The 56073-nt window shown below is 67.5% G+C and carries 58 protein-coding genes, 1 pseudogene and 1 CRISPR repeat array (2 of these 60 only partly in view); of the genes and pseudogenes, 34 read left to right on the top strand and 25 right to left on the bottom strand.

What is annotated here, in order from left to right; translation table 11 throughout:
• The 8 genes from EDD29_RS28395 to EDD29_RS28360 all read left to right on the top strand — a co-directional run.
• Positions 1-1232 carry the 3' portion of an ATP-binding protein gene (locus EDD29_RS28395; protein WP_246053066.1) on the top strand. 274 nt of this gene lie to the left of the window's left edge, so only the last 1232 of its 1506 coding nucleotides appear in the window; its start codon lies beyond the left edge, outside the window; the stop codon is at positions 1230-1232.
• A complete protein-coding gene (locus tag EDD29_RS28390; protein ID WP_123667360.1) occupies positions 1229-2965 on the top strand; it encodes a type IV secretory system conjugative DNA transfer family protein in 1737 nt (578 codons plus the stop codon). Before EDD29_RS28395 ends, EDD29_RS28390 begins: the two co-directional genes overlap by 4 nt.
• 77 nt (positions 2966-3042) lie before the next feature.
• Positions 3043-3495 (top strand): DUF4913 domain-containing protein, encoded by a 453-nt coding sequence (locus EDD29_RS28385; protein WP_123667358.1) that lies wholly within the window; start codon positions 3043-3045, stop codon positions 3493-3495.
• Entirely contained in the window at positions 3492-4055 is a 564-nt protein-coding gene (locus EDD29_RS28380) for a hypothetical protein (protein WP_123667356.1), read from the top strand. Before EDD29_RS28385 ends, EDD29_RS28380 begins: the two co-directional genes overlap by 4 nt.
• Positions 4045-4239, top strand: a complete 195-nt coding sequence (locus EDD29_RS28375) for a hypothetical protein (protein WP_123667354.1) — start codon at positions 4045-4047, stop codon at positions 4237-4239. Before EDD29_RS28380 ends, EDD29_RS28375 begins: the two co-directional genes overlap by 11 nt.
• Positions 4236-4970, top strand: coding sequence for a hypothetical protein (locus tag EDD29_RS28370; RefSeq protein ID WP_123667352.1), 735 nt, complete (start codon positions 4236-4238; stop codon positions 4968-4970). The genes EDD29_RS28375 and EDD29_RS28370 overlap by 4 nt, the downstream gene beginning before the upstream one ends.
• A gap of 50 nt (positions 4971-5020) precedes the next feature.
• The gene (locus tag EDD29_RS28365; RefSeq protein WP_123667350.1) at positions 5021-5704 is read left to right on the top strand and encodes a hypothetical protein; all 684 of its coding nucleotides are present in this window, start codon (positions 5021-5023) and stop codon (positions 5702-5704) included.
• Between the two features lie 539 nt (positions 5705-6243).
• The gene (locus EDD29_RS28360; protein WP_123667348.1) at positions 6244-6858 is read left to right on the top strand and encodes a hypothetical protein; all 615 of its coding nucleotides are present in this window, start codon (positions 6244-6246) and stop codon (positions 6856-6858) included.
• A 90-nt stretch (positions 6859-6948) separates the two neighbouring features.
• On the opposite strand, the gene EDD29_RS28355 is transcribed toward EDD29_RS28360, so the two are convergent.
• From EDD29_RS28355 to EDD29_RS28330, 6 genes are all read right to left on the bottom strand, one after another.
• Positions 6949-7170, bottom strand: coding sequence for a hypothetical protein (locus EDD29_RS28355; protein ID WP_148086123.1), 222 nt, complete (start codon positions 7168-7170; stop codon positions 6949-6951).
• Positions 7167-7460 carry a hypothetical protein gene (locus EDD29_RS28350; protein ID WP_148086122.1) on the bottom strand — a complete coding sequence of 98 codons (294 nt, stop codon included), beginning with the start codon at positions 7458-7460 and terminating at the stop codon, positions 7167-7169. The genes EDD29_RS28355 and EDD29_RS28350 overlap by 4 nt, the downstream gene beginning before the upstream one ends.
• A gap of 362 nt (positions 7461-7822) precedes the next feature.
• The gene (locus tag EDD29_RS28345; RefSeq protein WP_148086121.1) at positions 7823-9046 is read right to left on the bottom strand and encodes a helix-turn-helix domain-containing protein; all 1224 of its coding nucleotides are present in this window, start codon (positions 9044-9046) and stop codon (positions 7823-7825) included.
• A gap of 112 nt (positions 9047-9158) precedes the next feature.
• Positions 9159-9449 carry a hypothetical protein gene (locus EDD29_RS28340; protein ID WP_123667340.1) on the bottom strand — a complete coding sequence of 97 codons (291 nt, stop codon included), beginning with the start codon at positions 9447-9449 and terminating at the stop codon, positions 9159-9161.
• Positions 9425-9931, bottom strand: a complete 507-nt coding sequence (locus EDD29_RS28335) for a hypothetical protein (protein WP_123667338.1) — start codon at positions 9929-9931, stop codon at positions 9425-9427. The genes EDD29_RS28340 and EDD29_RS28335 overlap by 25 nt, the downstream gene beginning before the upstream one ends.
• Positions 9928-10203, bottom strand: coding sequence for a hypothetical protein (locus tag EDD29_RS28330; protein WP_123667336.1), 276 nt, complete (start codon positions 10201-10203; stop codon positions 9928-9930). The genes EDD29_RS28335 and EDD29_RS28330 overlap by 4 nt, the downstream gene beginning before the upstream one ends.
• 282 nt (positions 10204-10485) lie before the next feature.
• Here EDD29_RS28330 and EDD29_RS28325 point away from each other — a divergent pair, with 282 nt between their 5' ends.
• Together EDD29_RS28325 and EDD29_RS47815 are read left to right on the top strand one after the other, a co-directional pair.
• Positions 10486-11010 (top strand): DUF6879 family protein, encoded by a 525-nt coding sequence (locus tag EDD29_RS28325; protein WP_123667334.1) that lies wholly within the window; start codon positions 10486-10488, stop codon positions 11008-11010.
• A gap of 13 nt (positions 11011-11023) precedes the next feature.
• A complete protein-coding gene (locus tag EDD29_RS47815) occupies positions 11024-11158 on the top strand; it encodes a hypothetical protein (RefSeq protein WP_281280952.1) in 135 nt (44 codons plus the stop codon).
• 285 nt (positions 11159-11443) lie between these two features.
• On the opposite strand, the gene EDD29_RS28320 is transcribed toward EDD29_RS47815, so the two are convergent.
• Together EDD29_RS28320 and EDD29_RS28315 are read right to left on the bottom strand one after the other, a co-directional pair.
• Entirely contained in the window at positions 11444-12325 is an 882-nt protein-coding gene (locus EDD29_RS28320) for an aminoglycoside phosphotransferase family protein (protein ID WP_170201621.1), read from the bottom strand.
• 2 nt (positions 12326-12327) lie between these two features.
• Positions 12328-13698, bottom strand: coding sequence for a helix-turn-helix domain-containing protein (locus tag EDD29_RS28315; protein ID WP_123667331.1), 1371 nt, complete (start codon positions 13696-13698; stop codon positions 12328-12330).
• Positions 13699-14085: 387 nt separating this feature from the next.
• On the opposite strand from EDD29_RS28315, the gene EDD29_RS45790 reads away from it, so the two are divergent.
• From EDD29_RS45790 to EDD29_RS28285, 7 genes are all read left to right on the top strand, one after another.
• Positions 14086-14475, top strand: coding sequence for a hypothetical protein (locus tag EDD29_RS45790; protein ID WP_170201620.1), 390 nt, complete (start codon positions 14086-14088; stop codon positions 14473-14475).
• A 79-nt stretch (positions 14476-14554) separates the two neighbouring features.
• Complete coding sequence (locus EDD29_RS45785) at positions 14555-15952, top strand: Mur ligase family protein (protein WP_342774446.1); 1398 nt, start codon at positions 14555-14557, stop codon at positions 15950-15952.
• A 30-nt stretch (positions 15953-15982) separates the two neighbouring features.
• The gene (dapF, locus tag EDD29_RS28305) at positions 15983-16819 is read left to right on the top strand and encodes a diaminopimelate epimerase (protein ID WP_123667327.1); all 837 of its coding nucleotides are present in this window, start codon (positions 15983-15985) and stop codon (positions 16817-16819) included.
• Positions 16816-17883 carry a D-alanine--D-alanine ligase family protein gene (locus EDD29_RS28300; RefSeq protein WP_123667325.1) on the top strand — a complete coding sequence of 356 codons (1068 nt, stop codon included), beginning with the start codon at positions 16816-16818 and terminating at the stop codon, positions 17881-17883. Before dapF ends, EDD29_RS28300 begins: the two co-directional genes overlap by 4 nt.
• 26 nt (positions 17884-17909) lie before the next feature.
• Positions 17910-18449 (top strand): C39 family peptidase, encoded by a 540-nt coding sequence (locus EDD29_RS28295; RefSeq protein WP_211359964.1) that lies wholly within the window; start codon positions 17910-17912, stop codon positions 18447-18449.
• Complete coding sequence (locus EDD29_RS28290; protein ID WP_123667323.1) at positions 18446-19819, top strand: UDP-N-acetylmuramoyl-tripeptide--D-alanyl-D-alanine ligase; 1374 nt, start codon at positions 18446-18448, stop codon at positions 19817-19819. Before EDD29_RS28295 ends, EDD29_RS28290 begins: the two co-directional genes overlap by 4 nt.
• A 135-nt stretch (positions 19820-19954) precedes the next feature.
• Positions 19955-20848: an aminoglycoside phosphotransferase family protein gene (locus EDD29_RS28285; RefSeq protein WP_246053441.1), complete on the top strand. Its 894-nt coding sequence runs from the start codon at positions 19955-19957 to the stop codon at positions 20846-20848.
• A gap of 37 nt (positions 20849-20885) precedes the next feature.
• Here EDD29_RS28285 and EDD29_RS28280 read toward each other — a convergent pair whose 3' ends face one another.
• Genes EDD29_RS28280 through EDD29_RS28260 form a run of 5 tightly spaced genes read right to left on the bottom strand, consistent with a single transcriptional unit; the run spans position 20886 to position 24791 of the window.
• Positions 20886-21188: a hypothetical protein gene (locus EDD29_RS28280; protein WP_123667321.1), complete on the bottom strand. Its 303-nt coding sequence runs from the start codon at positions 21186-21188 to the stop codon at positions 20886-20888.
• Between the two features lie 3 nt (positions 21189-21191).
• Positions 21192-21830, bottom strand: coding sequence for a hypothetical protein (locus EDD29_RS28275; protein WP_123667319.1), 639 nt, complete (start codon positions 21828-21830; stop codon positions 21192-21194).
• Positions 21827-23689, bottom strand: a complete 1863-nt coding sequence (locus EDD29_RS28270) for a toprim domain-containing protein (RefSeq protein WP_123667317.1) — start codon at positions 23687-23689, stop codon at positions 21827-21829. Before EDD29_RS28270 ends, EDD29_RS28275 begins: the two co-directional genes overlap by 4 nt.
• Positions 23686-24510 carry a DUF2637 domain-containing protein gene (locus EDD29_RS28265; protein WP_123667315.1) on the bottom strand — a complete coding sequence of 275 codons (825 nt, stop codon included), beginning with the start codon at positions 24508-24510 and terminating at the stop codon, positions 23686-23688. The genes EDD29_RS28270 and EDD29_RS28265 overlap by 4 nt, the downstream gene beginning before the upstream one ends.
• Complete coding sequence (locus EDD29_RS28260; protein WP_123667313.1) at positions 24507-24791, bottom strand: hypothetical protein; 285 nt, start codon at positions 24789-24791, stop codon at positions 24507-24509. The genes EDD29_RS28265 and EDD29_RS28260 overlap by 4 nt, the downstream gene beginning before the upstream one ends.
• 142 nt (positions 24792-24933) lie before the next feature.
• On the opposite strand from EDD29_RS28260, the gene EDD29_RS28255 reads away from it, so the two are divergent.
• Positions 24934-25368: an XRE family transcriptional regulator gene (locus tag EDD29_RS28255; RefSeq protein ID WP_123667311.1), complete on the top strand. Its 435-nt coding sequence runs from the start codon at positions 24934-24936 to the stop codon at positions 25366-25368.
• Here EDD29_RS28255 and EDD29_RS28250 read toward each other — a convergent pair.
• The 5 genes from EDD29_RS28250 to EDD29_RS28230 all read right to left on the bottom strand — a co-directional run bounded on the left by EDD29_RS28250 (position 25325) and on the right by EDD29_RS28230 (position 30234).
• Positions 25325-27052 (bottom strand): relaxase/mobilization nuclease domain-containing protein, encoded by a 1728-nt coding sequence (locus EDD29_RS28250; RefSeq protein ID WP_123667309.1) that lies wholly within the window; start codon positions 27050-27052, stop codon positions 25325-25327. The two genes, EDD29_RS28255 and EDD29_RS28250, sit on opposite strands and share 44 nt — an antisense overlap.
• Positions 27049-27378 carry a hypothetical protein gene (locus EDD29_RS28245; RefSeq protein WP_123667307.1) on the bottom strand — a complete coding sequence of 110 codons (330 nt, stop codon included), beginning with the start codon at positions 27376-27378 and terminating at the stop codon, positions 27049-27051. The genes EDD29_RS28250 and EDD29_RS28245 overlap by 4 nt, the downstream gene beginning before the upstream one ends.
• A 187-nt stretch (positions 27379-27565) precedes the next feature.
• A complete protein-coding gene (locus EDD29_RS28240) occupies positions 27566-29035 on the bottom strand; it encodes a hypothetical protein (RefSeq protein WP_123667305.1) in 1470 nt (489 codons plus the stop codon).
• Positions 29035-29373, bottom strand: a complete 339-nt coding sequence (locus tag EDD29_RS28235) for a hypothetical protein (protein WP_148086119.1) — start codon at positions 29371-29373, stop codon at positions 29035-29037. The genes EDD29_RS28240 and EDD29_RS28235 overlap by 1 nt, the downstream gene beginning before the upstream one ends.
• A 195-nt stretch (positions 29374-29568) precedes the next feature.
• Positions 29569-30234, bottom strand: a complete 666-nt coding sequence (locus tag EDD29_RS28230) for a hypothetical protein (protein ID WP_123667302.1) — start codon at positions 30232-30234, stop codon at positions 29569-29571.
• Positions 30235-30534: 300 nt separating this feature from the next.
• Between EDD29_RS28230 and EDD29_RS28225 the strand changes: the two genes are divergently transcribed.
• From EDD29_RS28225 to EDD29_RS28210, 4 genes are all read left to right on the top strand, one after another.
• Positions 30535-30885: a helix-turn-helix domain-containing protein gene (locus EDD29_RS28225; RefSeq protein WP_211359960.1), complete on the top strand. Its 351-nt coding sequence runs from the start codon at positions 30535-30537 to the stop codon at positions 30883-30885.
• 145 nt (positions 30886-31030) lie between these two features.
• Entirely contained in the window at positions 31031-31594 is a 564-nt protein-coding gene (locus EDD29_RS28220) for an ImmA/IrrE family metallo-endopeptidase (RefSeq protein WP_211359958.1), read from the top strand.
• Positions 31591-32766, top strand: coding sequence for an MAB_1171c family putative transporter (locus EDD29_RS28215; protein ID WP_123667296.1), 1176 nt, complete (start codon positions 31591-31593; stop codon positions 32764-32766). The genes EDD29_RS28220 and EDD29_RS28215 overlap by 4 nt, the downstream gene beginning before the upstream one ends.
• Complete coding sequence (locus EDD29_RS28210) at positions 32754-33368, top strand: phosphoesterase PA-phosphatase (RefSeq protein ID WP_123667294.1); 615 nt, start codon at positions 32754-32756, stop codon at positions 33366-33368. The genes EDD29_RS28215 and EDD29_RS28210 overlap by 13 nt, the downstream gene beginning before the upstream one ends.
• Before the next feature lie 97 nt (positions 33369-33465).
• On the opposite strand, the gene EDD29_RS28205 is transcribed toward EDD29_RS28210, so the two are convergent.
• Positions 33466-35001 (bottom strand): ISL3 family transposase, encoded by a 1536-nt coding sequence (locus EDD29_RS28205; protein WP_425454990.1) that lies wholly within the window; start codon positions 34999-35001, stop codon positions 33466-33468.
• 239 nt (positions 35002-35240) lie between these two features.
• Positions 35241-35575: a CRISPR direct-repeat array (repeat unit 30 nt; unit sequence CCGGACTACCTCCGCCTGCGCGGAGCGAAC).
• Between the two features lie 229 nt (positions 35576-35804).
• Here EDD29_RS28205 and EDD29_RS28200 point away from each other — a divergent pair.
• The 7 genes and pseudogenes from EDD29_RS28200 to EDD29_RS28165 all read left to right on the top strand — a co-directional run bounded on the left by EDD29_RS28200 (position 35805) and on the right by EDD29_RS28165 (position 44134).
• On the top strand, positions 35805-36194 hold the full coding sequence (locus tag EDD29_RS28200; RefSeq protein WP_123667292.1) for a helix-turn-helix domain-containing protein: 390 nt from the start codon (positions 35805-35807) through the stop codon (positions 36192-36194).
• Complete coding sequence (locus EDD29_RS28195) at positions 36191-36739, top strand: IS630 family transposase (protein ID WP_170201618.1); 549 nt, start codon at positions 36191-36193, stop codon at positions 36737-36739. Before EDD29_RS28200 ends, EDD29_RS28195 begins: the two co-directional genes overlap by 4 nt.
• Before the next feature lie 56 nt (positions 36740-36795).
• Positions 36796-38136, top strand: a complete 1341-nt coding sequence (locus EDD29_RS28190; RefSeq protein ID WP_246053065.1) for an IS630 family transposase — start codon at positions 36796-36798, stop codon at positions 38134-38136.
• Positions 38137-38141: 5 nt separating this feature from the next.
• Positions 38142-39340, top strand: a protein-coding gene (locus tag EDD29_RS28185; protein WP_123665178.1) for an IS3 family transposase whose coding sequence is annotated in 2 segments (ribosomal slippage) — positions 38142-38391 and positions 38391-39340 — 1200 coding nt in all. Because the reading frame shifts where the segments join, the coding sequence is not laid out codon by codon here.
• 140 nt (positions 39341-39480) lie between these two features.
• Positions 39481-40689 (top strand): annotated as a pseudogene (locus EDD29_RS28180) (IS630 family transposase); the annotation flags it as partial.
• 143 nt (positions 40690-40832) lie between these two features.
• The gene (locus EDD29_RS28175) at positions 40833-41609 is read left to right on the top strand and encodes a transposase family protein (RefSeq protein WP_123667288.1); all 777 of its coding nucleotides are present in this window, start codon (positions 40833-40835) and stop codon (positions 41607-41609) included.
• Between the two features lie 392 nt (positions 41610-42001).
• Positions 42002-44134, top strand: coding sequence for an adenylyl cyclase (locus tag EDD29_RS28165; RefSeq protein WP_148086117.1), 2133 nt, complete (start codon positions 42002-42004; stop codon positions 44132-44134).
• A 98-nt stretch (positions 44135-44232) separates the two neighbouring features.
• On the opposite strand, the gene EDD29_RS28160 is transcribed toward EDD29_RS28165, so the two are convergent.
• The 5 genes from EDD29_RS28160 to EDD29_RS28140 form a co-directional block, all read right to left on the bottom strand.
• The gene (locus EDD29_RS28160; protein WP_123667284.1) at positions 44233-45372 is read right to left on the bottom strand and encodes an FAD-dependent monooxygenase; all 1140 of its coding nucleotides are present in this window, start codon (positions 45370-45372) and stop codon (positions 44233-44235) included.
• Positions 45373-45411: 39 nt separating this feature from the next.
• On the bottom strand, positions 45412-46248 hold the full coding sequence (locus EDD29_RS28155; RefSeq protein WP_123667282.1) for a carbohydrate ABC transporter permease: 837 nt from the start codon (positions 46246-46248) through the stop codon (positions 45412-45414).
• Positions 46245-47165, bottom strand: coding sequence for a carbohydrate ABC transporter permease (locus tag EDD29_RS28150; RefSeq protein ID WP_123670735.1), 921 nt, complete (start codon positions 47163-47165; stop codon positions 46245-46247). Before EDD29_RS28150 ends, EDD29_RS28155 begins: the two co-directional genes overlap by 4 nt.
• Before the next feature lie 94 nt (positions 47166-47259).
• Entirely contained in the window at positions 47260-48564 is a 1305-nt protein-coding gene (locus EDD29_RS28145) for an ABC transporter substrate-binding protein (RefSeq protein ID WP_123667280.1), read from the bottom strand.
• 55 nt (positions 48565-48619) lie between these two features.
• On the bottom strand, positions 48620-49126 hold the full coding sequence (locus EDD29_RS28140) for a PhzA/PhzB family protein (protein WP_170201617.1): 507 nt from the start codon (positions 49124-49126) through the stop codon (positions 48620-48622).
• A gap of 187 nt (positions 49127-49313) precedes the next feature.
• Between EDD29_RS28140 and EDD29_RS28135 the strand changes: the two genes are divergently transcribed.
• Complete coding sequence (locus EDD29_RS28135) at positions 49314-50015, top strand: TetR/AcrR family transcriptional regulator (RefSeq protein WP_170201616.1); 702 nt, start codon at positions 49314-49316, stop codon at positions 50013-50015.
• 136 nt (positions 50016-50151) lie between these two features.
• Here the strand turns inward: EDD29_RS28135 and EDD29_RS28130 are convergent, their stop codons facing one another.
• Positions 50152-50931 carry an SDR family NAD(P)-dependent oxidoreductase gene (locus EDD29_RS28130; RefSeq protein ID WP_211359955.1) on the bottom strand — a complete coding sequence of 260 codons (780 nt, stop codon included), beginning with the start codon at positions 50929-50931 and terminating at the stop codon, positions 50152-50154.
• A gap of 351 nt (positions 50932-51282) precedes the next feature.
• On the opposite strand from EDD29_RS28130, the gene EDD29_RS28125 reads away from it, so the two are divergent.
• The 4 genes from EDD29_RS28125 to EDD29_RS28110 form a co-directional block, all read left to right on the top strand.
• On the top strand, positions 51283-52236 hold the full coding sequence (locus EDD29_RS28125; protein WP_170201615.1) for a LysR family transcriptional regulator: 954 nt from the start codon (positions 51283-51285) through the stop codon (positions 52234-52236).
• Positions 52237-52485: 249 nt separating this feature from the next.
• On the top strand, positions 52486-54369 hold the full coding sequence (locus tag EDD29_RS28120) for an adenylyl cyclase (RefSeq protein ID WP_148086116.1): 1884 nt from the start codon (positions 52486-52488) through the stop codon (positions 54367-54369).
• Positions 54370-54679: 310 nt separating this feature from the next.
• Positions 54680-55816 (top strand): sugar ABC transporter substrate-binding protein, encoded by a 1137-nt coding sequence (locus EDD29_RS28115; RefSeq protein WP_211359954.1) that lies wholly within the window; start codon positions 54680-54682, stop codon positions 55814-55816.
• Positions 55813-56073, top strand: partial view of a sugar ABC transporter ATP-binding protein gene (locus EDD29_RS28110; protein ID WP_170201614.1) — the start only. Its footprint extends 1245 nt past the window's final position; 261 of the gene's 1506 nt are visible here — the first part of the coding sequence; the start codon lies at positions 55813-55815; its stop codon lies off the right edge, out of view. Before EDD29_RS28115 ends, EDD29_RS28110 begins: the two co-directional genes overlap by 4 nt.

Raw genomic sequence — 56073 nt, 5'->3', positions numbered from 1 at the left:
AAGCGGTCTGCCTCGATCCACTGGCCTGGTGCCGAGCAGGGCTGGTCACCAATCCGGGCGCCTTCGTGCTCGGCCAGCCGGGCACCGGCAAGTCGACGCTGGTGAAGCGCCTGGTCACCGGCGCCGTCGCGACCGGCACCACGCCGATCATCCTCGGCGACACCAAGCCCGACTACACCGAGCTCGTCGAGCACCTCGGCGGCCAGGTGATCCGCATCGGCCGCGGCCTCGACCGGGTGAACCCGCTGGACTCCGGCCCGCTCGGCGGCGTACTGCGCAGCCTCACGGGACCGCGCGCGGAGACCCTCCGGGCGGAGGTCCGAGGACGTCGGCTGTCGCTGCTCCTGGCGCTGTGCACGCTGGTGCGCGAAAGCCGGATCACCAACGCCGAGGAGGTCGTGCTGGGCAAGGCCATCGACTTCCTCGACCGGCGCCTCGACGTCGAGCCGTCGGTGCCGGACGTGCTCGTCGCGCTGGAGGAGGGGCCGCAGGAACTATGGAGCGCGGCCCGCACCAGCACCGAGCAGGACTACCGGCGCGAAGTCCGCGATCTCGTCTTCGCGCTCGACCTGCTGTGCCACGGCTCCCTGGCCGGGGTGTTCGACGGCCCGACCACCAGACCGCTCGATCTGGACGCGCCCGCGATCAGCGTCGACATCTCCCGCGTCGGAGCCGCAGGAGACAAGCTCCTGACCGCCGCGATGCTCTGCACCTGGTCCTACGCCTACGGCACCGTCGACGCCGCCGAAGCCGCGGGCGGCCCTCGCCGCTCCTACCTCGGGGTGATGGACGAGCTGTGGCGGGCGCTGCGCGGCGCACCAGGCCTGGTCGAGCACGCCGACGCCCTGACCCGCCTCAGCCGCGCCAAGGGCATGGGCACCATCATGATCACGCACTCGCTGTCCGACTTGGATGCGCTGCCGACCGAGGAGGACCGGGCGAAGGCGCGCGGGTTCGTCGACCGCAGCGCGATCACGATCCTGGCCGGCCTGCCGCCGCGCGAGCTCGCCCGTGTCCATGAGATCACCCCGCTGACCGGGCCGGAGCAGCAGCTCGTCACGTCCTGGTCGGCGCCGGAGACCTGGCAGCCCGGAGCGCGGCACCCGGGCCGGGGCAAGTACCTGATCAAGACCGGTGAGCGGCTCGGCCTGCCCGTCCAGCTCACCCTCGTCGGCGCCGAACACGCGCTCTACGACACCGACCGCGCGATCCGCAAGGAGGTGGCACGATGACCCGCACGTTGGGGCCGAGGCCTTCCGCGGTTCAAGCGAACGGGGCCGTCGGCTGGATGGTGCTGATCGTCTGCTGGGTGCCGGTCGGCGTCTCCTGGGTGCTGTGGGCTGGAGCGTGGGCGGCGGCCTTCCTCAGCGGGGGAGAGGTCGCGGACTTCGGCACCCGCTTCATCGGCGCCCTGATCACGAGGGACTGGGCCGCGGCCTGGCCGGGCACGCCGACCTGGCTCGTCATTCTGACCTGGCTGCTCACCTTCGCGCCCGCGGCCTTCGTAGCTCTGCGCCTTTTCCAGATCGGCCGCCCTGCGCCGGACGACCCCGTGGCAGCGCTCGCCCGGAACCCGGGAGTCGACGGGCTGACCCGCGAGACGACTTCGGCCCGCGCGGTGAAGCTGCGCCGCTCTCTCAAGGACGCGAAGGCGTCCGACGCGCACATCGGGCTCCTCCTCGGGAAACTGATGGTCCCGAGAGGCGAAGGCCCCGCGCTGTTCTCCTCGTGGGAGGACACGATCACGGCGTTCATGGCCCCCCGCTCGGGCAAGACGACGGCCCTGGCGATCCCTTACGTGCTCTCCGCGCCCGGCCCCGTCGTCGTCACCAGCAACAAGGCCGACCTTTGGGCGGCGACCGCCGACCTGCGCGAGGAGATCTGGCTGTTCGACCCGCAGCGCATCGCCTACCAGCCCCAGACGTTCTGGTGGAACCCGCTCGAAGGACTCTCGACCGTCGAGGAGGCGCACCGGCTCGCAGGACACTTCGTCGCCACCGTCGACGACCCGCAGAAGAAGGACCTGTGGGGGCCGGCGGCTCAGGACCTCCTCACCGCGTTGTTCCTCGCCGCGTCGGGCTCCGGTGGGACGCTGCGCCAGGTCGCGCGCTGGCTGGACGAGCCGGGAGTGCCGACCCCGATCGAGCTGCTGCATGCCCGAGGGTTCGAGCTGCTCGCGTCCTCGCTCCAGGGCACCCAGAACGGCGCCGTCGAAACACGGGACGGCATCTACCAGACCGCGCGGACCGCGGCGAAGTGCCTGCGCGATGAGGAGATCATCGCGTGGGTGACTCCGCAGGACGGGCTGCCCGCCTTTCGCCCGCCGGACTTCACGCCCCTGTCGACGCTGTACCTGCTGTCCAAGTCCCGCTCGGCGGCGTCCCCGCTGATCGCCGCGCTCACCGACGCCGTCATGCGAGCCGCCGAACGCCGCGCCGAACGGATGGGCGGCCGCCTCGACCCGCCGCTCGTCGTCGTCCTGGACGAGGCCGCGAACATCTGCCGGATCACCGACCTGCCCGAGCTGTACTCCCACCTCGGCTCCCGAGGCATCATCCCCGTCACCATCCTCCAGTCCTACGAGCAGGGCATCACCGTCTGGAACGAGCACGGCATGGCCGCCCTGTGGGGAGCCACCACCCGCAAGCTCATCGGCGCCGGCGGCGACTCACCACGCCTCGCCCGCGACCTCGCCACCCTCGTCGGCCAGCACGACGTCCCCACCAGCTCCCTCACCTACGGCGACGGCCGCACCAGCGAACAGGTCTCCCTACGCCGCCAGGACATCCTGGAGCCCGCCGCTATCCGAGCCCTCAAACCGGGCACCGCCCTGCTTCTCGCCACCGGTGCGAAGCCCGCGCTCATCAGGCTTCAGCCCTGGTACTTGGGCGAGCAGGCCGAAGCCATCACCGCCTCCATCACCCGCGCCGAAGCCGCCATCGCGCACGGCGCCACCCAGCACTGACCCATCCGCACGTTCCCGCACAGAAAGGACGAGACCGCTTATGACCAGCCTCAGCCGCATCTTCCGGAGGATCTTCCATGACCGAGCAGCCCGCCGAACTGATTGACACCCGCTACGCCACCGTCACCGAATGGGTGACCGAGCAGTTCAACCCGATCTACCGCCGCACCCTCGGCGGCGAGTTCCGCTGGTGCGCCGAATGGTGGCGCCATGCCGAGGCCATCGTCCGCCTCTCCTCCCTCTGGTACTCGTGGGAAGAGATGCGCCTCCAGGGCGCCACCGGCATCGGCCTGTGGTTCCGCGACCACCTCGACCACCAGCTCCCCATCCTCATGGGACCGCGAGGCCCCTTCTACCAGTGCACCGAGCGCGACCACTTCGAACCGCACCAAGCCCGCCTCGCCGAACCGCTCGACGGCTGGTGGGACCCGGATCCGCTGCCCGTCGGCCCGGCCATCACCGCGACCATGGACGACGCCGAGCTCCTCCGCCTGCTCCGCGAGTTCGGCGAAGGCGGGACCGGCCGATGAGCGACCGTCCCAACCTCGACCGGCCCGGAGCCCTCGCCCAGATCTCCTTCGACGGCGGCCACCACATCCTGCGCGGCACCGTCATCGGCACGACGCGCAACGACTCCGGCCGCACGATCCGCCTCGTCTCCATCCCCGGATTCGACGGCGCAGCCCGCATCCCCGCCCAGAAACTCCGCCGCGCCGACCCGTTCCCCGCCATCCCGGTCCCGAGCCTGAGCAGGACCGCCACCAGCCCGAGCCAGGCCAAGGCTCTCCTCACCGCGCTGTCGGCCGCGGTCATCACCTCCATCCAAGGCCGAGCCCGCCCCGACCCCGCCTTCATAGCCGACCGCATCCGCCTGGCCGAAGGCCTCGGAGCCTGGGCCGGCGCAGGCACCGAACGCGTCCTGAAGAGCTCCACGCAAGCCACGACGAAGCTCCTCAAGACGGGTACGCCAGCGGCACCGGCGGCCTCCCGGGAGAACTTCACCGCAGGCCCGGCCCGACCCCCCGCGCAGGCCGCACCGCACCGAGCCCCTGCGCACAGGAGCGCAGGAAGGCCCGGCCGTGCCCGATGAGCCGACCGACCCGGTGCACAGGAACACCGAACCTGAGGAGCCCAAGGAGCTCACTTTCTACCTCTACGAGGCCGCGATCCTCCTGCTGACCGGAGCCGTCAAAGCCCGCCCACCCGAGCAGGCCGCCCTCCTTGCGGTCGCCGACCAATGCTGCCGACTACTGCGCTGGCTGGAGAGCCCATGACCAACGAACCCGACGAGATCACCCTGTCCCGCACCGCCGCCGCCCGAGCCCTCGACGCCCACGAACCCATCGCCTTCGCCCCGAACCTCTCGGCGGAACCGCAGGCGCATGAACCCTGGTGGGAGGAAGCCCGACTCACAGCGCTCCTCCGCGACCTCGCCCACCACGCCGAAGCCCAGGGCATCGACTACGAATCCGCACTCCGCGAAGCCTGGACCTGGTACCAGTCGGACAAACGAGAACAGGCCCGCTACGCCGTCGGCGATGAGGTCCGCATCCAGGACTCGGCCCGGCAGGGCGTCGTCACCGCCGTCCTCGACGACGCCGGCCAGCCCGCTTACAGCGTCCGCGTCATCGGCCAAGGCGAACACCGCACCCTGCGCTCCAACGACCTCGCACCCGCCACGGCCTTCCCCAACGTCCTGATGGACAAGGCGGCACCGAGAGCCCTCGAGGCCGAAATGGCCTTCACCCAGGCCGTCTCCGAGGCTCTGGCGGACCCGTCGCAGACGGCGATCAGCCTGTGCCGCACCCTGGCGGGCGCCCTGTCCTCCTGGAGTGGCATCCGCAAGGACGAGCTCTACTTCCACGCCTACCAGAGCCTCCGACGACCGACCGGCCCAGCGTCGGCGGCACGCGCCAGCCTTCCGCCCGCGGCTGCCCTCGCCGACGCAGCCACCATCCGCCGCCCGACTCCCAAGCAGTCCCCGCACCGGCCGCCCAGACGCTGAGAAATCCGGCATCAGAGACCAGCTCACCCACCACGCAGAATCGGAGAACAATGCCGGACATCCGCCCCGAACAGCAGGTCCTCGCCATCGAGGCGATCAAAAGCATAGGCCGCCTGCCCGCCCACGCGGCCTTCAGCGACCTCATCGCCGCCCTTCACCACCTGGCCGACGCCCGCGGCTTCGACTTCGCCGAACTCCTGAACGCCGCCCAGCGGAGTTACCGCACGCACCTCAACGAGGCATCCGAATACAAGATCGGTGACGAGGTCCGGCTCCTCCGCCGGCCCAACGAATCAGGCACCGTCGTCCGCCAAGTGACCAACGCGCCCGGAACCCTGACCCTCCACGTCCACGTCCCCGGCGCCCCGCACCTCCGCGCGATCAGCCCCGACCAAGTCGAGCCTGCCGCGCCCTTCCCCGTCGTAGGAGAAGCCACCACCGCCGGAAAAGCAGAGCTCGAAGCCATCGCCCTCCTGGCTTCCGCCCGCCGCGCCAGACAGGCCCCGCCCCCCGAAGCCCACGCACTCATCGCCGCCCTCGCCACCTGGAGCGGCCGACCCGTCGACCAGGTCGCCACCACCCTCGACCCCAAGGTCGACCTCTACATCGCCTCCTCGCCCGATCCGCGTGGCCCCGCCACACGTACCGGGCCCGAGGCTGCGCCTTCCCGTCCCCGCCCAGCTCTACGGGCCGTTCCCTCGCCGAAGGCGACAAGATCAATACGCAAGCCGTAGAGGCTGGACGAAACGGCGGCTTCGCTCCCGTCGAGCCGTCCGCGTTCAAAGGGCGCTGTAAGCAGCGGCTCCTCTCCCGGGCGCCTATCAGGGCTAAGGACACCGCGGCTATGAATTGTGGTCCGCGGTCGCCGGGCTTCGGATGACGTCTTATGGACGACGCCGATGGAGACTTTCACCCCCGCGCAGCGGGTCCGGATGGACTCCACTCCCCGGCGGCGCTGTTCCGGCTCTGCCGCGACCTGGTCGACATCCACAAGGTCCGCGCCTGGTGCCAAGCATGCGGCGTCGTCCTGCGCGTCCTGTCCGGGCCGGTGTCGAACTACACCGACCGGGGCACTTCGATCGGTGCCCTCGCGCGCGGACAGCCGCCTCACCATCCGAACCGCACCCGCAGACCTGCTGCCCGAAGGACAGTTCCAGCCCCCGTTCATCCTGAACAAGCCACGCCGTGGCCTGCGGATGTGTCCTTGGCGTAACTACTCGTCAGCGGGGCTCCTGGACCCCGAAGCGCCGCCAGATGGGTAGCGTGGGGACTCATGGCGGGACATGAGTACAGCGCGGCCGACATCACTGTGCTCGAGTTCGATGAAGCCGTCCGCAAGCGTCCGGGCATGTACTTCGAAGTGGGGCTGGATGATCCCAGGCTACCGATGAAGCTCCTGGAAGCCGCGGCTCGGCACGCGCTGCACCCGGCGACTCGGGTCGCAGAAGTGCACTCGCTGGTGGCGGCGATCGATATTCTCGACGATCTCTGCTTCCAGGTGACGATCAAGCAGAGGCATGCTTGGGCGGACTCGCCGCTCCTCGGCTACTTCGACTCCCTCATCGGCCCCGAATGGTGGCTCCTGGCTGCGATCGCGACCCTCTGCGGGACGACGAGCGTGGACGTATGGAGCGAAGACCGGGCATTTCGCCAAGAACTCACCGGCCTCCGCCCGAGCGGCCCTCCCGAGAGGATCGGGTCGCCTATGGGCAGTGGCATCCGCATCGCCTTCACGCTCGATGAGCAGATTCTCCCGGCTGGCACCGCGCTCCCTACCGAGCTTGAAAGCCTCGACGCGCACGGGCCCGACTGCGCGCCGGGCGGGCCGGGGTACGTGCTTGTTCACGACCATCGCCCCGACAGCCGTAGCAGCATCCGTCTGTCGTGAGGCTCGCAGTTGAGTCGGATCAGGCAGGGCCACTGCTCAACACGCGCACGCCGCGGCCAGACCGTTTCGAGTAACTCGGGGCTGTTCAGGTCATGGTTCGAGCGTGATGTTCTTGGCGACCGATCCGTGCGGCGATCGGCAAGGCATGTCGTGCAACTCGACCTGTCGGGCGGGCAGCCGCACGGTCATGGTCAGGCAGAGCCGAAGCCGGACCTGTGCGTCGCCCAGGAGGTCCGGCTCAGACTGCAGGGTCTGGAGGTCGAACTCCCCGGTCGCCGTCACCGGGTCCGAGGCGCCCTCGGCGAAGATCACGCTGACCGGGGAGTCCAACGGTTCCGTGCCTGGGGGCGTATCTCCTCCTGGGCGATCTGGCGCATCAGGTCCAGGACTCGCGGGACCGTCGGGTTCTGCTCCCTGGCGAGTGCCTCCCGCAGGTGGACCGCGTTGTGGCGGGCAGTTCTGCGGAGCTTCTCCGAACCCGTCCGCTCGGCCCTCTCGCTCCCCCTCATCGTCAGAAACTGGACCACCCCGCTCTCGGCCACGGCGGTGCCAGCGACCAGCAGGACCAGCAGCGCCCCGATCGTGAGAAGGGTCTTCGTCACCGGCGAACCACCCCAAAAGGCGCGAGGGACCGGGGTGTAGCTGTTCGGCCGCACCTCAAGCATCCAGCCCTTGACCGCCCCCTTCGACGACGCTTCTGGCCCCCACGCTCACCAGCGTCACGATCACGTCCCAGGCGAAGGCTGCGAACGCTCCCTGGGCCGGCCCCAGGCCCTGCTCTCGGCTTCGGCATGGGCTCATCCTCCGGGCGCACAAGCCGCCGGCCATGAGCACTCCTACTCAGAGTCTGTGCTCAGATCTCCGACGATCCCGAGACCGCTGGCACGCCCCGAACGCACCCGCCGACCGTCCGACACTTCACGGATCCTGAACTTCTTCGGCGCGCTTCCGGATGTACTGCAGGTCAGGTATCGAGTGACATCTTGGTGGCGAGGGCGCGGACGTCTCGGTGGCGGGTGTGGGAGGGGCTGGTGAGGAGGTCGCGGACGAGGTTGCGGACGAGGGGGCGGTTGCGGACGTGTTGGGGAGCGGTCCTGTCGGCTTGGAGGAGGGCGTCGACGGCTTTGTCCTCCTTGTTGTTCATGGCGAGGCCGGCGGCGGTGCAGGTCCAGTAGTGGGCTTGGCGTTCGCGGGAGTCGATGTCGCCGATGGCGACGAGTTCGGAGCGATTGGTGACGTCGCGGGGGCGGCCGAGTTCGAGGCTGATCTCGACGGCGTGGATGGCGGTGTTGACGAGGTTGAACTGGGTCTGGAAGACGTTGCCGTAGGCGGGGAGGCGGCGGGCGGCTTGGACGGCCTCGTCGAGGTGGGTTTCGGCGTCGGTCTTGCGCCAGAGGCGGGAGTGGGCGACGGCGGCGCGCAGGTGGAGGGCTCCCCAGAGGGCGAGAAGGTCGGGGGTGTCGTCGGTGAGGTGGGTTTCGAGTTGGTCGATGGCGGCGAGGGCGACGTCGCGTGCGGGTTCGAGGGAGGCTTCGTGGAGCCAGACGCCGCACAGGTCCCAGGCCGCGGCGGCGACGAGCTCGGGGGAGCCGACGTGCTGGGCGGCGAGGAGTTCGCGCTGCACGGCGGTCCAGCCGAGGTCGTGGTGTCCGAGGAGGTTGGCGGTGACGCGGGCCATGTGGCAGGCGCGCAGCATCAGCCCTTCGGCCTCGTCACGGCGGGAAGAGGTCCGATCCGAGGTGTGAAGGACCAGGTCGGTGATGATCCCGGGAAGGACGTCGCCCAGGGCCGTGAACCGCGCATCCTGCCGCAGCGCTTCGGCTGACTTCAGGCGCTCGGAGAGATCGTCGAGCGGCGCGGGCTCGCGAGGGCCGATGAGGGCAGCGCCGCCGGGCATGGTCGCCTGCTGAAGGGCGAGGCGGAGCCCGGGGACGGAGGCGTGGCCGGAGTCGAGTTCGGCGGTCTCGTGCCGGTAGGGCTGGCCGGTCAGTTCGCCCACCTCGACGCCCAGGGCTTCGGCGACACGGGCGATTACGCTCTGCCGGTCCAGAGGAAGGCGGCCGTTCTCTACCTTCGACACCCAGCTGGGCGACCGGTTGATCGCGGCGGCGAACGTCTCCTGGTCCCAGTTCTTGCGGCGACGGGCCCGCGCGATCCGCTGGCCCATCGTCATCTGCTCACCGCTCACGAAGGCTCCTTCCAACACCTGGGTGAAACCTAGGTGGCGTCAGCCGTCCGACCGGCAGAAAAACTGCCAGCGCGTTCGGCACCGGGGGACAAGCCGAGCTCTCTTGCCCTGTTTACCCGCGACGAGAGCCTTCGGCTTCCGGCAGAGGCAGAGAAGACTGCGTCGCTCCATCCGCGCTTTCGTTCGCGGCGAATGAAGGATGGTTCGCCATGAGGTCCAACTGGTGCTGGGCTTGTGCGACGCGATCGTGCGCCAGCCGCCGCTCCATGGGAGAGACGATCGGCGATGCCGTCCACGGCCCGTAGACATTGACGACGGCCTGCAGGTAGTGCCGGAAGATTTCGAAGTCGTCCTGGCTCCAGGGACGCCCTCGCCCGGTCATGTCCGCCGCCCGCAGCGGCATTCGGAGTGGATCCAGCGCAGGACGCTGCAGTCGGCGTTGCGGTAGGTCTCCAGCTTTCCTGCGGTGAGGGCGGCGACGCAGAAGAGGCCCCGCCCGCCGTCGGCGAGACCCTCGATCAACGTGTCGTCGATCTCCATCGAGATCTCCAGAAGCGCGGAGATCTCGTCGCCCACCGCGTCGGGGATCTGCGGTTCCCACGAGATCGGCGGCTTGTGGTGGATGAGGCTGCCCACCAGTCCGTCGCGGCCGTGCATGAGGATGACGGTGATCGTGCCGCCGCCCCCGTGCACGACGACGTTGCCGACGAGTTCGCCGAGCACGATCGCGAGGTCGTCCCGTCCGCCGCACTCGTCGTCCAGCAGGGAGAGCGCCCATCTCTGGACGTCCGCGACCCTGCGCTCGCCGAGCGCGAACCGCCGGTCCCCGATCCACCGGCCGGAGCTCGCGCGCCGGGGCTCCCGTTCTCTCCGCCAGCGGCTCACGACTCCGCCCCTTCGGCCATAGCGAGTACCAGCGCGACCCGCTCCCGCGCCGCGCCCACTTCCCCGACGGGAGCGAGCAGGACCCCGGCCCCCACCCAGAAGAACCAGAGCGCGCCTCCCGGCCCGAACTCGCACCCGACCACCTCGTCGAGCACCGGTGGCCCCGGATTCTCCACACGCAGGACGGGCACCTCTCCGCTCACCACCCGGGCCCCTACTCCCAGCCCGGCCAGCTCCCGGCCGAGATCCTCCAGATACTCCAGTCGCGACATGTCGCCCTCCGCAGTCGATTCATTACGCGGAAGCTAAACCGGAGGTCTCCGCCCACTGGCAGAAAAACTGCTGCCCGCCTCCGCCGACCAGCGTTGATCTGAAATAGCGGATCATGAAGAACCGGAAGCCTGTCTGAAATGGATAAATAGGCTGAATTCGCCGATCGTCTTGGTTTCTTGGGTCGGCTGCGCCACGCTGGCGAGCGAGCATTCCTGCGCACCCGAATTGGGAGACGGCCATGGCTCTAGAGTTTTTCGGCAAGGACTTCAAGGAGGTCCGGCTTGACGGCGTCCACGACGCTTGAGGAGTTTACGGACCTCCTCGCGGCGTCGGCGCGCTCGGCGGTCCACCTGGAGATGCGCGACGTCTACGCGGTCAGCGACCCGTCCTACGATCTCTGGCTGAAGGGAGAATCGTTCGACCGCGCGGAGCGTGAGGCCATGTGGAAGGACATCCTCGCTGAGCTGCTTTCACGGGGCGTCGTCGTGCGCCGTGCGCGGATCGTCTCGGAGCCCGTGACCGACTACATCGCGTACGAGCATGCCGTGACGTCCTCCACGAACCTCGCGGCGGGCGAGTTGGTGCGCTGGCTTCCACGACGTGGCGCTGCGGACCTGGCCCTGCCGGGAACGGACTTCTGGCTCTTTGACGACGCGGTCGTCCAGTGGAACCACTTCGCGGGCGACGGCACGGTCCAGGCCGGCGAAGTCTCGACCGATGCCGCAGCCGTCCGCCTGTGCGCGGAGGCCTTCGAGGCTGTCTGGGAACGTGGCACCGACCACTCCGCCTTCCGACTCATCCGGTGAACCCGTTTCCTCGATGCCTGTCTCCAACGTTCTCGCCGCGCGCCAGGCGCTCGGTCTTCGGCTGCGCGAGATCCCGATAGAGGCGGGCCCTACCGCCGAGTCGCTCGCCGCCGCGGCCGGATGGCACAACGCGATCAAGATCTTCTAGAGAGAACACGGTAAGCAGATGCCCTCGTCGGACGACATGCGCGCCTGATGCCAGACTTGCGACGCCGTGGTCGAGCCCGACGACTCCTGGTCTCGGTCCGGGACATCGCCGGCATGTACGTCGAATGGCGGGGCAGGAGGGGGACCGGCCTTCGTCAGGTGCAGAAGTCGGCCAGCCCGCTGCACGAGGTCACGCGGTATTTCCGGATCCAGCAGCTCGTCGTCGCCCCCAACCTGTTTCGGACACCCGCGTAGTTGAGCGGCCATCCCGCCGACCAGATCGCCACTACGTCGCGGCTGGTGTCCAGGGCCAGGGCCTGGGGCCGTGCGTTCCTCGCAGGCACTGAAGGCGCAACTCGGCCTCTTGAGCGGCGGGCGTTCCGGGGTTCTCGGCGGCGTGCTGCCCGAGGTAGCAGGTCATGCGGAGTTCCCGGACGTCGCGGAGCAGATCGTAGTGGGGCGAGGCGGTGACATCGTCGCCGACGGCGCTGGTGAACTCCATGTATTCGTCGTCGGTGATCCAGGCGAAGGAGGTGCGCTTGATCGCTATGGAGGTGAGGTCCCAGGCGGCGGGGCCGACGGAGCAGCGCTCGAAGTCGAGCATGATCGGGATGCTGGTTCCATGAAGGACGACGACGTTGCCGGCCCAGATGTCGCCGTGGATGACCGAGTGGGGCACGGCGTCGAGGCCTTGGCGGTTCCACTGTTCGCGAAGGGTGGAGAGGCGGGTGGTGAGCCATCTGCGGTCGTCGTCGGTCAAAGTGGTGGCGGCGGAGATGCGCTGGGGTAGTCGGGCGAACGGGTCGAGCCGAGGTAGGCCGATGTCGGGTGCGGCTGCCGCGTGGAGCCTGCGCAGTGCTTCGCCGATCTCTGCGGGCCGGGCCTGCCGGTGCGCGGGGAGCCTCTCCCAGAAGGTGACGGGGTGGCCTTCGACCTCGATGGGCTGTTCAATCGGGAGGGGGCGGACTGCGGGAATCTTGCGTTCTTCGAGCCAGCGGGCGAACGCCACCTCGCGCGTGGTCCCGGGGACTTCGCCGACCCGTCCGATGCGGATGACGGCATCGTCGGCGCCGACAAGGATGTTCTCCCCGCGGTGAATCAGCGTCGTCCGCGAGGCGGCGAGCCCGGCGTGTCTGCGCGCCTGCGCCACCACCGCTTCGATGTCCACCGTCAGCTGGCCCGACGGGCGATGCCGACGATCTGCTCACGCAGATCTGCGACCGCGGATCGCCGTGTGTGAGGCAGGGCGGCCCGGGAGAGTTCCGCGAGATCGGACATGGCACGGCGGGACTTGATACGGCCCGCGTCGGGAAGCATCGACACGGCGACCTGGGAAGCTTCGTCGGGATCGCCGGTCAGCATCAAGAGCGTGGCCAGTTTCGTGGTGGAGATGGCGCGCGAGCGGGCGTAGGCGTCCGTGTGGAGTGAGGCGGCCTCCGCCAACCGGGTCCGCGCGCCCAAGGAGCCTCCGGAGGGAGCGGTCTCCAGGTCGAAGAGCGCGTGCCCGGTGTCTCCGACGTGCTGGGCCTGGTCGTAGTACGACATCCATGAGGGGTCCGTGGCGGGGTCGGAGTGGGAGAACGCGTCGTCGGCATCTCCGATGGCGCGCAAGGCGCCCTCGATGGAGTCGGCGTCGCCGAGAAGGGCACGCCGGGCCAGAGCACGGGCGCGGGCGGTGTGGAGCATTGCGCGTTCTGTCGCGGTGATCGTTCCCTTCGGGGAGGTGATGAGGGCCAGGTCGATGTGGGTGAGGGCTCCGTCGGGGTCGTTGCACCACACCTGCTGGCGGGCGAGGTGGGAGAGGGCCTTCGCCCTGAGGTGCCAGTCGTCTGCCTCTTCGGCGCAGGCGAGTCCGTACTTGAGCATCGCGGAGGCGTGGTCGTGGGCGTAGGCGTCGAAGGCCATCCACCCGCAGGTCAGAGAGAGGCGGCCGACGGAGGAGAACAGCTCGCCTCGTAGCGAGACGGGGCAGGAGTTGTCGAGGAGTCCGATGGCCCACTTGAGGTGGGTGGTGACGGCTTGGCGGACGGGCGCCCCGCCGTAGGTGTGGTCGAGCTGGGAGAAGAGGGCGGCTGCCTGGTCGATCTGTTCGATGTGCTCGATGGAGACCCGGTCGGGGGACTGGGCGGCGTCCAGTGCTGAGAGAAGGTCGCTCGACATGGCCGCCACGGTCGTCCCGGAGAATGCGATGAATTCGCGCCTGCGCATCTGATCCCCACTTTCAGAAGCCTCGGCCTCCATGATGCCGTGGGAGAGTTCCTCCCGGGTTTCGGGTGAAGGCGAAAACCAGAGGAGATGTCTCGGCACGGCGAGCAGTCCGGCCCAGGACGTGAGGCGCGCGAGGTCGGTGAGGGGACGTCGCCCGTTCTCCGCCTTGGAGATCGTCGCCTGTGTGACGTGCAGCCAGCGGGCGACCGTGGCCTGGGGGATGGGCCGCACATGATCCGGGTGGTGCCGGAAGGCGTGGATGAGCTGCCCGAAGTGTCGGGCGGTGACCGCCGAGACGATCGACGGGTGCTCCCAGAACGCCGGTGGAACCAACGGTGCGGCTTGCAGCAGGTCCCGTCGCGTCCGCTGGCACGACGCGCACAGTTGGGCCGAGTTGTCGCGCGCCAGGACTATGCCGCAACGGCACCGAGCGCGCGATTTTGAACCGTTTTGCACCCGACCTCCCGCAAGAAACTCCCTGCAATCACCGAACGCCAGTCTAAGCGGACGGTACGTCACCCGGGCTGAAGATATTCCAGCTTGGAATATCGACTATTTCTCCTTCGAATGAGCAGAGGCCGCCGTCCGCAGCATGCTTGCGGCAAGGAGACGGGCTGCCCACCTCAACCAGCAGAGGGGGGCGGCCACATACCTGACGAACGGCGTTCCCCGAAGGGTCGACACATGCCTGCGCGATATCAGATTCATCCGACCCGGCCCATGCGGCGGCCTGACGGTCGCCGCGTCGAGATCGACGTACAGATGGCCGGGCTGGTCCAAGCCCTGTGGGCGACCGGTCTGGACACCATCGAGTGCTGCGAGGACACCGGAGACTTCTACGCGCTCGGCGGGGCGGCCCTCTCTCCGGCCGAGCGGTTCCGGCGCGCGACCTACTTCGACGGCTTCGCCTACCTGGGCATGCCGACGCCGGACCTGCAGCTGCTCCTGGGTATCGCCCATGACCTGCGCGACGCGCAGTGGGCCGCAGCGTCCGTCCTGGAACCGACCGGCCTGCGACCCGAGTCCGTCCTCTACTTCCCCGCCGACCGTATCGACGAGCTGGCGGAACTTCTGGCGCGGCGATCGGCTCCGACGCCGGCCCAGCACTGAAAGCCCCCGTCCTGGACATCAGAAGCTCCCCGAGTCCGCGCGGGTCCAGGCGCGCGGACTCATTCCTGAAGGGCAAACAATGACCGAAACCCGAAGAATGCCCTGGCCGGGTGGCAGACCACAGGCCGTTGCCGACGTCGATCTGTCCCGGCCGCACCTGGTGGGCATAGGTGGCCTCGGCATGGCACCGCTCGCCACACTGCTGCGCGGTGCGGGCACGACGGTGACCGGCTCGGACGCCTCTCGTGGCGGCCACGCGGCGCACCATGTGGACGGCCGGACCGTCGTCGTCCGGAGCACGGCGATCGAAGAGACCAACGTCGAAGTGTCGGCGGCCAAGGTGCAGGGGATCCCCGTCGTCCACCGGGCACAGGCGCTCGACCTGGTGCTGGCGGACCACAACTGGACCGCCGTCACCGGCACCCACGGCAAGACCACCACCACGGCGATGCTCGCCCACATCCTCCTGCGGAGCGGCCTTGACCCGACCTGGGCGATCGGCGGCAGCCCCATCGGCATGGAGGCGGCCCGATGGTCCATCCGAGAGGCCGGGGTCGCCGAAGTCGACGAGAGCGACCGGTCGTTCCTGCTCACCTCACCGCCGATCGCGCTCGTCCTCAACCTAGACGCCGACCACCTGGAGAACTACAACGGCAGGTACGGCGAACTGGTCGACGCCTTCGAGCAGTGGGGTCGTCACCTGGGCGAGGACACCCAGCTGGTCCTGTGCGGGGACGACGGCGGTGCGATGATGCTGCGCCACAGGCTCTTGGGCATCGGCGGCAGCCCGCACATCACCACCTACGGCCGGACCGCGGCAGCCGACATGCGCATCCAACGCATCGAGAGCGGCCGGGCCGGCTCCGTCGTGGCCCTTACCTCCGGCGTCACCTTCACCTTCCCCGTCCTGGGTGAGGAGCAGGCGCTGAACGCCGTCGGCGCGATCACGGTCGCGGGTCTCTATGGTGTCCCGGAGGCTGATGCAGCCCAGGCTCTGGAGACCTTCGCCGGGGTCGAGAGGCGACTGACCCACTCCACGTTCGATACCGGAACCACCATCCTGACCTCCTACGCCCATCACCCCACCGCCATCCGCGCCGACCTCGAAGCGGCGCGGCAGCTCGCCGACGAATGCAGGGGACGCCTCATCCTGGCCTTTCAGCCTTCCGGCCTGCACCGCGTCACCACGATGTACACCGAGATCGCCTTGGCGCTGGCCGCGGCGGACGAGACCGTCCTCCTGCCCCTCCACACCCGCTACACCGGCGGCGAGCACGACCATCTGCTCCCGATGATCGCCGACCGCCAGAGGCGCGTCCGCGCCGTCGCGAGGGACTTGGCCGAAGCCACGGATGCGCTCCTGGAGGCGGTGAAGCCCGGTGACGTGATCGTCCTGATGGGCACCGGAGACGTCGCCGACCTCGCCCCGGCCCTCGCCACCGCGACGGAAGCGGTCGAGACCGCCCGCCTGGGCTGACGCCAAGACCGTCGAACAACGGAGGCCGGTATGCAGAACTCGCGGCAAGCAACGGCGTCACCGCAAGACGCCGTCCCGTTCCGTAAGCTCCACGGCGCGGGAAACGACTTCATTCTGATCGACGTCCAGCCCACCGACCTGGAGCGGGACTGGGCCACGAAGGCGCGGCTGCTCTGCGAGCGGCGGCTCGGAATCGGCGCGGACGGCCTTGTACTCACCGCGCGAACACTCCGAGACCGCATCCTTCTGGTTGCCTGCTTCAATGCCGACGGCTCGATCGCGACCATGTGCGGGAACGCGCTGCGATGCGCCGCATTCGCTGCAGCCCCCGACGATTCCTCGGCGGCGCTGCGCCTTGTCATGGCGGGCGTCGAACACCAGGCGATCGTGACGGGCGGCCATGCCGAAGTGACCGCGGAACTCGGCACGACGCCGCAGGAGCCGCTCACCCTTGGCCGCAGTGGACGACACCTCACCTTCGAGCCGGCTCACACCGGGACGGAGCATTTCGTCGCTCTTGTCGAGGAACTGGACGACCTCGACGTCGAGGGGATAGGACGCGCCGTGCGCGACCACCCGCGGCTCGCTCCGCTCGGCACGAACGTCGACTTCGTCCAGGCCGTGGCGCGCGACGAACTTCGGGTGCGTACCTATGAGCGCGGAGTCGAAGCCGAGACCCTCTCGTGCGGGAGCGGTGCTGTGGCTTCCTTCGTCGTCGCTCGCCGGCACGGCCTCGTCGACGACCGCCCGGTCGCGGTCCACAACCAGTCTGGAAGCCCGCTCACCGTCCGTCCGCATGCGCAGCGGCCGGAGACGTTCTGGGTCGGCGGGCCCGTCACCGTCGTCTACGAAGGAGTACTGGCATGAACCATCGCCTCATCGCCGCCGATACGCCCGCAGTCGAAGCGCAGCTCCATGTCCTCCGCTCCTGGCGGGCGGAGCGATGCGCCGGGCTGTCCGTCGCGCTGGTGTACGGAGGAGTCTCCACCGAGGACCGGCTCTACATCGCAGAGAGCCCGGTCGAGCAGATGTCGGTCACCGCGCTGGCCCGCTCGCTCAAGTCGATCGGTGTGCATTTCGACATCCTCGACCCGTGCGAGCCCGCCTTCGTCCGTAGTATCGCCGGCTACGACGTGGTGCTGTCGAACCTCCACGGCCCCTACGGCGAAGACGGTCGGCTCCAGGGGCTGCTCGACTACCTGCGCAAGCCCTACTGCGGGAGCGGCGTGGCAGCCTCCGCGGTGGCCGCCGACAAGCTCCTGTGCAAGCGAGCCATGCGAGGTCTGGAGGTTCCGACGCCCGGGTGGCGGGTCTGGGACGGCCGGACCTGGGAGTGGGCGGGCCGCCCGGCCATGGTCAAGCCCTCGCTCGGCGGGTCCAGCGTCGGCATGAGTCTCGTCCACACCCTCGACGGGCTCAGGACGGCGGTGGAAGAGGCCGCGGCGGTCGACTCAGGCCACGTCCTGATCGAGGACTACATACCGGGTACCCCGGTGACGGTCGCGCTCCTGGAGTTGCCCGATGGCCTGCTCGTCCTGCCGCCGCTGATGACCGATGTACCGGACGCGGAGTTCTACGACGCCGCCTCCAAACTCGACGCCGACAGCACCGGTACCGTCCGCACCCGCCCCGCCGACCTCACGCCTGTGGCGCTCGCGGCCCTGGAGCACTTCGCCGTCAAGCTCTGGGACGGCCTCGGCTGCCGGGGCCTGGCCCGCGTCGACTTCATGGTCACCCGGATCGGCGAGCCGTACGCTCTGGAGGTCAACACCAATCCGGGCCTGTCGAGCGAGTCGAACTTCGTCACCGCCGCCGAACTCTGCGGATTCGACCACGCCGACGTCGTGACCGCGATCCTCCACGAAGCACTGACCCGCCCCGCCTACAGTGGACCCTTGCCGGAGCCGGTCTTCGAGGTCGCCTCTGGTTGATCCGAACGAAGGGGAGGCCGCGCACCGTGTCCCGCGTCCACGACGTGCCGATGTGCCGTCAGCTCATCGAGCCCGAGGAATGGGACAGGTGCGGAGGCTGGGCCCTCGGCGACCGCCTTGAGTGGTCGAACCGGGCCTGCGGGATGGCTTCGCTACGCATGATCCTTCTCGCTTACGGGCAGGACACGCCGCCGCTCACCGAACTGGTGAAGCTCGGGGTGAAGCGGGAGGCTTTCATCACCGGGACGGGCTGGCTGCACGCCGGTCTGGCCGAGATCGCGACAGAGTTCGGGGTGCCCGCCCAGGCAGAGCCCGTCGCCGCTGAGGATCTCCTGGATCGCCTCACCGAGGCTCCGCTGATCTTCTCGGTGACCGAACGGTTCCCCGAGGACGGTCGACGAGGGGGCCATCTCGTCGTCGCGCGCGGCCACGACCGCGGGGATCTGCTGTTCCGGGACCCGTCCCGGTGGGGCCAGGACCACGACCGTGTTCCGTTCACCCGCGCGGTGGCCTCTTACTCCGGCCGCGCCATCACCTTCGCACCTCTGCCCGGGAGGACTTCGTGATCATCCTGACGCTCGGCGAGATCGCCGAGGCGACCGGCGGCACCCTGCACGACGTGCCCGACCCGGACGCCCGGGCGACCGCGCCTTCCGTGATCGACTCCCGCGCCGTCGTGCCCGGCGGCATGTTCGTCGCGTTCACCGGCGCCCGCGTCGACGGCCACGACTACGTGCCCCAAGCCATGAAGGCCGGGGCGGTGTGCGTGCTCGCTACCCGCCCCGTTGACGCCCCGGCCGTCATCGTCCCCGACGTGACCGCCGCGCTCGGGAAGCTCGCCCAGTACGTCCTGGCCCGCACCCACGCCACCATCATCGCCCTGACCGGCTCGGCGGGCAAGACCACCACCAAAGACCTCCTCGCCCAGGTCCTCGCCCACCACGGCGAGACCGTCGCCACCCAGAAGTCGTTCAACGGCGAACTCGGCCTGCCCCTCACGGTCCTCCGCACCGGCGACACGACCCGCTACCTCGTCCTGGAGATGGGCGCCCGCCACATCGGCGACATCGCCTACCTCACCACCCTCACCCCGCCCCAGATCGGCATCGTCCTCAACATCGGCACCGCCCACGTCGGCGAATTCGGCGACCGCGCCTCCATCGCCAAGGCCAAATCCGAACTCGTCCAAGCCCTCCCCGCCGACGGGTTCGCCGTCCTCAACGCCGACGACCCCCTCGTCGCCGCGATGGCCGACCAGACGAGCGCCGCAGTCCTCGCGTACGGCACCACCGCCACCGCGACCATCCGAGCCACCGACATCACCCTCGCCGACGGCCGCGCCGCTTTCACCCTGCACACCCCGACCGGCACCGCCCCGGTCAAGCTCCGACTCCTTGGCCGCCACCAGATCCACAACGCCCTCGCCGTCGCCGGAGCCGCCCACGCCGTCGGCATGCAAGCCACCGCCATCGCCCAAGCACTCACCGAGGCCGCCCCCGTCTCCGCAGGCCGCCTGGAAGTCACCGAACGCCCCGACGGCGTGACGATCATCAACGACGCCTTCAACGCCAACCCCGAATCCACCCGAGCCGCCCTCCAAACCCTCCACGCCGTCGCAGGAACCCGCCGCACCATCGCCGTCCTCGGCGAAATGCGCGAACTAGGCGAAACCGCCGAAGCAGCCCACACCGAGATCGGCCGCCTCGCCGCCGCCCTCGGCACCGACATCCTGATCACCGTCGGCACCGGAACGAACATCACCGCTCTCGCAGACGCCGCCGCCGACCACGCCCGTCAGCCCCGCATCGAGACAACCGAAAGCCCCGAGACACTGCTACCCCTGCTGACCGGAATCCTGGAACCCGACGACACCGTCCTGATCAAGGCGTCTCGCTTCGTCGGGCTCGAGAACTTCGCAGACGCCCTGAACCTCTGAGCTTCGTCGCTGGTCGACGACCGTTCAGTGACAAGGGCAGGGCCGTCATGGGAGACAGGTGCCACTCCGCCGGAGCCGTTGTCGCCGAGTTCCTCCGGCGTCCATGGGCGATGGAGACATCGGCAATTGGAGTTGATGATGGGCGATTCGGCACCGATTCCCGACGATCTTCGGCAGTGGCTCACCGGACACCTGCCCGGCACGTTCATAGCCGCGACCGACACCTCCTGGGACCGGGAGACCTCCCGGGTCTGGCGGGTACAGACCACATCCACCGTGGCCTACGCGAAGATGAGCCCGAGCCTGGATGCATTTGAGCGCGAGATCAGCGGGTTCCGTCACGCCCAGGAAGCACTCGTTCCGGGTCAATCCCCGCGCCTGCTCGCTGCGGAACCGGGGCTGCGCGCGATCGTGGTCACGGAACTCCCGGGCGAAATCGTGCGCCACTTGGATTTGTCCAGGGCGACAGAAACGCGAGTTCACCGGCTTGCGGGCAGCATCCTACGTGCCTGGCATGAACACCCTGAGCCCGAATCCGCGCGAGCCCGTGCCACGCTCAAAGCGGCGATGACCGGCCAGGCGGCCGAAGCGGCAGCATGTCTGGAGCATCTCAGCGACGAACTCGACGCTGCAACGCGCGCCCTGATCGGCGAGGTCGAGCAGCTTCCCGCCCTCGCCGAGTCGATGCCGTTGATGTATCTGCATGGAGACTTCGGGAGTCGGAACTGGCTGTGGCACGCAGACGCAGGCGACCTCGGCGTGATCGACTTTCAGGAAGCTGGCCCCGGGCTGGCGGTGCAGGACATGGTCTGGCTGTTCGGAGCGCTGTGGACCAGCCGTCCAGACCTGGAGGAGGCGTTCCTGGACGGATACGGTCGCGCACTGAGCCGCGATGAGTACCGAATGCTCGTCCTGCTGACCGCTCGCCTGGCCGTCTCGTACTGGTCCACCGGAAGGAGGAACCACGACGTCGTCCTCGTCGAACGGGGACGGCTCGCACTCGCCGACCTGGTTCGCCGCGTTCGATAGCGAGATGTGGGCGAACCGCTCAGCGGCCGGGAGGCGGTCAATCGGGGACGCGTCGGGAGCTCATCAGGGTGACGCCTCCCTGGGGCGGTCCGGGTAGCGGGCGGCGCGGGGACGGCTTGGGGTGCGGGATGGGCGGCAGGGGGCCGGGCCAGAGGAAGGCGAGGGGCCAGATGACGATGAGGGCGGCGGGCATGGCGAAGGCGAGGGCGTTGAGGACGAGGAAGTCGGTGAGGCCGGGGCAGCCTCGGAAGAGGACGGTGAGGGAGGGGCCGATGAAGAGGAGGATGACGCCGGCGAGGAGGAGCATGATCTGCTCGTCCGGGGTGATGAGGTCGGTCACGGGTCACCTCGTCCTTCGGCGGGTGCGGTCGAGTGTCGGGGTTCGGTGGGAGCCTGCGTGGGTGGTGCGGGTTCCTCGGCGGATGGCTTCGGCGGCCGTGTAGGGAAAGCTTTCTGCGGCGAGGTCGGCGGCGTTGGGTGAGGTGAGTTCCGGCTTCGGGGCGGCCGGGTGGCCGGTGTGGGTGCGGGGGTCGCGGGCCAGGTAGGGGAGGGCGGCGCGCATGGCGGTGAGGTGGTCGGCGCCATCGGTGCGGAAGCGGTCGTAGTGGGACATGCCGTGTGGGTGGAGGTGGCGTAGGCGTTCTTCACAGAGGGATACGGCTTGTGTGGCGTCCGGCTTCTCGTGGATGTGGGGGATCGCGGTTCCCCAGGCTTGGGCGGTTTCCAAGAGGCTCGCTTCGCGAAGCCAGGCGGGGTCGAGTGCCCGGGAGAAGGCGGTGTAGGCATCGGCGTAGCTGGCGGCGATCAGCGAGTCGGCGGCCTGTGCTGCGAGGTGCTCGCGGGCGGCCGCGGCGGATCGTCGTCGTTCGCGCCATTCCATGAAGGTCCGTTTGCCGATGGTCGCGGCGGCCAGGATCTGCACGAGGCGCTGGCCGCCCTCGGAAACGGCGTCGTGGAAAGGGTCGGCGTGGTGTTCGTTCATGGTCGTCTGCTCCTGCTGTCGTGGCGTGTTTTCGGGGTCGGAGGGGGCGGGTCCGTGTGGGCGGTGGTCGCGGCTAACGGGAAGGTCTCCGAGGCTCTGGCCGGGGGAGAGGCGGCGTTGATGAGGTGCCGGGTCACTTCTCGCGGGTCGATGTCGAGGCCTTGGGCGACGCGGGCTGCGTGCCGTGCGGCGTTGTGACGGCCGAGGCCGATGATGGCTTCGGCGGCTGTCCGCAGCGCGGATGCGGGATCTCCCCGGGCGAGGCCTTCGGCGATCGCGGCGTCGAGGACGTGCTCGATGAGGTCGCGTTCTTGTGCGAGTTCATGGCGGACTCCTACGGGTCCGTGGTGCAGGAAAAGGTCGGCTGGATCTTGGGAGTCAGGGAAGCATATGGCGCCGACATTTCCGCTGACCTGCGTGAACGCCTTCCAGACGCGGGCGGTGGCGCGGCGGCCGGCGGTGTCGCCGTCGAGGGCGAGGAGAGGGCCGCGGGTGGTGAGGTCGGCGGCGCCGGCGAGGAGGCCGACCTGGTCCTCGGTGAGGGCGGTTCCGCTCGGGGCGACGGCCGCGTGGGCGTCGGAGGACAGGTCGATCGCCCAGGCGTCGAGGACGCCTTCGACGATGACGGGGCGGGCGCCTGCGGCGAGCTTCGGAGCTGCTTCGTGGAGGCCATAGAGAAGCGCGCCCTTCTTGTAGACGGGCGTTTCCGGGCTGTTGAGGTACTTGGGGCCGGTGTCGCCTGGGGCTGCTCTGCCGATGAAGCCGACGACCTCGCCGTGCTCGCTGCGGACGGGGACGACGAGGCGGTCCCGGAAGACGTCGAAGGCGCGGCCGTTGCGGACCTTCACCAGTCCGGCCTCGACGAGCGTCTCCAGGGGGAAGCCTTGAGAAGTCAGGGCATCGAGGAGCCCGCGCCAGCCGTTCGGTGCGTATCCTGCCTGCCGCTGGAGCTGGTAGGCCTCGGGGAAGCCGCGTCTCGTCAGATAGCCGGGAGCCCATGACGTGGGGAATCGGCCGACGAAGAAGAGATGGGCTGCCTTGAGGGCTTCGAGGAGCGCTCGGTCGGGTGGCTCTGCTGTCGGTTCTTCGGCGGCCGATCGGTCCTTCGCCTCCGCCGTCGGCTCGTTCGCTGCTTTCTGTAGGTCGCGGCGGAGCACGGCCGCCGCGCGCAGTATCCGTCCTCCGACGTGCTCGATCGTCTTCAGGGGCCGGGACCTCGGGTCGGTGCCCGCCCAGGAGGAGACCGGAGCCGTCGCCGGTGTGATCGGCAGGCCGAGTTCGCGCGCGACGATGGCCGCGACGGAGTCGGCCTCGACCTTGCCGATCCCCGCGCATACGCGGCTGCCATCGTCGAGTTCGCCCCGGTGCAGGACCATGTGCGCCAGCTGGTGAGCCAGGAAGAGCGCGGCGGCGTCGTCATCGAGCCCGGGCGGGATGACGACGCGCTTGCTCGGATCGCCTAGGTAGGACCAGGTGCTGCCGCGGTCCACGAAGAGGCGCCGTGATGTGGCGAGCGCCTTCACACTCTGCCATGCGGGTCTGTCCGCTGTACCGAGGACAGTCTCGGGACCGGAGGTCTGGGCGAGGTCGAAGACAGATCGGGGCTTGCCCTGGCGGGAGAGGACGCGGATGGCGTGTTCGCCCTTGCGGACCCGCCTCCCCGCCGCCTTCCACTCTTCGAACGTTCGGACGTCGGTCACCTCCCGCTGGGCGCCGATCAGCAGGACGTTGGCGAAGCCGTATCGGCCGTAGGCGGCCATCCGTTCCACGACGGTCTCCCAGGCGAGTTCGCCCCGGTGCACGCGCTCCAGCTCTTGGCGGGTGATCGTTCGGAGGAGTGCTTCGAGGTCGTTCCTCACGGGAGTGCCCCGTTCATCCGGGCCCGCGCGGCGCGGACGACGCCTGCGAGACGCTCGTTGGCCACGCTGTGGCCGTCATCCCGCAGCTTCCGGGCAAGGCCGGTGTTGCTGATACGCCGGCCGTCCGCCTCGTGCGAAGCCAGGATGAGGCAGGCGGCGAGTACCAGCTCCTCGTCTTCTTCGGGGGTGTCTTCGGCTGGGGGAGTCTTCAGCATCAGCCGTTCGGCGACGGAGGCGCGCCACCGCCAGGAGAAGCGGCCGTGCTTCTGTTGGAGTTGCGAGATCAGCATGAGTCTCTCCTGCTCCAGTTCGAGGGCCCGGGTGTAGGAAGCGACCTGCCAGAGGACCATCCTGCGCCACAGGAGCGTCGTGGAGACAGGGGCGAGGAGCCACCGCGCGCGGGGAATCCGCTCCCGGCCGGATGAGGACGCCAGGCCCGCCCTGCGCCGGACTTGGAAGCGCACTCCTTCGGTGACGGTGATGAACAGGACGGGCATGGCCGCGTGCGCGGCCGTGGCGGCGGGGTCTCCGTGGGCGGCGGAGGTGTTCACCAGGACGGTGCCGCCGATGTAGGACCAGGCGATCCAGCGCAGGACGGGCCAGGGTGTGTCGTCGAGTTCGAGCAGGAGGTCCCAGCAGATGAGGACGAGGATGCCGAGATCCAGTCCAACGGGCACGATCCAGGCGAGGTCGGCGCCGAAGTACGGAACGGCCGCCGCCCGGACGGTGGCGAAGGAGCCGATGGCTCCGAGCACTGCGAGGGCGGCGATGGGAGGAACGAGGGCCAGCCGGCACCACAGGAGGGTCCTGCTGCCGGTCACCGCTGCCGCCGGGTGGCCATGAACTGGACGATGTCCGCGACGGTGCGCAGCTCGTCACCGCTGCCGAGCAGGCGGCCGTGGGCGGTGACGAACGCGTAAACGCCTTCGGCACCCGCGCACTGCACCGTCTCGGTCCAGGTCCCGGACCTGACCTTGAGCTTCGGGATACCGCTCGGGTGTCTGCGCAGCCGGACGTTCATGCCGCGCTCCTGCAGAAGGTGGTGGAGTTCGTCCATGAGTTCCTGGCGGGCGAGAAGGTCGTTGTCGATGGTCGTGGTCACGTGAGTCCCCCGAGTGTTGCTAGCTGACGAGTCACCGTGTCGTCACCTAAAGTCACTGATGCGGAGAACCATGCAAGACGGCGACGGGTCGCGTCAATCAAAGGCGATGGCGTGGCGCGTCATTTTTTTGAGGAGTTGACTGGTGGGAACGGTTTCAACCGCGGCGACGCTCGCCGACAGGATCGAGTGGCTGATCGCGAACTCGTGGCCGGACGACGTTCCGGCCTCGGGCACGAACGTCGAGATCGCCCAAGCCATAGCGGCACGGACGGGGGAGGAGATCTCCTCGACGACCGTGTGGAAGCTGCGCACCGGACGCCAGGACAACCCGCAGCTCAAGACGCTCACCGCGCTGGCGACCTTTTTCAGCGTGCCCATCGGCTACTTCGGCTTCGCCGACGAAGCCGCGCCGATCGACGTCGGCCTCGTCGACCAGGCCTTGCTGCGCGGCCTGCGCGACGGGGTGATCCGCTCCGACGTGCTCCGGGCACTCATCGGCCTCTCGCCGGAAGCGCGTTTCCTCCTCGACGATGTCATCCTCGCCGCGGCCGCCGCCGACCGGCGACGTCGGGGCTGACCCGCGACGCGGTCCGCTCGGCCGAGAACGAAGCCACGCGGCGCGCCTTGGCACCGGGCACGAGCTCGTCCAGGTGAGCGGCGCAGCGGTACGCGGCGGAGGCCTGGGCATGGCGGCCTTCGGAGGCGCGGAGCACGCCGACCTCCCGGGTCGCCCGCGAGAGCGCCACGGCCAGCGCGAGCACATCCAGCGTCGTCCGGTTGCCGACGAGCCCGCCCAGCGACAGGAGCCGCGCCGAGGTCCGAAGCCGCCGACCCGCCGGGGACGGCCGTGGGACAACGGCGTTCGGAGGCCTTGCGGCCCGATCGAAGTCGTCCGCGGCCCGGCGCAGATGGTGGTTCCCGGTCGCCCAAGAAGCCACATGCAGGACGTCGGAGACAGCCCGAGCGGCATCATGAGCGGCCTTGGGATCGACGCCGACGAGGTTTCGAATGCGCTCCGCCGCCGCGGACGCCGCCCTCGCCGCATCGTCGTAGATGCCTTGCAGCTCTTCATGGGTCATGGGCGCCTCGGACCGGCGCGCCTCCGCGAGCCGAGAAGGACTGAGGGAAGGATCGATCCGCGCCGCTCCGTGCCAGCGGATCGATCCGGGAGGCTCCAGATCGCCCGGAAGGGCGACGGAATACCCGGTGACCTGACCAGGGACGCGTTCGCTGTAACGGACCTTCAGCAGCATCCCCGCCTGCTCCACGCGGGAGAAGAACTCGTCGAGGCTCGCCGCGCCCTCGGCGCACTCCCGTAGGGTCCTCCGCAAGACCGCTCTGACCGTCGGTAGGGAGAGCGACTCTCCCCACACCGCGGAACGATCCGGATCACGCGGATCGGCCCGGACAGCTCCAGAAGGCCATCGACGCCGCAGCCGGGGAAGCGTCAGATCGGAGGCCAGTCGGCCGCCGCCGAAGCAGACCGAAGCGCCACCAGCGGCGACATCGCCAGCAAGCCCGACCGCGTAGCCGGTGATCTCACCAGGCTGCACCCGGCTCTCCCGCGTCTTGACGACGAGTCCTTCCCCTCTGAGAAGCTCGAAGAACTCGGCCTCCGAGCGTGCTCGCGCGGCACACGTGGTGACGACCCTTCGCAACGTGTCCCGAGAGGGCTCTGAGCGCCCCACTCGTCCGGCCTTCTCCATCTCTCCTCGGGTGGCTCTCCGGGCCGCCGTACGATCGGCCGGCGCCGTGCGCACCAGCCCCAGCCTCCGCTCGATCCGCAGCAGGGCCTGCCGTCCCCGCAGTGCGTCATTGCGCACCTCGGGCCGCGTGCCGTCCTGCCTGGCGAGGGTGACGACGAGGTGAATGTGGTCGTCGGCATGCCGCACCGCGAACCAGCGGCAGCCCCCTTCGTCATCGCGGCGGGCGTAGCCGACGGCGTGCACGACCTCCCGCGCGATCTCCGCCCACTGCTCATCCGTCAGCACCGGATCGTCCGGATGAGCGCGGATCGGGTAGTGCCAGACCGGACGGTTCACTCCGCCCAGCGGATCGAGCAGGGACAGCGGCTGCGACATGAGCGCCTCCAGCTTCCGGAAATCCCGCCGACCAAGCGACGAGAGCGCCGGCTCCAGCTCGGCAGTCTCCCCGAAGCCGGCGACGATCCGCGGGTCCTCGTGCTCGCCACGAGCCCCGGGACCGAAGAGGTACCGGAGAAGCCCACCGACCCGCTGCCCCCGCAACACCTTGCCGATCACGAAAGGCGGATCCGTATGTGCTCGACGGCGTCATCGACCCGGCTCAGCGTCCGAGTGACTGCGGCACCGTAGGCCGATAGGGACTCATGCACCTCACCGGTCGCGTTCAGCCGCGCGACGACCTGGTTGAACAGCACCCCGACCCGCCGGACCTGAGCAGAAGCGGCGACCAGGCCCTTCAGCAGGTCCCGCAGCCCCTCCTGCTCGGCAGAGTCGAGGCCTCGAACATGAGCCATGCAGACCATCGCGCCGTACGCGCCGAGCGACAGGTCCTGCCGATTCGCCGCGAGGCCCAACGCCTCGAACTCGACGTCGTCGAGGCGCATGACGACCCGACGACTCCGTCCATGAGCTCTTCTCGTCCTTCTTCGAACAGCCAGCTTTCCCACTTTCCTTCCTCGGACCGCGCCCGGTCCGCACCCTGAACCGCGCCCGGTCAGGACGTAAGTTGCCTTTATCTATCTCTTGCCCCGCGAAGCGGCCCCGGCAGAAATCCTGGAGCCCGAGCGAGCGTCACGGCGCTCGGGAGCGGCCCCTGCGCTGTGTGGAGTTCCGCGGCCGGACATCGGCTCTTGGCGCCGTTCTGGAGTTCGCCGGGTTCGGGAAGCTCTGCTGGGCCTGACGGTCAGGTGTTCCCGTGGCGCCGGCCAAGGACTTCCTCGCTGCCGTCATGGCCGTCTCCGCGTCCAGCGCCGCCTGGTCGGCTTTCTGGTAGCTCTGCCAAAACCTCTCGCGGCGGGGCTCGAACTGCTCGGGAGAGACCAGCCCTGAGATCGGTCCGCCCAGCGCAGCGGAGCCCCAGGCCGCAGACGTTCGGCAGACGGTGAGTGCGTCGGTGACGGCTCCCGTGATCTCGCCGAAGCCGTTTGTCCCGGGGGCTAGGGCTCTCGGAGGGATCGTTTTGAAGACTGCTCCGCCGGTCGGCCTCCATGCCCGGTCGGCGTAGGCGAGACGTCCGAGCCGCACGACGACCTCTCCCGCGTCGACCGCCAGCGAATCCAGGGTCGACCCGCTCGAACAGCGGACTCCACGCCACAGGTCCCGGATCCCGGACCACTGCTCGGTGAGCTCGCCGATACGAGCCTCCACCGTGGCGAGCGCCTGGACTTCCTTCGCCAGCCCCAGCTCGCGCGCGCGGGCCATGAGCATCCGGGTGAGCAGCCCGCTGATCTCGCAGGTCATCAACGTGGACGTCGCCAGGGAACGCCAGGTCCTGGCCGATGACGGGGTCCCTGCCCTGACGAACCAGGCGGTGCTCGCCTTGAGCCCCGCCAAGGCCCGGTTGCGGTCTTCGCCGTCGAGAAGGGGGACCTTCGCAGGAAGCCGCTCCTCACCCGGCTCTCTCAGAATCGCGGTTCTGGACACCTGTTGAGATTGAGAGCGCTTCTCCGGCAGTACGGCGTTCATGATCTGCCGCCTGGGCCGGGTCGCGTATCGGGTGCCGAAAGAGGAGGCGACCCTGAGCTTCGACGCGAGTTCCTGACGGCCCGACGCGGCGGCCACGTCGGCGAGTTGCCGTGAGTGGTCTGACACCACGCCGAAGAACGACTTGGCGCCGACCGAGCCCGTCATCTCCCGCCCGATGTCGGTGACCGCTCGAAGTCCTCCGTCGCGGCCGACCTCGAAGTGCGCCGACAGCAGGTCCAACCCGCAGCCGAGGGCCTCGCTGCCGAGCATGAGGCTCCGCGCCACGTCGCTCTTGCGCACCGCTCGCGCCGCCTCGTCGGACGGCATGAACGCGAGGACGTCGCGCAGGCTGTCGGCGCACGCGCTCGCGTCCTGGGTGAAGCCCGGGTTCCGGGGACGCCAGCCGAAGCCGACCTCGATCCGCTCCGCATACCGCAGGAGCACGGTGACGGACCGTTCGAAGGCGGCGTCCAAGGTCGGGTCTTCGAGCCGCCCCTGGACCGAGGACCACTGCAGGGCCTCGGTCCAGTGCTCGCGCGCCACCGAGACGAGATCACCGAAGCGAGCCGGGCGCACTAGAGAAGCGCCCTCATCGCGCGGCTGACGTGGACGGCGGCCTCAAGGCAGGCGAGCTTGCCATCCGCATCCGGAGCCACTTCGACGGCGCGTTCGAGGGACTCGGCGGCCTCGCCGAGCGCTGCACGCGGGTCCGAGGACGCCCCGGTCACCGGGGCCGAGGCGATGAGCGGAGCGAGGCTCTCCAAAGCCTCCGTCATCTGGTCATCGGCCTCACCCCATCTCGTCGCGGCGTCTTCAGCCCCGTGACTCTCGCGCCGGACCTCGGTGAGCGCACCGAGTATCAAAGCGGCGGCGTTATGAACGGACTTATTGAACATTTCCGTTGAATCGTTCATGTGTCTCCTTATTGAGTCGTGTATGGAGATGGGGTGGTTATGTGATCTTTGCGGCGATACGGTTGGCGCCGATCGTTGTTGCTTATAATCGGCGCCAACCGGTTTTGATCTACTTCAGAAAATCATCTTGGAGGGGGCATGTGCCACCCCATGAGGCGTGAGGCGCGAAATTCGGCAGTGAATTTTCTCGCGCGGCTATGCTCCGACATCCGATTTTTGGTGAAGGAGGAGAATTGCCGCGTCCTCCGAGAGGAGGCACGGTGCCGCCGGACCTCGGAAGCGGCGCCGCGATCGGTGCGAGGTGCGGTCGAAGGCGTAGACCGCAGGCCCGTGCGGTTCGAGGCCCAGGAGCACCCCGACGAACCCGCCGGGCTCCAGCGGTTCGAGCGTGCGCAGGACCACGTCGTGGTCCGGGCCCGGCGTGGTGAACCAGAACATGCGGGGCGCTCCATCCATGGACGCGTCGCCGCCTCCCCTGAACTCGCCCTCGAGGTGCTCGATGACTTGTTCGAGGCCGTCGAACAGGAGAAGGCGCGGAGCGAGGTCGGACCAGTCCACCTCGTCGGCACGGCCGGTGAACAACCGGTCGAGCTCCTCGCGATCGATGATCGCCTGAAGTCTCCTCGGCCCGTTCGCGAGCAGGTTGGTGAAGAAGGTCCGCATGACCGCCTGCGGCTCTGCGGCGCTCGCGCGTACGGTCAGTGCCGGAGTCGGCGGGAAGCGCTGAGCTGTGTCGCCATGGGTGCAACGGGGGAACCGGGAGGCGGTCCTGGCGCGCTGCGTTGCGTCGTGTGCCTGCCCCTCGGCCGTTTCCGAGATGTCTGCCAGTAGGGCGTGCAAAATGTCGTTTTTCTGTACCACTGCGAACCTCCGGGATTGCCTGGATGCGGCGTCTTCACTTGCGTGTGAATTTGCCTCTTGTGCCGTCACACAAATGTGAAGTGCGGCGGTTGGAGATTAGGAACCGTGCGGGTGTGTTGTCAACGATTCGGTCGGGGCTCAATAGGGTGTGTCGTGGATGCGAGGCGGAGAGGTCAGGGGGCGGGTGAAAAAGGTATGAATCCCACAAAAGATGAAGTTCCGGATGATGCAGCGGGGCTTGCAGATAAAATCGACCATCTGTTCCGGACCATGCATCCGGCTGGCCGAGGCCCCTATTCCTTGCATGAGGTCGCAGAGGGGATTGAGAGGATTACGGGGGAGAAGGTCTCCCACAACACGCTATGGAGACTTCGAACCGGAAAGTCGGACAATCCTACTAAGCGTGTCCTTGAGGGCCTCGCGGCGTTCTTCGGGGTGAGTCCGGCGTACTTCTTCGAGGAGGGCGAATCGACTGGGATCAGGAACCAGATCGAGCTCCTGTCCGTCCTGAGAGAGGCCGGTATTCACGGAGTCCAGCTCCGCACGTTCTTCGACCTCTCACCGGCGGGCCGGGAGATGGTCGCCGAGATGATCGTCAGAACCGCCGAGATCGAGAGCTCCTACCGCGGTGATCCCGGCAGTTCGGGCTGATGCTGTCGGGCCCAGGCTCCTCGTGAACCCGTGCAGGTTCGGATTCGGATGAGGGCGTCGAAGCGATTCTGTGAAGTCCGCGCACAACTCTCAGGCCGCAAGTAGCATTCGGCATCGTGTCTCATGTGCGTCTCTGCTTCAGCGGGTGAACTGGTCGGGTCGCCTCAAGCGGGCGAAAAGCATCGACCAGCAGTTCGATCGGCTGGTCGCGAATCTTGTCCGGCATGGACTATTTTCGTCACCCTTCGATATGGATGAGTTCCTGTCCCGGTTCCAGCGGTGGAGGGGGAGAGCGATTCGTCTGGAACCGATGCCGGTGGGCGGCTCGGCCGATGGCCTCCCCTACGGCATGCTGATCAGCGCCGCAGGCGTCGACGTCGTCTTCTATATGCCCGGCTCGACGCCGCTGCACCGGGAGCACATCATCGCCCACGAGTTGGGGCATCTGCTCTTCGACCACGCGAGCGACCTCGCCGCCGCAGACCTCCAGCGCGTCCTCTTCCCCGACCTCGATCCCGAGACGGTCGAGCGGGCGCTGAAGCGGGCCTCGTACACCACGCGAAAAGAGCGAGAGGCGGAGGCCTTCGCCTCAGCGTTCCTGCGGCGCGCCCGGTACGGTGACCGTGCTCCCGCTCCGAACAACGCGGTGACGGACGTCCACTCCCGCATCGAAAGCGCCTGGGGCCAAGGCGGGCGCCGCGGGAGATGACGCACGCCTACTACCTCTTGGCGGGCCTGTGCCTTGTCGGCGCCCTCTACAAGCTGCGAGACCTGAGCCGCGACCCCGGCTCATCGTCCTTGCGCGGCACCTGCTCGACCCTGGCCCTGCTGAGCCTCGCCTTCGTCACGCTGGCACCTGCCTCCCGTCTCGCCATCGACGGTTGGACGGGCGCGCCCAACAGCGCCCGGTGGCTCGGCAACAGCGCAACCTTGGCAGCCGGATGCAGCATCCAGATCGCCATGGCCTTCATCGCTGGAGACGGACTCGCGCCGGCGCAGCTCCGCCGCAAAGCGCTCACCCTCCTCGCGGTGATCGGCACGATGGGAGCGCTCCTGCTGACCACGGGACTGCACGACCATCCGGACTTCGTTCACGTCCACGGCCATCGAGGCCCAGTCGTCGCGTACCTGCTCCTGTACCTGTGCTACCTCGCCGCGACGCTGGGAGACGCCCTGCGACTGGCGTGGTCGCACGCCTCCAAGGCGCGCAACGCGGCGCTCCGCGCGGGCTTGCGGCTGGGCGGGGCGGGCAGCGCGATCGGCCTGCTGTACTGCCTCTACAAAGCCTTTTTCGCCCTCTCCAAGTTCTGGCACCTGCCGACCTTGGGAACGGAAGGGATCATCGGTCCGGTCCTGGCGATGACGTCCGCGACGTTCATCGTCGCCGGCCTGACCGTGGGTTCCTGGGGAGCCGCACTCATCGAACGCCTCCGCTACCGCCATGCCTACCGGCGCCTGGAACCCTTGTGGCGCACCCTGACCGGCGAGCTTCCGCACCTCGTGCTCGACCCGCACAGAGGCGATATGCGCGAGCGCCTCTACCGGCGCGTCATCGAGATCCACGATGCGCGGCTCACCCTTGCCCCCTACCGAGACCCGCAATGGGAAGCACTCGCGCACAGGGCCGCAGCAGAGGCAGGGCTCAGCGGACCAAGCCTCGAAGCCGCGGTCAACGGAACCCTGCTCGCCGCCGCCCTCGAAGCCCGGCGAACCGGAGGCTCCACAAGAGCGGTGCCCACCCTCGAACTGACCAGACCGCAAAGCACCGACCTGCCCGAAGAAGCCGCATGGCTGGAAGCCGTGAGCCGCGCCTTCTTCTCACCTCTACCGTTCCCGCCGCAACCTGCGCTCATTGTGGAAGGCGACCCATGTCCGAAGTGAAGTCCGATCGCGCGGCCCCCGACCGCTCGACCTCGCGGGAGCGCAGCGCCAGAATCATCACCGAGATCTTCGCCCCGTGGACCGTCATCGTCGCGCTCTTCCTGACCGTCGGCTTCAACTCCGGTGACAACGGCCTGGCCTGGGGCCTGGCAGGCGCCTTCTTCTGCAGCATCGCCCCCATGCTCGTCATCCTCGCCGGAGTCCTCGTCGGTCGCTACGCCGACCACCACCTCACCACCCGACGTCACCGCCTCGTCCCCCTCATCCTCGCCATCACCCTCGTCCTCCTGGGCATCGCCGTTCTGCACAACCTCAACGCCCCCGCCGACATCCTGACCACCCAAACCGCCATCCTCACCGGCGGCCTCGTCGGCGCACCGATCACAGCCCTTTGGAAGATCAGCTTCCACACGGGTGTGGCGGCTGCCGCAGCCACCGTCCTCGTGCTTCTCTACGGCACCAGCTTCCTCGCCCTGTCCCCACTCCTGCTGCTGATCGCCTGGGCTCGCACAGCCCTCACCCACCACACCACCGCCCAAGTTCTCACAGCCATCCCCATCGGCGCACTCGCTGCCGCCCTGCCGCTTCTGCTGACGCACTGACCAAGATCTGCCGAGCGGCACGAGAAGCACCGTGCCCCAGTAGGGGGACTGTTCCGCGAAGGGCTCTGTCCCGTAATCGGTGGTAGCTCTCCGTGGTTTAGGAGAGGAGGATGCGGTGGCGGAGGAGCTCGAAGCCAGCGCGTCCGTGCATCTGTCTCATGATTCTTTTGGTGCGGGTGTTGACGCCTTCGGTGCGGCCGTTGTGGAAGGGCAGGGTGAGCGCGGCGTTGACGGCGGGGCGGTCGAGGTCGAGGCCTTTGGCGAGGCTGTGCAGGTGGGGCAGGTCAGCGGCGCGGGCGTCGGTGATCCAGGCGGAGAGCAGGACGTCGTTGCCGTCGGCGGGGGTGAGGAGTTGCGCGAAGGCATCGATGAGGCGGGCGAGTTCGGTGAGTTCGGGGCAGCCGGCGGTGAGGTCGCGCAGCAGGTCGGCGTCCTTGTCGCGAAGGTGGTCGGGGTGGGTGAGGAGCAGGCGGGCGAGGTGGCGTGGGGTGGTGACGGGCCGGTCGCCTTCGGCGCGGCCCTGATTGAGGTAGCGGTAGAGAAGGTTGAGGCTGCCGGTGTAGCCGAGTTCCTTGATCTCTCGCAGGAGCTGGGTGACGGGGACTGCGGGGTCTTCGGCGCGGCGGGCGCGCAGGTGGTCGCGGTAGGGGTCGACGAGCGTGGCCCGGTAGCGGGGCGCGATCCGGAGTTCCTCGGGTTCGCCGCGGCGGGCGTAGCGTTTGACGGTGTTGAGGTTGATGTCGAGGCGGCGGGCACATTCCAGCAGGCCGATGCCCTGGTCGAGGAGGTTGTGGATCTGCTGCCAGCGTTCCCGGGTCGTCTGCTCGCGGACGCCACCGGGGCAGGGCGGGTTGACGGTCGCCCAGCACGCTGAGTGGGATCGGACCTCGGCCAAGGTCTTGTCGCACAGGTTCCGCCACAGATGCCACCGGTCACTGACCTGCACTGCCTCGGGCAGCGCCCGCCGGACGGCTTCGGCATAGACGAGGGAGCCGTCTCGGCACACGACCTCGACTCCGGGATGCGTCCGCAGCCACTCCTCCAGGATGACTGCGCCGCGGCCCGGTAGGACGTCGACCGGTTCGCTGGTCTCGGCGTTGATCAGGATCGTTGCGTATCGGTGACGGCGCTTCAACGCGAAGTCGTCCACCCCGAGCACTCTGGGCACCTGGACCTGCGGGAGCGGCAAGGCTGCCAGCAGCCGCAACGCGGTCGACCTCGACAGACCCACCGCCAGAGCAGCTGACATCCGAGCGCTCGCCCGGCCGGCGAGTTCCCGCACGACCGCACCCAGCTGGTCGGCCAGACGGCTGGTCCGCCGCTGATACCGCTCCAGCAGGCCCGGCACCTGCTCCCGGAACGTCCTGCGCGAACACGACCACGCCTGGCAGGCCAGCCGCCGCACCCGCACCGACACCACCACCCGACGCCCATCCACCGGCACGTCCGCGACCGTCCGGCCGAACCTGCCATGCACACGGCCCGTCAACGTCCCGCACACCGGGCACGGCACCTGCTCCTCACGCGTCCTCGCCCTCACCCGGATCACCTCGCCGCCCTCCACGACGTCCTCGATGACCAGCGCGGACAACCCCGCGAACACCACCCCGACCAGCTCTTCAGCCCTCAGCACCCTCCAGCCTGCCACGAAATCACACAGAGCTACCACCGATTACGGGGCTCTGTTTCAGATTCGGTGGTGACGGAGCGTGCATGCCCGAGATCTGTGGTTTGCCGTAGTTCTCGGTGATCCGGGGACCGACACTTCGTTATCGACAGTGCTCCCGGAGGTGGCGCGAAGGGTGCGAATGTCCGGAACGAGGACGGCCACTTTGAGTTACCACCGGTTTCACAACAGAGCCCTTCGCGGAACAGTCCCACCTCCGCCTGCGCGGAGCGAACTCGATCTCAGCTCTGAGCAGTGGCAACGCGACCGGACTACCTCCGCCTGCGCGGAGCGAACTCGGTGAGCGCCGTCTCCGTCGCGGTGCGGGCCGGACTACCTCCGCCTGCGCGGAGCGAACACGCAGATATCACAGCCGCAGGAACACAAGGACGGACTACCTCCGCCTGCGCGGAGCGAACACGCAGATATCACAGCCGCAGGAACACAAGGACGGACTACCTCCGCCTGCGCGGAGCGAACCGCCAGCTCCTCCTGGGCCGCGTCGGACGCGGCGGACTACCTCCGCCTGCGCGGAGCGAACCCTTCGCGACCTGGGCTTATATGGGGGCGTTATGTTTTTGAGATCCTAGTTGGTTGCGGCGTGGCATGTGCTCCACCGTAGCGGGCGGCGGGCCGGGGCGGGCTGGCGACGAGGTGTTCGCCAGCGGCGGTCCTGGTCTGCCGGGGCTGGCATTGGCCAAGGTGTCGACGTTATGTCTCGATCTTGATCTTCTGGAAACGAAGAGGCCCCGGCTGCGATTCGGTCGTTGATGCAGGTCAGCGATGATTACGTTCGGTCGGTGGTGCACGCGTTCAATGAGCGGGGGTTCGACGCGCTGGACCCAAAATGGAGAGGGGGCCGTTCGAGGAGGATCGGTGAGTGGGTGCGTGAGCGCATCTGCCTGATCGCCCGGACGACCCCCGCCGAGTGGGGCATCACCGCGTTCTCGACCTGGAGCCTGTCGAAGTTGGCCGCCCACCTCGAGGACGTCGGGCTGGTGACGTCGCTGAGCCGCACGCATCTGGCGGGGATCCTGAAGGCCGGCGGCGTGTCGTGGCAGACCACGACCACGTGGAAGAGCTCGAACGATCCGGATTTCGTCGCCAAAATGCACGCCGTTCTGGCCCTCTACGACACCCGCCGCAGGGAGGCCGGGTGATCTGCGTCGACGAGTTCGGTCCGCTCAACCTCCAGCCGCGCAAGGGCAAGACCTGGCGGCCGAGCGGGCATCCGGCCAGGCTGCGCGCCACGTTCAACCGCAACGACGGGGTCCGGCACCTGCTCGGCGCCCTCGACCTGGCCACCGGCAAGGTCTACTACCGGATCCGGCACCGGAAACGATGGCGGGAGTTCCTGTCCTTCCTCAAGAGCCTGCGCGCACGGTGGCCCAGCGAACGCCTGCACGTCATCTGCGACAACTACTCGCCCCACAAGCACCCCGAGGTCAGGGCATGGGCCGCCGCACATGACGTCGAGCTGGTGTTCCTGCCGACCTACGGCTCCTGGCTCAACTGGATCGAATCCGAGTTCGCCGCCCTGCGCTACTTCGCACTCAACGGCACCGACCACCGCACCCACGAGCAGCAGAACACCGTCATCGCCGCCTACATCCGCTGGCACAACCGGCACGCCCGACCCAAGACCAGCTTCGCCGCCACCTCCCCGATCCGCTCATGGACCAGTTACCCCAGCAAGGTTGCGTGACGCGCCACTAGTGTCCTGCGCCTGAAATTCGTTGGTTAAGTATGTATCGTGTTGTTATGGCGAATCGGGGTCCTGCTGCGGTCGAGATCGAGCTGGGTGAGGTCGAGCGGGCGCGGTTGGTGGGTGTGTCAGTGGAGTCGTCGGCGTTGGCTCTTCGGGTGGGGATCGTGCTGGCGTGTGCTGAGCCCGGGGCGAGTAACGCGCGGGTGGCGCGTGATCTAGGGGTGTCGGTGACGACGGTGCGCAAGTGGCGGGCGGCGTTCGCGCGCGGTGGGGTGGAGGGGTTGCTGGATGCGCCTCGGGAGGGCCGGCCCAAGGCCGTGCTGAGGGTGGGTGATGATGAGCGGGTGGTGCTGGTGCGGTGGGCTCGGCGGGCGAAGTCCGCGCAGGTCCTGGCGATGCGAGCGAAGATCATATTGGCGTGTGCGGACGGGATGAGCAGCAAGGACGTCGCCGCCCGGTTGGGGGTGGACGCCTCCACCGTCTCCAAGTGGCGTGGCCGGTTCGTCCGGCTGGGGTTGGATGGGTTGATGGACGAGGAGCGGCCGGGCCGGCCTCCGTCGATCACTCTGGATCAGGTGGAGGAAGTGGTGGTGGCGACGTTGGAGGAGACGCCGAAGAACGCCACACACTGGTCGCGGGCGTCGATGGCCGAGCGCAGCGGCCTGTCGAAGTCGACGATCGGCCGGATCTGGCGTGATTTCGGGCTCAAGCCGCACCGGGCTGAGACGTTCAAGCTGTCGACCGACCCGCTGCTGGTCGAGAAGGTCGTCGACATCGTCGGCCTCTACCACGACCCGCCCGAGAAGGCGGTGGTCCTGTGCACGGACGAGAAGTCGCAGATCCAGGCGCTGGACCGGTCGCAACCTGTTCTGCCGATGATGCCGGGCATGCCCGAGCGCCGCACCCATGACTATGCCCGGCACGGCACCACCACCCTGTTCGCAGCCTTCGACATCGCCGACGGCACCGTCATCGGCCAGATGCACCGCCAGCACCGGGCCGCGGAGTTCAAGAAGTTCTTGATCACCATCGACAAGACCGTGCCCGCCGACCTGGACGTCCACCTCATCGTGGACAACTACGGCACCCACAAGACCCCGGCGATCAAAGCGTGGCTCGCCAAGCACCCACGTTTCCACATGCACTTCACCCCGACGGGGTCCTCCTGGATCAACCAGGTGGAACGCTGGTTCGGCTTCCTGGCCGACCAGAAGATCCGCCGTGGCGCCCACAAAAGCGTCCAGGCCCTGGAAGCCGACATCCGCGACTGGATCAACGACTGGAACAGCAACCCCCGGCCCTTCATCTGGACCAAGACCGCCGAAGAGATCCTTGAGCCGCCCCGAAGGTTCCGGACAGTGGCCCCACTAGAATGGGGTAGTCCGGAAAGGTAAGTGATTTGGCTCGTTCGAAGAGGAATTACTCTCCTGAATATCGGCAGGAAGCCGCCAGGTTGGTGGTGGATTCTTCCCGTCCGATCGCACAGGTCGCGAAGGAGCTCGGCATCAATGCCGGGACTCTGGCGAATTGGGTGAGTGCGTACCGGCGTGAGCATGCCGGGGAAGAGGCTCCTTTGACGCTCGATGAGCGGGTGCGCCTGAAGGAGCAGGAACGCGAGATCCAGGAACTCAAGATGGAGCTCGAGTTCGTAAAAAAAGCGGCGTTGTACTTCGCTCGGGAGCAGCGGTGACCTCGAAGTACGAGTTCATCGACGCGGAGTACGCCAACCCTTCGGTCGTCATCGGCGATAGATCGCCGGCAATCGTTCAGATGTGCGCATGGCTGGGTGTCTCGCGCTCGGGATTCTACGAATGGAGAAGCCGGCCGGAGTCGGCGACCGCGCGGCGCCGCGATGAGCTGAAGGCGTGGGTGAGGCACTTCTTCGACGTTTCCGATGGGACGTACGGGTATCGGCGGATCCACACCGATCTGGTGGAACAGGGCGTGCCCGCCGGGCCGGAGCTCGTCCGCTCGGTCATGCGGGAGCTGGGGCTGGAGCCCTGCCAGCCCAGGCCATGGCGCGTCGGGCTGACCGAGCAGGACGGCCAGGCCCACCACGTGCCCGACCTCGTGCAGCGCGACTTCACCGCGTCCGCCCCCGGCGAAAAACTCGTCGGCGACATCACCTACGTCGAAACATGGGAGGGCTGGATCTATCTGGCGACGGTGATCGACTGCTATTCCAGAGCCGTCATCGGCTGGGCGATCGGCGAGGACTACAAGACCCCGCTGATCGAGAAGGCGATCGGCATGGCGGCCCGAAACCACCGGCTGGCCGAAAGCGCGATATTTCACAGCGACCGCGGAAGCAATTACATGTCCAGGCAGTTCGCCGAGACCCTGCGGCGCCTCCGGCTACGGCAATCGACCGGGCGGACCGGAGTCTGCTGGGATAACGCACTCGCGGAATCCTTCTTCGCCGCACTGAAGAACGAGCGCGTCCATCGGACGGAATATCCCACTCGAGAACACGCACGCCGGGACATCATCAAATACATCGAGCTCTGGTATAATCCCCGGCGACGGCATTCAGCACTCGGCAACAAGAGCCCGGCCCAGGTTCACACTGAGTACCTGAACTCCCAGCTCTCAGCGTGAATTGACCGCAAATAGAGCTGTCCGGAATCAGCGGGGCACATCACCTCGAATCCCTCGCACGATTTTGCCGACGAATTTCAGGCGCAGGACACTAGTGTCCTGCGCCTGAAATTCGTTGGTTAAGTATGTATCGTGTTGTTATGGCGAATCGGGGTCCTGCTGCGGTCGAGATCGAGCTGGGTGAGGTCGAGCGGGCGCGGTTGGTGGGTGTGTCAGTGGAGTCGTCGGCGTTGGCTCTTCGGGTGGGGATCGTGCTGGCGTGTGCTGAGCCCGGGACGAGTAACGCGCGGGTGGCGCGTGATCTAGGGGTGTCGGTGACGACGGTGCGCAAGTGGCGGGCGGCGTTCGCGCGCGGTGGGGTGGAGGGGCTGCTGGATGCGCCTCGGGAGGGCCGGCCCAAGGCCGTGCTGAGGGTGGGTGATGATGAGCGGGTGGTGCTGGTGCGGTGGGCTCGGCGGGCGAAGTCCGCGCAGGTCCTGGCGATGCGAGCGAAGATCATATTGGCGTGTGCGGACGGGATGAGCAGCAAGGACGTCGCCGCCCGGTTGGGGGTGGACGCCTCCACCGTCTCCAAGTGGCGTGGCCGGTTCGTCCGGCTGGGGTTGGATGGGTTGATGGACGAGGAACGGCCGGGCCGGCCTCCGTCGATCACTCTGGATCAGGTGGAGGAAGTGGTGGTGGCGACGTTGGAGGAGACGCCGAAGAACGCCACACACTGGTCGCGGGCGTCGATGGCCGAGCGCAGCGGCCTGTCGAAGTCGACGATCGGCCGGATCTGGCGTGATTTCGGGCTCAAGCCGCACCGGGCTGAGACGTTCAAGCTGTCGACCGACCCGCTGCTGGTCGAGAAGGTCGTCGACATCGTCGGCCTCTACCACGACCCGCCCGAGAAGGCGGTGGTCCTGTGCACGGACGAGAAGTCGCAGATCCAGGCGCTGGACCGGTCGCAACCTGTTCTGCCGATGATGCCGGGCATGCCCGAGCGCCGCACCCATGACTATGCCCGGCACGGCACCACCACCCTGTTCGCAGCCTTCGACATCGCCGACGGCACCGTCATCGGCCAGATGCACCGCCAGCACCGGGCCGCGGAGTTCAAGAAGTTCTTGATCACCATCGACAAGACCGTGCCCGCCGACCTGGACGTCCACCTCATCGTGGACAACTACGGCACCCACAAGACCCCGGCGATCAAAGCGTGGCTCGCCAAGCACCCACGTTTCCACATGCACTTCACCCCGACGGGGTCCTCCTGGATCAACCAGGTGGAACGCTGGTTCGGCTTCCTGGCCGACCAGAAGATCCGCCGTGGCGCCCACAAAAGCGTCCAGGCCCTGGAAGCCGACATCCGCGACTGAACCTTTTCCAGTAGCCTTTCGCGGCTGCTGGTCACAGCATGGTCGCGGGCGGTGTGGCTGGCGCGGGACGTGAAGAAGCCCCTGGTAGGACGGGTGGTCTCTGACCTCCACACGTCCCCGACCAGAGGCTTCGCATGCTTTTCTATCGTTCTTCGCTGCCGTTGTCGCGTTCGACCCTGGATTACGTGACCGGGCTGGTGCGCCGGCACCGGCGGAAGGTGCGGAGCAAGGGCCGGGCCCTGCCGCCCGGCCGCCAGGCGCTCATGACCGTCGCCTACTTGAAGAAGGGTGAGACGTATCAGCAGCTCGCGGCCGGTTTCGGAGTCGGAACCACGACCGCGTGGCGCTACGTCAACGAGACCGTGATGCTGCTGTCGGCGCGCTCGCCCAAGCTGGAGCGTGCGCTGGCCAAGGCGAAGAAGGACGGGCTTGGCCACCTGGTGCTGGACGGCACGCTCATCGCGATCGACCGGCTGGCCGCCGACCGGCTCTTCTACTCGGGAAAGCACCGGAAACACGGGGTGAACCTGCAGGTCATAGCCGGTCCAGAAGGTCAGATCGTGTGGGTCTCGGGCGCGGTCCCCGGCTCGATCCACGACCTGACGGCGGCCAGGAACTGGGGCGTGATCCGCGCACTCGACGGCTGCGGGCTGCTTGTCCTGGCCGACAAGGGCTACACCGGCGCGGGCCCGCACATCCTCACGCCCTACAAGGGCCGAAACAAGCCCGAGGCACAGAAGCAGGCCAACCCCTCCCACGCCAAGCTCCGCGGCCCCGGCGAACGCGCAAACGCGCAGCTCAAGTCATGGAGCATCCTGGCAAGGCTCCGCTGCTGCCCCCACCGAGCCGGCCACCTCGCCAAAGCCATCAGCGTCCTTCAAAACCGCGAGGCTGCCCTCGCAGCATGGTGAAAAAGGCTCACTGGATCAACGACTGGAACAGCAACCCTCGACCCTTCATCTGGACCAAGACCGCCGAAGAGATCCTCGAATCCCTCGCACGATTTTGCCGACGAATTTCAGGCGCAGGACACTAGATGGTTCTTAAACGGGTTCCACGGGGCCGAGAAGGAAGCGGCCGAGGCCGAATCACCTGTGTGATCGAGCTAAGTCGAGATCGTTAACCGGACGAGCGTTCGTTCTTGATCCGGGTCGGTGCCGCTTGCGGCAGCACAGACCCCCGATCCGAAACTCGATGAGACCACCTCACTGAGAAGTGCGGTGCTTCGCCGGAAGCGTTCCAGTAGTTGGTGCATAAGCCCGGTTGATATCGCGCTTAAGCAAATACGGCTTCCTGGGTCGAGGTGACAGCGGTCACAGTGGTTCGGCGGTCCTGCGCTTCTCCTGAGCGTTGGCCGGCCTGCGACCACGTTCACTCGCTCCAGTCGTCTGGCCGAACAGTGAGGAGCCGGATCCGTCACCACCCAGGAGGGCGATGCGTCCCTCCGATCCGCTCAATGAAAGGCCGTATTGATGCGTCGCACCAAGAGGTGTCGCCGATGACTCGTAGCAGGAAGCCGATGCAGAAGCGGCGCATGGTCGCGGGCCTCGCCGGGGGCGCGCTGACCGTGTCCGGGCTGACCTTGTCGGTCTTCGTTGGTGCCCCGTCCGCTGTGGCGGCCGACGACACGAACCCCGACTTCGGGCCGAACGTCACGATCATCGATCCGTCGATGACCACGGAGCAGATCAACGCGGCGATCGCGCCGGTCGCTGGCAACCCGCGGCGACAGATCTTCTTCAAGCCCGGTACGTACGGCAGTGCCGCCGGACAGAACGATCCCTCGACCGCGACGGGGATCGTCAACACGACCCTGAACGCGAACACCGCCATCGGTGGTCTGGGGGCTCAGCCGAACGACGTGCGAATCAACGGGGCCTTGCACGTCGAGGCCGCTGGCAGCGCGCTGGGCACGTTCGCCCGCACGCTCACCAACCTGAGTATCAATCCGATCCAGCCCGGCGAGGACCCGCACACGATGCGGTGGCTGACCTCCCAGACCGCGCACTGGCGGCGCATCGACCTCCGCGGAGACGTCGATCTGACCAACCCGGCGCCGGGCACCTTTGCGTTCGGCAACGTGATCGCGAACTCCCGCATCACCGGGAAGCTCGACGTCGGGAACGGCCAGAACACCGCGGAGGGACAGGGCGACCAGACCAACGCGATGTATTACACCCGCAACAGCCAGATCGGCGGGTGGGAGGGCTTCTCCTCCAAGATGGTCTTCTCCGGCGTGAAGGGAGCTCCGAAGGACAACTTCGGCCCCGCGACGGCCAAGAGCGGCCCCGGCGACAAGGTGACCCTGAAGAACACTCCGGTCACCCGCGAAGCGCCGTTCCTCTATGTCGACCGCGGTCACTACAAGGTGTTCGTTCCGAAGGCCCGTACGAACACCTCCGGCTACGACTGGGACTTGAACTCGCGCAACGGGTCTTCCCTCGCCCTCAGCCGGTTCTACATCGCGAACCCGACTGCGACGGCGGCGACGCTGAACCAGGAACTCGCGAAGGGCAAGAACCTCCTCCTGACGCCCGGTGTCTACGACCTGGACGCCCCGCTTCAGGTCAACCGTCCCGACACCGTAATCATGGGCCTCGGCTTCGCGCAGCTGAACGCGACAGCGGGCCTCGGGGCCGTGAAGGTCGGAAATGTCCCGGGCGTGGTGCTCTCCGCGTTCAGCGTGGGCGGCACGGGTACGGCCTCCGACGTGCTCGTTCAGATCGGCAGCGGAGGCGCGAAGCGCGGCGGGTCCGAGAAGAACCCGACCACGATCAGCGACGTGCACATCGCCGGCAAGGCCGTCACCGCTGAGGTCATCAACCAGGACCACGTGCTCGTTGACGGTTCGTGGGTCCGGACCGGCGGGCTCGGCGGCGTCGCCTGGTCCGACCCGGCGGGGTCGCACGGCATCGTCGTGAACGGCGACGACGTCACCTGGACCGGCCTATGGGTCGAGCACTTCAAGAAGACGCAGATGACCTGGAACGGTGACGGCGGCCAGGTCGTGTTCCTGGAGACAGAGCCCCCGTATACCCCGCCGAGCCAGCCCGAGTGGATGAACGGCGCGAAGGAGGGCTATCCCACCCTCAAGATCGCTGATGACGTCAAGTCGTTCAGGCTGGACGGCTTCGGCGCCTACACCCGCTTCTCCAACGGCTGCGTCTGCTTCGCTTCCAGCGCGATCGAGACCCCGGTGAAGAAGGACATCGTCTTCCACGGTGTCACTGCTGGTTCGATCATGTTCCCCGTCCCGGGGGGCTTCACGAAGGGCGGCTTCCGCCACATCTTCAACGACCTCGGACCGGCGGTCGACGCGGGCCTGGACTCCGGAAACTCCCGGCTTCCGTACTCGGACACCTTCGGGTTCACCTCGAACCTGCGGATCGCGCTCTTCCCGACCAAGGCCGACCTGGGGCACGGCGGGCACCGTTAACACCTGAGCTGGAAAGGCGCTGGAGCAGCCTGAACAGCCAGCCCGGGTCCTCGTGCCCCTCGGCCTCCGGCCGAGGGGCACGAGTGTTCTGTGAGGAGCTAGATCGGTTCACGGAGGTAGGCCCAGTACTCCTTGGCCTCGCCAGGGTCGACCACGGGCGGCGGCTCGAAGTCACCCCCCGCGGCGTTCTCCGCGAGGCACTGGCGCACCGAGTAGCGGAGCGCTCGCTGGACACGAAGGAAGCGCCGTCCCATGTAGCGTTCGAGAGCCTCCTCTACGGAGGACCGGGCGGTCAGTTCCGCAGCGAGCACGTGCGCGTCCTCGATGGCCATGGCGGCCCCGCTGGAGGCATGGGGAGGCATCACGTGTGCCGCGTCGCCGATCAGGACCACGCGGCCGCGGTACCAGGGTGAGGGAACGAGCATGGTGCTGAACGGGCCGAAGTGAATGTCCCGGCCCTGGGGCAGGTCGGCACGGATGCGTGCCGCCTCCGGAAAGGTGAACTGCGCCAGTGCGTCCTCCATCTCGGAGCGGACGAGTAGATCGCCATCACGAGTGATCCGCCCGGTCGGCTTCGTGATGAATGCGTAGATCTGATCATCGGGAAGCGGGTAGAGCCCGATCTTCAGACCGTTGGCACCGAGATACATCCGACCGTGTGTGATCGAAGAGATGCCGGGAGTCAGCCACCGATAACCGGCTTGCCCGAGGGGGCCGGCGCGAAACTCCTCTCCGAACACCTTGCGACGGGTGAGGGAGTTGAAACCGTCGGCTCCGACGACCACGTCGAAGCGCTCGGTCTCACCGTTGGTGAAGGTGACGACGGCGGAGTCCGAGTCCTGGTTCACCTCTGCGATGGTGATCCCGACATCGATGCCGATGCCGGACTCGCTCAGTGAGCGGGTCAGGATGTCGGCGAGAACATGGCGTGAGAGGACGACGTTGTCGGGGAAAGCCTGGCCTTCAGGCTGCAAACGCTCGGTGTAGAGAAGAGTGGTCCCGTCGGGCTCGCACATGTGCAGAGTCATGCTCAGGCTGCTGCCTTCGAGAACCGGGTCGAGGAGTCCGTGGGTCTCCAGGGCGCGCAGCGCGTTGCCCGACAGTCCGATTCCCGAACCGACAGGCCTCGGGTCGATGTCGACCAGACGCAGGTCGACGTTCTCATGACGCAGGGCGTTCGCCAGCGTCAGGCCTGCGATGCCCGCGCCGACGATGAGAATGCGGCGGGAGGTCGTCATTGAAATCCAATCGGGTGGGAGGGGCAGAAGGAAGAAGGGTCAGCTCTTGACGCCGCCACTGAACCCGCGCATGAGTTGGCGCTGGGCCGCGAAGAACAAGACGAGGACCGGGAGGATCGTCATGGCCACGGCAGCGAATACGAGATTCCACTTCGTAGCCACACCGCCGATGTAGGTGTAGACCGTCAGCGGCAGTGGGGTCCGGTCGGTGCCGTTGAGGAAGATGATCGGGAAGAAGAAGTCGTTCCAGATCTGCACACCGGTGAGCACGGCGACCGTGCCGGTGGCGGGACGAAGCAGCGGGAAGACCACTGATCGGAACATGCGGAGCGGCGACGCGCCGTCGACGGCGGCGGCCTCCTCGTAGTCCCTCGGAAGGTTCCGGGCGAAGTTGGTGTAGAGGAAGATCGCCAGCGGCAGCCACAGGCCGGTGTACAGAACGATCATTCCCGCGTATGAGCCGACGAGGCCCATCGACCGCAGCGCCGTGTAAAGCGGGATGACGCCCAACTGGGTCGGCAGGATCAGCCCGATCACGGCCATCAGGTAGACGACACCGCCCATCCGGCCGCGTGCACGCGCGATCGCGTACGCGGAAGCGGAGCCGAGAACGACCAGGGCGCCGACGCTTCCGGCCGTGATGATCACGCTGTTAACCGCGGCGCGGCCGATACCGGCTTCGGACCATGCAGTGCCGTAGTTGCCGAAGTCCCAGGATTCTGGCAGGCCTGTCGGGTTCTCCAGGAGCTGGCTTGTGGGTTCGAGCGACACGAGGACCAGGAGAACGAAGGGAACGATCCATAGGGCCGCGCCGGAGGCGAGGGCGGTCTCCCGAACGAAGGACATCCAGGTGTACCGCTGGTAGGTTCCGCTCATGTCGCCTCTTTTCTAGGCCTGGTGACGAACGTTTGAATCAGGGCGATCACGATGATCAGCAAGGTCAGGACGAGGGAGAGCGCGGCGCCGTAGCCATAGCGGCCGTTGGCGAACGTCTGCTTGTAGACCTGGGTCGCGAGGGTTTCGGTCATGCCGACGGGGCCGCCGCCGGTCAACGCCAGGACTTGATCGAAGATGCTGAGCGAAGTGATGGTGATCAACGGAATCGCGATCATCGTGGCCGGCCGCAGCAGCGGCAGCGTGATGGAGCGCGTTCGCTGCCAGGTGGAGGCGCCGTCGACTGCGGCCGCCTCGTTCAGTTCGGCGGGGATACCTTGCAGACCGGCCAAGTACACGACCATCGCGAGGCCGGACAGCTGCCAGATCATGACGGCGCAGATGCTCCACAGCGCGGTGTCTGGGTCTGCCAGCCATGAGCGTGGCTCGTCTTGGAGTCGGAGAGCCTGCAGGACCTCGTTGATGGGACCGTCGATCTGGAAGAGGAACTTCCAGACATAGGCGGTCGACAGGGCGCTCATCACCGCGGGGAGGAAGAACGCGGCCCGAATGATGTGACGTGTCTTGACGACGGCATTGAGCCCGAGCGCGAGGATCAGCCCGAGCAGTGTGCTCACCGAGACGACGACGAGGGAGATGAGCAGGGTGTTGCGCAGCGCGCGCACAGCCTCAGGCGTCCGGAAGATCTCCTGGAAATTCTCCAAGCCGATGAAACGAGGCGCGGTGAGACCGTTCCAGTCGGTGAGGGAGTATCCGGCACCAGCGATCGTCGGGAGGTAGCGCGCCCCGAGCAAGAAGAGGAGCGCAGGGATCAGCCAGCGCCAAGTGATGCCGGGTCGGCTTGGTGCCGACCTGCGCCGCTCAGTACGCACGGACGTTGCAGGGGATGGATCGTTCATTATGTGCACCGCCATGGCGCTCTCTTCGAATCTGATGGGCGTGCGGATAGCGGCCCGCGGCCAGAGCGGGGGAGATCCGGCCGCGGGCAGGGGATCATCGGTTCCAGGCGGCGTCCATGGCGGCGAGGACGTCCTCGGGTCGCTGTTGCCCGATCAGCAGTCCTTGCACGCCGTTGCCGAGTTGTTCGTACACCTCTGAGTTGGGCCAAGCGGCCTGGACCAGAGGGAAGGCCCGTGAGTCGTCCTTGAGCAGGTCCTGGAGAGGTGCGAGATCCGGGTTCGACAAGGGAGCCTTCCCCTGGGCCTCCTGGAGGGATATCCCGCCAGACTGCGCCGCATAAAGGGCCGATCCTTCACCGACGGCGAAGAACTCCAGGAACTTCAGCGCGGCTCCGTTGCCGGAGGCCTTGGCACTGAGCGCGACGGCGTTCCCGGGGTAGGAGTACAGCACCTGCTGTCCCGCGTTCGGTGTGGGAACGGGGTAGGCCCGCAGCGCCACGTCGGGATTGACGGCCTTGAAAGAGGCAATCGAACTGACCGGAATGATGGCGCCCAGCGTCTTGCCGCTGGGCACCAGCGGCGCGAACTGGGCGATGTCAGCTCCTTCCGCCCCTTCCTGGAAGCACCCCCAGTCCATCATGTCGAGGAGGCTCTGGAGCGTGGCCTTCCACTCCGGCGAGTCCGCGAAGGTCACCCGTCCTGCGGCCCGCTCGCTGTTCCAGTCGGGGTTCGCGGGGAGGACCTGCGTCGCGGCGAGACTCGACACGAACATTCCGGCGGTCTGGTTGTTGGCGCCGCCGAGCGCGTAGAGGGCCTTGCCCTTGGCGGAAGCCAGCGCACAGGCGTTCTTCACCTCGTCCAGGGTCTTCGGGGGTGCCTCGAGCCCGACTTCCCGCATTGCTTCGACGTTGTACACCTGGGCGACGACCACTTGGTCGAGCGGGGCGGCCCAGAGTTGGGAGCCGGTGTAGAAGAGGTCGTGTGAGCCTTGGGGAATGACCCCGTTGCTCCAGGGCTGGTTGGACAGGTCCGCGAGATAACCGGCTTCGGCGAAGGGCAGGACGGCCTGCTGGCCGCCGGATCCGGGAGTCACATAGAAGACATCCGGCGGATTGCCCGCCTGGAGCCGGGTGCGGAGCGTCTGCACGTAGGTTGGGCCGAGAGGCGCATACTCGGCTTTGATCTTTATCTCGGGATACGCCTTCTGGAACTCGGTGACGATCTCGGCGAAGGCGGTCTGCTCGTTGGCATCCGACTGGGCGAGCAAGGTGAACGTTCCACTTTCGCTTGCCGCACCCGCCTGGACGGGCTCGGAGGCGGTGGGTTCGGAGCCGCAAGCGGTGAGGGCCGTGGCCATAGCGATGACGGAGACGGCCACGTTGAGCATCGGGTGACGCATGGGGGCTCCCGGTGGGGATGGTGCTGGGTGCGATGGTGACGGGGGTGTATCGGTCTCAGGCGGGGTTCTGGGGCGTCCAGTCAGCGGGCTCCGGCCAGCCCGTGGGGGGCTTCCAGTCGCCGAGGGGCGGTGTCTCGGCGGGTCGGCCCTCGTTGTCGGTGGGCTTGCTCAGGGGGTTGCAGAACTCCCGGAACTCCGCGATCTTGCCTTCCTCGAGCCGGAAGTTCATGAGGTAGTGGTTGCCGTAGTTGACGGGCTCGTGGCCCTCCACGCTGATGACGCCCTGCCCGCGGCACTCCACCCAGAACCGGTCGGGGTGCTGGGTGTCGTAGATGGTGATGTCGCTCCACGTCCAGCCCGTGAACAGCTCGATGTTGCGCAGGAAGTTGTACTTGAGCTCGTACATGCCGCGCATATCGATGGCATGGCCCAGGCCCGTCCACGGCAGGACCTTGTAGCCGTCCGCGGCGAAGAGCGAAGCCCGCTCCAGACCGTGGGTCTTGAAGAAGCGCTCCACCGTCGCCCGGTTGCCTGCCCGCAGGTCCGAGTCGTTAGTGCTCATAGGGTTTCCCTCTCCTTGTGTGCCGGTGGGTGAACCATGGGTTGCTGAAACAAGAACCATGATTATCGTTATGGAACATAGGGCGGGCTGTTCGGCGGTGTCAACAGGTTCGGGGTCTGAAACGATAATTCTTGTTCTAGAATCTTGGGCAGTCGACGACACGCCTACACCGAGAGGCCGCCACCCGATGAGCAGCGACGAGACCACCCTGGGGACATCCTTCTCCCGCCCAGCTCGGCAGGAGCGCAGTCAGCAGTCCTTCAACCGGCTGCTCGATGCCGCCTTCGCGCTCGTGAGCGAGACCGGCTCCACCGCCGTCACCCTTGCGGACGTCGTCAAACGGGCGGGTGTGAGTACCGGAGTGGTGTACTCACGGGTGAAGTCCAAGGACGACCTGCTCCGCGCCTTGCTCACACGTGAGATGGATCTGATGGACGCGGAGGCCGAACGGACGCTCAACAGCTACGTCTCGGTACAGGCGAACTTTCCCGGGTTTGTTGTGCGCATGGTCGAGCTCCTGGTGGAGCATCTGCGCGTCACCGCCGAGCGGACCCGGGTTGCGATTCAGATCGGATATGCGGATCCCGTGGCAGCGGCGATCGGTCATGCAAGCTACCAGAGAACCGAGCGGCTGTTCACAGCCCGCCTGCTTGAGCGTCGTGACGACATCACTCATGAGGATCCCGAACTGGCCGCCGCTCGCGCTTTCGTCATCGTTTACAGCGTGGTCGCCCGTCATCTCGGGTTGCACGGAGAGCGTGTGACCTCGCCTCTCTGGGAGTGGAACGAGTTGATCGAGGACCTGTCGACCATGGTCATGCACTATCTATGGGGAAACGATGCCGGGGCTGGGGCCCTCGCCGTGCACCGCTCGCGTGAAGGCAGATGAATTGGACCTCGGTCGATCTGGCGGAGGATGCAGCCTCCAGCAGATCAACCGAGGTCGTCGGCCGTTCTGGCCGATCTGTGATCACCTTGGCACCGGTCCGCACGCTCGCCCGCGGCGGAAGGGCCGTGATCGGGCCTTAGTTCGCGCCGGGCAATACGGTGGACCAGCCGCCGTCGACGACGAGGTTGGCGCCGGTCACATAGGAGGATTCCTCGCTGAGGAGGAAGAGCGCGCAGCGGGCGACCTCGTCGGGGGTGCCGATCCGGCCAAGGGGGATGGCGCGTGCGATGGTCCGCATGGGGTGGTCCTCGGCGAGGAGGGTCCTAGTGCTCGCCGGGGTCTCGATCATGCCAGGACTCACGCAGTTCACGCGGATTCCATGGGCTGCGCCTTCGGCTGCGAGCTGCCGTGTCATGGCGACTATTCCGCCCTTGCCGGCGGTGTGGGCGATGCGGTGGTTGGTGACCGAGCCGGTGATCCCGGCGGTGGAACCAACGAGAAGGACGCTGCCACCGCCGCGCGCGATGAGGTGGGGCCAAGCGTGCTTGGTCGCCAGAAAGACGATGTCCAGTTCGTTGCGCAGCGTGAAGGACCAGTCCTCGTAACTGGTTTCGGTGAGCGGAGAAAAGCGCGTCGCCGCAGCGTTGTTGTAGAGGATGTCGATGCCACCGTGGGCATCGGCGGCCGCGTCGATCCATGCCTGGACGGAGGCCTCGTCACCGAGGTCGAGTGGATGGGTGCTGCTCATGGTGCCGCCCGAGGAGCGCACCATTTCCACGGTCTCGGCGGCGCCGTCCTGGTCGAGGTCACAGCCCACGACGATGGCGCCCTCGGCGGCGAACAGCCGCGCCGCGGTGCGGCCCTGGCCGCTGCCCGTTCCGGTGATCAGTGCGACCTTGCCATGCAGCCGACCCACGATGCCCTCCCGCTGTCTTCCATGACGCGTTTTCGGCGTCGACTCATCGTGGTGGAGGGACGTTACCCATGAGAAATCGCTTCTCCGGATGGGTGCATCGGTTCGCCGGATGCCGCTGGCGGCATCATGGGCGAGAGAACTGGGAAGCGTTGTTCACGCAGCGTCAGATAATCAAGACCGAGAAGAGAATCGGGGCAACCGCTAGGAGACTTCTACGGCGTCTGCACATGCAGACACTGCTTCTGTGCTCCTTGAGCGGCTGCCGTCGTCCACCTCGGTTCCGCTACGTGGAGTGACCTGGTTCGGGATTCCCAACCGGCAGCCATCCAATAATGTCCGATTTTGTGGGTGATGCAGGTCACCTTGCTTTATGTCAGGCTTCGGGCCGTGGAGCTCTCGAACCTGGACTTCAACCTGCTCAGGACCCTCGACGCCCTGCTTCAGGAAACCAGTGTCACGCGGACGGCGCAACGACTCAATGTGACACAGCCGGCTGTGAGCGCTGCGCTGGGCAAGCTGCGCAGGTACTTCGACGATGATCTGTTGCGGAGGTGCGGTAACCGCTACGAACTCACTCCGCTGGCGACAGAGCTCAAGGTCAGGACGGCGATTGCGATGGAAGGGGTCCGCCGGGTCTTCGAAACCCAGTCAGGTTTCGATCCGGCGGCCGACGAGCGCGAGTTCACGGTGTTGACCTCGGACTACGCGATGGCGGTCATCGGCGGTGCGCTGAGAGGGCTCACGGTCGGGACGGCGCCGAAGGTGTCGCTCCGGCTTGAGGCGCACCACGCCCAGATCGTCGAACAGATGCCGGACGCCCTGCGAGACGTGGACGGTGTGATCATGCCGCACGGTTTCCTCTCGAACGTCCCCTTCGTGGACCTGCACGCCGACAACTGGGTGTGTCTCGTGGCCACATCGAACGAACGGGTGGGTGACCAGCTGACCATGAAGGACCTCGCCGAACTGCCCTGGGCATTCAACTACCGGACGCCCGCCGCGTTCAACCCGGCAGCTCGCCAGCTCCAGGTCATGGGCATAGAGCCGCATGTGCAGATCGTCGTAGCGTCCTTCCTCGCGCTGCCCTTCGTGATCGCGGGGACCGACCGCATTGCGCTTGTGCAGGCGAGGGTCGCCGAGAGCCTGGTCGGCAACGGCGATGTCCGTGTGCTGCCCTGCCCGTTCGACGCGGTACCCATCACCGAGGCGCTGTGGTGGCACCCGATCTACGACCGGGATCCCGGTCACGCCTGGCTGCGGAACTACCTGGCCGCTGCCTGCCGCGGGCTGCCCGCCCTGACATAAGCCGCGGTGATGCACCACATAAACGAGACAGCGTGGACACGGACTGCGATCAGCCCCGACGATGTGCGAGAACCTGGATCTGCGACGTGGCAGGTCGGTTCCCGCCGTAATGCGAAGTGAGAGGGCCCGCTCGTGCGAGCGCCCCAGCGGGCATGGCAGCCACCCCAGGTCTTCGCCTTTCAACGACGAAAGCTTCCGTGGTCGTTCCCGCTCGTCCCGCAACGGCTTTTGTAAAGAGAGGAGATGTGGATGAGACCCCGATCCACAGGACGCAGAGGGATTGTCGCGCTCACCGTGGTGAGCGCCTGCAGTGCGCTGACGGTCGCAGGTATCGCGCCCGCCGAAGCCGCCGGACGCGGTGCCCCGGACTTCGGTCCGTACGTCAAGATCTTCGACACGAAGACTCCCGTTGACGAGATCAACGCCTACCTGCGGCAGATCTCCAAGAACACCGAGTTCAGCGACCAGCGATACGCGGTCTTCTTCAAGCCCGGCACCTACGGAAGCGCGGCGGGCGAGGGCGACCCGGCGACCGCCACCGGTATCGTCAACTCGCAGGTCGGCTACTACACCTCGATCCAGGGGCTCGGCTCGTCGCCCGACGACGTGATCATCAACGGTGCGCTGCATGCGAACCCGTCGAACGGCGCGATCCCCAGTGCGCTCACCACCTTCTGGCGTTCCCTGGGAAACCTGAGCATCAACCCCATTCAGCGACCCATCGCCGGCGACGCCAACGTGGCCCAGCAGGTGGCGCCTCCGCACACCCTCCGCTGGAACGTCTCGCAGGCCTCACCCCTGCGCCGTGTCCACATCAAGGGCGACCTGGACATCAATGGCCCGACCGGCTCCTACGCGTTCGGCTCCGAACTGGTCAACAGCAAGGTCGACGGAACCGTGAACAGCGGCAACGGTGCGACACAGGCCTCGATGGCCCAGTGGTACAGCCGGGACAGCAGTATCGGAGGCTGGACCGGCGAGTCTTCGAACCTGGTCTTCTCCGGGGTCAAGGGAGCGCCGCGCACGACGTTCGGCAAGGGAAGCATCACGACCCTCGACAAGACGCCGGTCTCGCGCGAGGCGCCGTTCCTCTACCTGGACGGCGGCAAGTACGAGGTCTTCGTGCCCGACGCGGACACCGGCACCTCCGGCACCCACTGGTCGACGTCGCACCGTGCGGGACGGCAGATTCCGATCGAGGACTTCTTCATCGCCAAGCCCGCCGATTCGGCGGCCGTCATCAACAGGGCTCTGCGCTCGGGCAAGAACCTCATCCTGACCCCGGGTGTGTACGAGCTCGACCAGCCGATCCACGTGACCCGCAAGAACACGGTGGTGATGGGCCTCGGCTACGCGTCCCTCGCTCCGGTCAAGGGCACGGCAGCCATTGAAGTCGGCGATGTCGCCGGCGTGTCCCTCTCCAGCCTGACCGTGGATGCGGGCGCGGTGCACTCCGATGTCCTCGTTCAGGTGGGCACACCGCGCGGCCACGCCGGTGACCCGCGCAACCCGACAGCACTCAGCGACGTCTTCGTTCGCGTCGGCGGTCCTCGGGCCGGATCGGCGACCACGAGCTTCGAGATCAACAGCGACCACGTCGTGATGGACAGCATCTGGGCGTGGCGCGGCGACCACGGAGTCGGCACTCTCTGGAACCAGAATCGTGCAGACCATGGCCTGGTCGTCAACGGAGATGACGTCACCGCGCTGGGGCTCTTCGTCGAGCACTACCAGAAGCACCAGGTCGTGTGGAACGGCGAGCGCGGCCGCACCATCTTCTACCAGAGCGAGTATCCCTACGACGTGCCGAGTCAGCAGGAATGGATGAACGGTACGAAGAACGGTTACGCCGCTTACGTGGTCTCGCCCGGGGTGCGCAGCCACGATGCGACCGGGCTGGCCATCTATTCGTTCTTCCGCCAGGCTCCCGCCTATGTCACCTCCGCCGTGGAAACTCCTGTCGCACGTGACATCCGTTTCACCTCGGTCGTGAGCGGCGTCATCCTTGGCCAGGGCGGGGTGGACCATGTGATCAATTCGACGGGTGACGCGGTCACCGCCTCGAACCCGAACTCTCCGGTCTTCGGTCTCCTCGCGCTGACCAGGCTGAAGTCCTTCCCCGCCGGTCGCTGAACCAGCGGTTGAGCTCCCGGTCCGCTCGTGCGAGTGGGCCGGGAGGTCTCCTCGGTCTACTTCTTGATGCTTTAGTCGAGATTCTCCGAGCTGATTTCGAGCCGTTCATCCGCGTGGGTGCACGGCTTTTCTGTGTGCATCAAGATTTCTAGCACTCGGGATATAAATCACAATTATAGCGCTTATATGAAATTGTGTATGGACATGGGTGTCATGGCAAGCCCAATCTTTCCTCAGCCATCCTCGTGATGGCGGTCACACCCCGGCCTGAGGAGATCGATTCGTGAAATCCCTATCCCATCGCACCGCCATGGCGTTCGTGGCCATCGTGCTGCCGGCTGCCCTGCTGGCCGGCTGCTCGAACTCCGGCGATGACGCCTCAACTCTGCCGAGCGGCAACGTCGCTGCGGGCGATCCGACGGCCCAAGCGGCCGCGGCCTACGAAGGCCTGGTCGGTCAGCCGCCGACTGATGCCGTCAAGCCGTCGGCGGATGGTCTGGCATGGGTGGTCTCCTGCGGACAGACCGTGCCGACGTGTTCCACTCCCGCCAACGCGGCCGTCACCGCGGCGCAGGCCCTCGGGTGGGAGGGCAAGCTGTGCGATGGCAAGCTCAACCCGCAGGGCTGGTCGGCATGCATCCGCCAAGGCATCAGCGCCAAGGCCTCCGGGATCGTCTTCATCGGGCAGGATTGCGGCGCCGTTCAGGCCGCGCTGACAGAGGCCGCCCAGGCGAAGATCCCTGTGATCGGTGCCGGCGGCAACGACTGCGACGTGACCGGCGGTACCAAGCAGTTCGCGTCCACGGTGCAGAACCTTCCGGACCTGACGAGCCAGCAGTGGTGGGAGAAGATCGGGGCGCTCCAGGCCGACTGGATCATCGGAGCGACCGGAGGCAAGGCGCAGGTGCTCAGCCTCCAGTTCACCGACTCGCTGTGGGGCTCCTGGATCCAGGACGGCTTCGCGGCCGAACTCGCCACATGCCCTGGATGCGAGGTCCTCGACGTCCTCGAGGTCGGCAACGCCGACGTGGCGGCCGGTGAACTCACCCAGAAGTTCTCGACCGCCCTGCTGAAGCAGCCGACCGCAAATGCCGTCAACGTCCCGATCGACGGCTGGTTCCTCGCGGGGCTCGGTCAGGCCGTCCAGTCATCGGGCCGGTCCGAGGACCTGTCCGTCATCGGCGCCATCGGCGACGTTGGGAACTTCGACCTCATCGGCAAGGGTGGCGGCGAGGACGCCTCGGTGGCCTTCAACTCTTCCTGGACCGGCTGGGCCGGCATCGACACACTGCTGCGCGTGCAGGCCGGACAGGACGTTCTGCCTGCCGGAATCGGGCTGCAGGTCGTCGACGCGGACCACAACCTTCCCGCAGCCGGACAGCCGTTCGTCTACACCCCCGCGATCGACTTCACCGCCGCGTATAAGAAGGCATGGGGCTTGGCGTGACCTACGTGCTCGACGCCGACCACGTCTCCAAGAGGTTCGGCGGCGCCCATGCCCTGGCGGACGCGGCTCTCCGCGTCCGCCAGGGCACGGTCCACGCGCTGCTCGGTGGCAACGGCTCCGGCAAATCCACCATGATCAAGTGCCTGGCCGGCGTTCACTCAGCCGATGCCGGGACGGTTCGGCTGCACGGTCGAGAGATCAAGGCCGAGAACCTCACCTCCAGCCGGGCGCGGGCCGAGGGCCTGCGTTTCGTCCAT

The sequence above is a fragment of the Actinocorallia herbida genome, assembly GCF_003751225.1.
Taxonomy (GTDB): Bacteria; Actinomycetota; Actinomycetes; order Streptosporangiales; family Streptosporangiaceae; genus Actinocorallia; species Actinocorallia herbida.
This window is presented reverse-complemented; position numbering and strand designations above follow the sequence as displayed.

Bases quoted from the DNA above. Each gene is read 5' to 3' on its own strand.
- EDD29_RS28390 (WP_123667360.1), top strand. From the start codon at position 1,229: ATGACCCGCACGTTGGGGCCGAGGCCTTCCGCGGTTCAAGCGAACGGG.
- EDD29_RS28385 (WP_123667358.1), top strand. From the start codon at position 3,043: ATGACCGAGCAGCCCGCCGAACTGATTGACACCCGCTACGCCACCGTC.
- EDD29_RS28380 (WP_123667356.1), top strand. From the start codon at position 3,492: ATGAGCGACCGTCCCAACCTCGACCGGCCCGGAGCCCTCGCCCAGATC.
- EDD29_RS28370 (WP_123667352.1), top strand. From the start codon at position 4,236: ATGACCAACGAACCCGACGAGATCACCCTGTCCCGCACCGCCGCCGCC.
- EDD29_RS28365 (WP_123667350.1), top strand. From the start codon at position 5,021: ATGCCGGACATCCGCCCCGAACAGCAGGTCCTCGCCATCGAGGCGATC.
- EDD29_RS28360 (WP_123667348.1), top strand. From the start codon at position 6,244: ATGGCGGGACATGAGTACAGCGCGGCCGACATCACTGTGCTCGAGTTC.
- EDD29_RS28340 (WP_123667340.1), bottom strand. From the start codon at position 9,449: ATGCCGCTGCGGGCGGCGGACATGACCGGGCGAGGGCGTCCCTGGAGC.
- EDD29_RS28330 (WP_123667336.1), bottom strand. From the start codon at position 10,203: ATGTCGCGACTGGAGTATCTGGAGGATCTCGGCCGGGAGCTGGCCGGG.
- EDD29_RS47815 (WP_281280952.1), top strand. From the start codon at position 11,024: ATGCCTGTCTCCAACGTTCTCGCCGCGCGCCAGGCGCTCGGTCTTCGG.
- EDD29_RS45790 (WP_170201620.1), top strand. From the start codon at position 14,086: ATGCGGCGGCCTGACGGTCGCCGCGTCGAGATCGACGTACAGATGGCC.
- EDD29_RS45785 (WP_342774446.1), top strand. From the start codon at position 14,555: ATGACCGAAACCCGAAGAATGCCCTGGCCGGGTGGCAGACCACAGGCC.
- dapF (WP_123667327.1), top strand. From the start codon at position 15,983: ATGCAGAACTCGCGGCAAGCAACGGCGTCACCGCAAGACGCCGTCCCG.
- EDD29_RS28300 (WP_123667325.1), top strand. From the start codon at position 16,816: ATGAACCATCGCCTCATCGCCGCCGATACGCCCGCAGTCGAAGCGCAG.
- EDD29_RS28285 (WP_246053441.1), top strand. From the start codon at position 19,955: ATGATGGGCGATTCGGCACCGATTCCCGACGATCTTCGGCAGTGGCTC.
- EDD29_RS28275 (WP_123667319.1), bottom strand. From the start codon at position 21,830: ATGAACGAACACCACGCCGACCCTTTCCACGACGCCGTTTCCGAGGGC.
- EDD29_RS28245 (WP_123667307.1), bottom strand. From the start codon at position 27,378: ATGCGCCTCGACGACGTCGAGTTCGAGGCGTTGGGCCTCGCGGCGAAT.
- EDD29_RS28235 (WP_148086119.1), bottom strand. From the start codon at position 29,373: ATGAACGATTCAACGGAAATGTTCAATAAGTCCGTTCATAACGCCGCC.
- EDD29_RS28215 (WP_123667296.1), top strand. From the start codon at position 31,591: ATGACGCACGCCTACTACCTCTTGGCGGGCCTGTGCCTTGTCGGCGCC.
- EDD29_RS28210 (WP_123667294.1), top strand. From the start codon at position 32,754: ATGTCCGAAGTGAAGTCCGATCGCGCGGCCCCCGACCGCTCGACCTCG.
- EDD29_RS28200 (WP_123667292.1), top strand. From the start codon at position 35,805: ATGCAGGTCAGCGATGATTACGTTCGGTCGGTGGTGCACGCGTTCAAT.
- EDD29_RS28190 (WP_246053065.1), top strand. From the start codon at position 36,796: ATGGCGAATCGGGGTCCTGCTGCGGTCGAGATCGAGCTGGGTGAGGTC.
- EDD29_RS28175 (WP_123667288.1), top strand. From the start codon at position 40,833: ATGCTTTTCTATCGTTCTTCGCTGCCGTTGTCGCGTTCGACCCTGGAT.
- EDD29_RS28160 (WP_123667284.1), bottom strand. From the start codon at position 45,372: ATGACGACCTCCCGCCGCATTCTCATCGTCGGCGCGGGCATCGCAGGC.
- EDD29_RS28155 (WP_123667282.1), bottom strand. From the start codon at position 46,248: ATGAGCGGAACCTACCAGCGGTACACCTGGATGTCCTTCGTTCGGGAG.
- EDD29_RS28150 (WP_123670735.1), bottom strand. From the start codon at position 47,165: ATGAACGATCCATCCCCTGCAACGTCCGTGCGTACTGAGCGGCGCAGG.
- EDD29_RS28145 (WP_123667280.1), bottom strand. From the start codon at position 48,564: ATGCGTCACCCGATGCTCAACGTGGCCGTCTCCGTCATCGCTATGGCC.
- EDD29_RS28140 (WP_170201617.1), bottom strand. From the start codon at position 49,126: ATGAGCACTAACGACTCGGACCTGCGGGCAGGCAACCGGGCGACGGTG.
- EDD29_RS28135 (WP_170201616.1), top strand. From the start codon at position 49,314: ATGAGCAGCGACGAGACCACCCTGGGGACATCCTTCTCCCGCCCAGCT.
- EDD29_RS28125 (WP_170201615.1), top strand. From the start codon at position 51,283: ATGCAGGTCACCTTGCTTTATGTCAGGCTTCGGGCCGTGGAGCTCTCG.
- EDD29_RS28120 (WP_148086116.1), top strand. From the start codon at position 52,486: ATGAGACCCCGATCCACAGGACGCAGAGGGATTGTCGCGCTCACCGTG.
- EDD29_RS28115 (WP_211359954.1), top strand. From the start codon at position 54,680: ATGGCGTTCGTGGCCATCGTGCTGCCGGCTGCCCTGCTGGCCGGCTGC.